Raw genomic sequence first — 56,938 nt, forward strand, 5'->3', positions numbered from 1 at the left:
TGTTTAGACATGTTAACGGCACCTTTAGCTAAATTAGCAGTTACAATCATTGGTAACATTTCAGGTGTAAGACCAACAGCAACGGCAATAGCGAAGAAGAAAGCTTCTTGCCAATCTCCCTTTGTGAATCCGTTAATGAGAAGGACGATAGGCGCCATAATAAGCATGAATGTAATTAAGAGCCAGCTTACTTTGTTTACACCTTTATCAAAGCTTGTTTCTACACGCTTTCCGATTACCTTATTTGCTAAAGAGCCGAAATACGTATCGGTACTTGTTGAGATGACAACAGCTTTTGCGCTACCACTTACAATATTTGTTCCCATGAAGCAAAGGTTTTCCATATCGAGTGGATTGTAATTTTTTTTCATGTTTTTCGGTAAGATATGCTTATTTTCTGTATGGTAGCAGTGTTCGTATTTTTCTATAGGAAGTGCTTCCCCTGTCAAAGAAGATTGATTAACAAATAAATCTTTAGCGGATACAACACGCACATCAGCTGGAACGATATCACCAGCTGAAAGGGAAATAATATCGCCAGGTACAAGCTCTTCAATTGGAATTTCTGTTGTGTAATTTCGATTTAAATTCGTTACATTTTTTGTTTCATGTACAAATCCATTTATTCTAAATACGCTCGCAGTTGTTCGAACCATAGCCTTTAACTTATCGGCAGCTTTTTGAGAACGAAATTCTTGGGAAAACCGAATCGTTGCACTAAGTAGTACCATTGCAGATACGACAATTGTTCCTTGTATGTCATCTGTGAAAAAGGAGAGTGCTCCAAGAGCTAATAAAACGAAAATAAATGGATTTTTAAATGCCAGCAGAAATTGAATGTACCACGGCGCCATTTTATTATGAGCTATTTCGTTCGGACCGTATAAAGAAAGTCTACGAGCCACTTCTTGTTTAGATAATCCATCTTGTGTTGTTTCTAGAAGTTTTAACGCAGAGATTACATCTTGTGTTGCAACCTCCACTAATAATTCGTTATTTGTTTTCACGCTATCTTGCTCATAAGCATGCTTTGTTTCTTGTCTTTGTAAATTAAACATCGGTAGTTCCTCCTCTGTCATGAAGGAGGAAACAATCTGTTACCTAACTAACTATTTGAAATGGTGAGGAACAGTTTCTTTCCTACCTACATGATGAAATATGAATGTAAAACGTATGGGTATCTGGGCCGAATCATCAATTGCCAACTGTTCCTCACCTCCGTACAATTTAGTAGTTTCTGAATATGCTATGTTTGTTTCATAGTAAGGTGCATATAGACGTAAAAAGACCTTTACTCAAAACGAGTAAAGGTCTGAATTCGCAGTTAAAAGAGTCCACAACAAAGACTGCTAGTAGACATAAATAAAAACAGTTTTTGTGTATGACAAAATACATGCACCTCTCCCTCGTTGAGTTTTAGCACTGTATAGCATAGGTACTGAAACCAGCTACGTTAAAAAAGGCCTTCATTCCGACCTTTCCTGTTGACCCATTGGCGTCTCTCGACATTTTTGGGCAGCAGCGTTTCTCTATACAGGAGCCTCACCTAACAGAGACCATATTCAATTACATGTTGAATGTTAGCACTGTAAAATCGTAGTGTCAATATCTTTTTTATCTGTGTTTTTAAAATATTAAATGGATTTATAATAGATATATGGGATGAAATACATGATATTAATTATAAATAATGTGGAAAATAAATATTTTTATAAAAGGGGAATTTGTAATGGTACCACAAAATTTTATTATAAATATTGAGAATCAAAAGTGGTTGTTTAATGAGCAGGAAGATTTATGTTCTCACGGGGAAATTTATTTAAATGTGGATGGAACGATTATTACACAAACAGGTATGGATGAGGAATGGGGAATAAGTGAATCAGCTTTAGCTCTGTTACGAACTTTAGATAAAGAATATATTTGTGATATTGAAAATGAAGAGGGGCTTATTTTGCATGGATGTGGCACTAGGCTCATGTTAGGATGCCCAATTTCAATTCATTGGACTATAAACCATATAGGTGAAAATGTGGTTTTAAAGGATTTTGTCAAAGTTATTTCTACTGATCAAAAGGCTATATACTATGAAGGGCTTCATATAGAAGTAAATGAAAATGAATATAGAAAACAAATTGTTTCTTTTGCGCTACAAGCAAAAGAATTATTCAATAAATCAAATGAAAAGATAATTTTAGATGAGTTTGATCAAAGTATGTATACAGACTTTTGGACGGAATATAATCATTTGCTAAATAAGTATAAATAAAAAAGCACTGTAACCAGTGCTTTTTTATTATAGATTACGAGATTGTAGGGTTTTCAAAAATAACAATCTCTGAACTGTTTGTAGTTGAAACGCGTTGGGCGTAATATGTTAAAGCTGAAGAAATATATGCTGGTAACGTATCATTTGTATGTGATGTTGTATATTCATGGATTAATTCCTTTAAAGTTGTCCATTCTAATTGTGCTGGGTGATCAGACACGAAAGAACTTACCCAGCGATCAAATGAAGATGAAAAATCAGTTTGTAAACGAAATACTTCTTTCATAATAAAACGCTCCCTTAAAATGTAGTATAATCATTTTAACACAAAACACGAACGATCGCTAAATTTTTTGAGTATAATGTTCGTGTTATATAGTTGTCTAGATGATTGGTTATGTAAATTCAATTTGCCATTTGAAATAACATTCCGTAAGATGAGAGATAGAGTATATTTAGAGCTGGAGGAAAGAAAGTGGAATTTGTATTTTTAGGAACTGGTGCAGGTGTTCCTTCAAAAGGAAGGAACGTTTCAGCAATTGCTTTACAATTGTTAGAAGAACGAGGACAAACTTGGTTATTTGATTGTGGCGAGGCCACGCAACATCAAATATTACATACATCTGTACGTCCGCGCCGCATTGAAAAAATATTTATTACGCATTTACATGGCGATCATATTTTTGGATTGCCTGGTTTATTAGGTAGCCGTTCATTTCAAGGAGGAACTACGCCTTTAACGGTGTATGGACCGAAAGGAATTAAACAATTTATTGAAGTGGCATTATCGGTAAGTACGACACATGTGAAATATCCACTTGAAGTTGTGGAGATAACAGAAGAAGGTACCGTATTTGAAGATAATGAATTTTATGTAGAAACGAAAAGATTGTCACACGGTATAGAATGTTTTGGATATCGTATTGTAGAGAAAGATATACAAGGTGCTCTTTTAGTTAATAAGTTGCTTGAGATGGGTGTGAAACCAGGTCCAATCTTTAAACGTTTAAAGGATGGAGAAGTAGTTGAATTAGAGGATGGCACGATATTAAATGGAAATGAGTTTATCGGCCCACCTCAAAAAGGAAGAATTATTACTATCTTAGGTGATACGCGATATTGCGAAGCGAGTAGGGAGCTTGCGCAAGATGCAGATGTACTTGTCCATGAAGCGACTTTCGCAGCAGAAGATGAGCAACAAGCGCATGATTATTTTCATTCCACATCTAAGCAAGCTGCGAGCATTGCACTTCAGGCAAATGCGAAGCGATTAATCTTAACTCACATTAGTTCTCGCTATCAAGGAGATACATATAAGGAATTATTGAAAGAGGCAAGAGAGTTGTTTGCTAATACAGAAATAGCGACAGATTTGAAATCATTCCCAGTAGAAAAATAATAATTTTGTAAAAAATGGTAACGATGGGTTACCATTTTTTTATGTCTAAAAAAATTAAAAAATAAAACTGTTATTATTTTATACTTATACTTGGATGATACAGAAAATTAGAATGGTTTGAATATATACGATAAAAATACGAAATAATGATTATTTAGAAAAACTGTTATATAAGTCAGATGACATACAAGTGATACAAATAGCAGGAACGGACTTTTATTCAGAACTTTTAAAATTCAACAAAAGTAAGCGTTTTATAAAAAACAAGCTATAATGAGGGCAGATTATAATTTATGATAAGTCACATGCTTTTTAGTTATTATCGTAACAAGTGAAGTTGACTAAACCATGAGAGAGTAACATGAGAATTATAATAGGAAAGATATCGCTTGTTTATGCTATCCTTGCAATGGCTTCTGTGTTAAACTTTGGATTGCTACCAGACTTTATTGTGGATTATCTTATATCATTTTTTAATGAAAATAATGCTAAGATTCTTATGTATTATTATAACTGGTATTATTTCAGGTTATATTGGATTACTTTTATTTAAAAATTATCCAATTCATACAGCAGAACAAATTCGTGGTACAACTGGAAAAGCGACAGATGTAGCAGGTTAATAGAATAGTAGAATAAATTTTTGCATAGAGGTTTAGGGGGAGTTATGATGAAGTATCGCTCAGTATTTGATATTATCGGTCCAGTTATGATTGGACCATCAAGTTCACATACAGCAGGCGCGGCAAGAATGGGGCAAGTTGCTCGCCAGCTGTTTCGTCATGAACCAGAAAGAGTAAGCATTTCGTTATATGGATCATTTGCAAAGACGTATCGAGGGCATGGTACGGATGTAGCACTAATCGGTGGAATATTAGGATTTGAAACAGATGACTTACGTATTCCAGAGGCGCTAGAAATAGCAAAAGAGCGCGGAATTGAAGTGGAATTCATTGAAGAAGATGCCAATGCACCTCACCCAAATACAGCGAAAATTCGTTTGTATAAAGGTGAAGAAGAAATTGAAGTTGTTGCTTGCTCGATTGGTGGCGGTAAAATTGAAGTTGTAGAATTAAACGGATTCGATCTTCAATTATCAGGCACAAGTCCAGCACTACTTATTGTAAATAACGATCGCTTTGGTGCTATTGCAGCAGTAGCTTCAATCCTTGCTACAAACGAGATTAACATTAGTACAATGAGTGTTTCTCGTAAAGAAAAAGGAAGAAGAGCGCTTATGGTTATTGAAACAGATGAATTATTAGCAGATGAAGTGATTGAAGAAATAAAAGCGCAACAAAATATTTGTCAAGTAACTATTATGGATTAATTGCAGGGGGGACACACCATGTTTCGGAACGCAGCGGAACTAGTGGCGCAAGCTAAAGAACAAAATGTAAAAATCGCAGAAATTATGATTCAATGTGAAATGGAAACAAGAAGTATTTCACGTGAAGAAGTAATTGCTGGTATGGAAAAGAACTTAGTCGTGATGGAACAAGCAGTAGAACGTGGTATTCGCGGCGTGAAATCACCAACTGGTTTAACTGGTGGAGATGCTGTAAAAGTTCAAGCGTATATGAAGAGTGGAAAAGGCTTATCTGGAGATACGATTTTGGATGCAGTAAGTAAAGCTGTTGCAACAAATGAAGTAAACGCAGCGATGGGAATTATTTGTGCAACACCAACAGCAGGGTCTGCTGGAACAGTGCCAGGTGTACTATTTGCGCTAAGAGAAAAATTGCAGCCTACACGTGAAGAAATGATTGAATTCTTATTTACAGCAGGAGCTTTCGGTATGGTTGTTGCGAATAACGCTTGTATTTCTGGTGCTGCAGGAGGATGCCAAGCTGAAGTTGGTTCAGCAAGTGGAATGGCGGCTGCAGCTGCAGTTGAGATGGCTGGTGGAACACAAGATCAAGCAGCTACAGCGATGGCAATTTCATTAAAGAACATGCTTGGTTTAGTGTGTGATCCTGTTGCAGGACTTGTAGAAGTACCTTGTGTAAAACGTAATGCAGCAGGAGCTGCAAATGCGATGATTTCAGCAGATTTAGCATTAGCTGGTGTAACGAGTACAATTCCATGTGATGAAGTAATTGAGGCAATGTTTAGAATCGGACAAACGATGCCAGTAGCACTTCGTGAAACAGCGGAAGGTGGACTTGCAGCAACGCCGACTGGTCGTCGCCTGCAAGAAGAGATTTTTGGGAAGAACAATAACTAAGTGTAATTATAGAAAAAGGAGCTCAAATAAACTTGAGCTCCTTTTTTTATTTTTCTTTTGTTAGTTGTTCTAATGTTTTTCCAAGATTATGTGATCGTTCCGTTGCCTGTGTAATACAAGAAATAAGTGCTTGTTGAAATTTATGTTCTTGTAATACTTCAATACCTGCTTCGGTAGTTCCGCCAGGAGAAGTAATTTCCTTTCGCAAAATAGAAGGGTGTTTGTCACTTGCTTTTAGCATTTCAGCAGCACCAATCATCGTTTGAAGAATAAGTGATTTTGCAACATCTTCTTTTAAACCAATTTTTTTTGCAGCTTCTTCCATAGCTTCCACTACGTAATAAATATAAGCAGGTCCACTTCCGGATAATGCAGTAACAGCATGCATATCTTCTTCCTCTACAACAGAGACGAGACCAATCGTTTCAAATAAAGATGTTGCAGTGCGAATATGTTCCGCTGTTGCATGTTTCGAAGGGGAGATAGCGGTAGCTGATTTTAAAATGGCTGCGGATGTATTTGGCATTGCACGAATAATTGGAACGTCTTTTTGAAATAGTTTTCTAATTGAGTGAGTAGAAACACCTGCTAGTAATGAAATAATAAGCACGTTATTATTTATGTATTCTTTAAAAGGGATAAGCGCCTCTGCAACATCCTTTGGTTTCATTGCTAGAAAAAGAATATTTGCATCAGTAAGTAATTCTTTTTTATTATGAGTACCTTTGACACCGTATTTTTTATGTAGCTCTTGTAATCTTGTCTCGTTAGAACGATTACTTACAGTAATTTGTTCACATTTAACAACATTTGCATGTAACAAGCCACCAATAATAGCTTCAGCAATAGAGCCTGCACCGAGAAAGGAAATGTTTTGAATAGACATGATGTTCCTCCTTTAATTTTGGTTAGAAATTCTTATAAATGTACATACATTCGTTTTTTTATAGGAAACACCTCTTTTTATCTGAAAATAATGACAAATATATATAGAAGTTGTAAACTGAAGAAGTATTCATTTTTGAACCGGAAAGAGACAGGGGGGCTAAGCATGACGGCGATTCACCGAATGGAGATTCCTGTACCATTTGCAGTGGAAACTGTGAATGTGTTTTTAGTTGAGGGGGAGACATTAACATTAATTGATACAGGGACGAATACAGAAGAGGCAAGAAATGCGTTAGAAAGTCAATTAGGTACATTAGGACATACGATAGAAGATATTGAAACAGTAGTCATTACGCATCATCATGCAGATCATTGTGGACTTTTAAATATATTTTCTGAGAAGACGAATATTATTGGACATCCTTGGAATGAGCCTTGGATCACACAAAATCCAGAGTTTTTAAAGCGGTATCATGAATTTTTTAGAGAGACGGCCTTACAGTTTGGTGTGCCAGTAGCATTTTTGAAAGACGAGTCGTTATTGACGACGAGGACACTTAAATATTCTTGTAATAGATCGTTAACGCATACTGTGAGAGAAGGAGATCGTATTAATTCTTTGCCTGGATTTACAGTGCTTGAAACACCAGGTCATGCTTCTACTCATATTTCTTTATATAGAGAATCTGATGGAATATTAATTGGTGGAGATGCTCTCATTAGTCATATTTCTTCGAATCCAATACTAGAACCACCATATGAAGGGCAAACAGAACGGGCACGCCCATTACTACAATATAATCAAACATTACAGCGTTTAAGCGAAATGAATATTTCACGCATTTTATCAGGGCATGGGGAAGATGTTCTAAATGTGAAACAACTTATTGAAACGAGATTACAAAAGCAAGAAACACGTGCTTTTAAAGTACTTGAGTTATTAAAGGAAAAACCAATGACAGCATTTGAAGTATGTGTAAAACTATTTCCGGTATTATATAAAGAACAATTACCACTTACTATTTCAGAAACGGTTGGACAATTGGACTATTTAGCATATAATCAACAAGTGATGATTGATGAGTCATCGCAACAATTGATTTATTATGCAAAGTAGGTGACAGCAATGACAGGACGTTTACAAAATAAAGTAATCGTCATTACAGGTGCTTCTAGTGGGATTGGTGAGCAAGTTGCAATGCAAGTTGCAGCACAGGGAGCGACTCCAGTATTAATGGCTCGAACAGAAGAGAAACTACAAGCGTTAGTAGACAAAATTAAAGAAACTTATAATACGCCTTGCTATTATTATGTATTAGATGTAAGTGATGAGATGGAAGTACAGTCTGTTTTTTCAAAGGTATTACAAGAAGTGGGACGTATTGATATATTAGTAAACAATGCGGGATTTGGTATTTTTAAAACGTTTGAAGATGCGTCAATGGGTGAAGTAAAAGATATGTTCCAAGTAAATGTATTTGGATTAGTAGCATGTACGAAAGCGGTACTACCTTATATGGTAAACAAGAATGAAGGACATATTATTAATATTGCTTCACTTGCTGGAAAAATTGCAACTCCGAAATCGAGTGCTTATGCAGCAACGAAACATGCCGTATTAGGATTTACGAATAGTTTACGCATGGAATTAGCCAATACAGATATTTATGTTACAGCAATTAATCCAGGTCCGATAGATACAAACTTTTTTGAAATAGCGGATCAATCTGGTACATATGTAAAGAATATGGGACGTTACATGTTAAAACCAACATACGTAGCAGAACAAATCGTAAAGTCGATGCACACGAAAAAACGTGAAGTAAACTTACCGAAGTGGATGGGAATTGGCCCGAAACTTTATGCTTTATTCCCAGGTTTATTTGAACGTGTAGCAGGTAAATCATTAAGTAAAAAATAGGAGATTTCCATATGGAAATCTCCTATTTTTTATTGTTTTCCAGTTACATAATCATAAACAATATCCTCAATTTCCTCGTATAAATCAATTTCAATATTTGAATGAGTCACCGTTTGAATATGTTTCACTAGCATTTCCTGATCTTCTTTTGATATTGGACTGCATTGATATTGTTGAAAACTTTTTATAATCATTTTCTCAATTAATTTTTCGTTCATATTTTTCCCCGCCTGTATGTACGTATGTATTGTTTTATTGTACTTGAAGTGAAATAAAAAAACTACTATGCACTATTTTTGTATAAAAATTCGGTTGAGTATATTATTTTTCTAATAAAATTAAGTTTTTTTAGATTTGAAAATTTATAAATATTTAATTGACTCTATAAATATACAATATTATAATCATACTTAATTTAAAGAATCGATATGAGGAGGAACTTATGAAAGTCGCAATTATTGGAGCCACTGGATATGGGGGCATTGAGTTAATTCGTTTATTAGAACAACATCCATATTTTTCGATAGCATCTCTCCATTCTTTTTCACAAGTTGGTGAGTGTATAACAAATGTATATCCGCATCTTCGAAATGTCCTTTTTCATACGTTACAAGAAATTGATGTGGAGACGATAGGAAAAGAAGCAGAAATCGTATTTCTAGCAACCCCAGCAGGAGTATCGGCGGAGTTAACTCCCAAGTTATTAGCAGAAGGTTTAAAAGTAATTGACCTATCTGGAGACTTTCGTATGATAGATCCTTCGTCATATGAACTGTGGTATAAAAGGCCAGCAGCGAAAGAAGAAATTCTTAGAAAAGCAGTGTATGGGTTAAGTGAATGGAAAAGGACTGGGATTCAAAAGGCAAATTTAATTGCAAACCCAGGATGTTTTGCTACAGCCACATTGCTAGCGATAGCGCCGTTAGTACGTAGCGGCATGATTGAAGAAGATTCGATTATTATTGATGCGAAATCAGGGGTATCAGGAGCAGGTAAAACACCAACAACAATGACTCACTTTCCTGAGCTATATGATAACTTGCACATTTATAAAGTGAATGAGCATCAGCACGTTCCAGAGATTGAGCAAATGCTTACAGAATGGAATAGTGGATCACAGCCAATTACATTTAGCACACATTTAATACCGATATCTCGAGGAATCATGATTACACTTTATGCAAAAGTAAAACAAAAGATGGAAATAAAGCAACTTCAAAAATTGTATGAAGAAACGTATGAACAATCGCCTTTCATCCGAATTTGTACGCAAGGGAAATTTCCAAGTCCAAAAGAAGTGAGAGGCTCAAATTATTGTGATATTGGCATAGCTTACGATGAAAGAGCTGAAAGAGTTACGGTCGTTTCTGTTATAGACAATATGATGAAAGGCGCGGCTGGGCAAGCGATTCAAAATGCAAACATAATAGCGGGACTAGAAGAGACAACAGGTTTACAACATATGCCGCTTTATGTATAAGGGGGACATGATGATTAAAGTAGCGTCTATTACAAAATTAGAAAATGGTTCAATTGTAACGCCGAAAGGCTTTTCGGCAATTGGTACTGCAAATGGTTTAAAAAAGGAGAAAAAGGATTTAGGTGCCATCGTTTGTGATGTACCAGCATCATGTGCCGCTGTGTATACAACGAATCAAATACAAGCAGCTCCTTTGCAAGTAACGAAGGATAGTATAACGGCAGAAGGGAAGTTACAAGCAATTATCGTTAATAGTGGAAATGCAAATGCTTGTACTGGAATGAAAGGATTACAAGACGCATACGAGATGCGCGCATTAGGGGCGGAACATTTTGGGATGAAAGAAAATTACGTTGCAGTAGCTTCAACAGGTGTAATTGGTGTTCCACTGCCGATGGATATAATCCGAAAGGGAGTTGCAACTCTTATACCGACGAAGGAAGAAAGTGAAGCATATTGTTTTTCTGAAGCAATTTTAACGACGGATCTTATAATGAAAGAAACTTGCTATGAAATGATTATTGATGGGAAGAAAGTGGCGATTGCGGGTGTTGCAAAAGGTTCAGGGATGATTCATCCGAATATGGCAACGATGCTTAGTTTTATTACGACAGATGCTCATATAGAGCATGACGTATTGCAAACAGCGTTATCACAAATAACGAATCATACATTTAATCAAATTACGGTAGATGGAGATACTTCTACGAATGATATGGTCATCGTTATGGCAAGTGGATTATCAGAAACAAGGCCGATAAATATGGAACATACAGATTGGGAAACTTTCGTATGTGCTTTACAGCAAGTATGTGAAGATTTAGCGAAAAAAATTGCGCAAGATGGTGAAGGAGCTACGAAGTTAATAGAAGTAAATGTGCTAGGAGCTCAAACGAATGAAGAGGCAAAAAAAATTGCAAAGCAAATAGTCGGTTCGAGTCTTGTGAAAACAGCAATACATGGTGAAGACCCAAACTGGGGGCGAATTATTAGCAGTATTGGACAAAGTGAAGTAGCTATTCATCCGAACACAATTGACATTACTCTTCAATCTATATCGGTATTAAAAAATAGTGAGCCTCAAATATTTTCTGAAGAAGAAATGAAAGAGAGATTACAAGAAGATGAAATAGTCATTAATGTGTACTTACACTTAGGTGAAGAGACAGGATCAGCTTGGGGCTGTGACTTAAGCTATGAATATGTGAAAATAAATGCTTGTTATCGTACATAAGGAGAGAGAAGATGAGCGATTATATTGTAGTGAAATGCGGCGGTAGTATGTTGAATCAATTAAATGCTGTGTTTTTTGATTGTATAAAGAAATTGCAACAGAAGTATAAAGTGGTGATTGTTCATGGTGGTGGGCCAGAAATTGATGCCAAATTAAAAGATTGTAACATCAACGTAGAAAAAAGAGATGGATTACGCGTAACACCAAAAGAAGTTATGGATGTTGTTCAAATGGTGCTATGCGGAAGTACGAATAAAAAACTCGTAATGAATTTACAAAAGCATAATTTACTTGCTGTAGGTTGTTCAGGGTGTGACGGTAATTTACTTCAAGTTCAACCTGTCAGCGAGGAGATAGGATATGTGGGAGAAGTAAGTTATGTAGAAACAGCCTTATTAAAAGGATTAATAAATATGGGGTATATTCCTGTTATTGCTCCAATCGGGGTAAATGGTAATGAAATTTATAACATAAATGCGGACAATGCTGCAGCTGGGATTGCGGCCGCGTTAGGGGCAAAAGAGCTGATTTTTATTACGGATGTAGATGGAATATTACATGAAGGGAATTTGGTAAAGGAAACGGATGAATCTGAAATTGCAACTTTTATAGAAACAGGTGTTATTACAGGTGGGATGATTCCGAAAGTACAGGCGGCACTAGCATCATTAAAAATGGGAGTGCAAAAGATAAGTATTGTGAATGGTACAAAAGATTTTACTGAGGTTACGGGAGAGTGTATTGGAACGACGGTAACGAAAGGTGTGAGTATTGCATGACGAGTCATCTTTTTCAAACGTATGGCAGAAGAACTATTGAGTTTGTAAAGGGAACTGGAACGAAAGTTATTGATAATAAAGGTAAGCAATATTTAGATTTTACATCAGGAATTGGCGTATGTAATTTAGGACATTGTCACCCTACTGTTCTCAAAGGTGTGCAAGAGCAACTTGATGATATATGGCATATATCTAACCTGTTTACAAACAGCTTACAAGAAGAAGTTGCGTCATTATTAACAGAAAATAGAGCATTAGATTATGTGTTTTTCTGTAATAGTGGGGCAGAGGCAAATGAAGCGGCTTTAAAGTTAGCACGTAAGCATACTGGAAAAGCTCTCGTCGTAACATGCCAGCAGTCTTTTCACGGTAGAACATTTGGAACGATGAGTGCAACAGGCCAAGATAAGGTAAAAGAAGGATTTGGTCCATTACTTCCATCTTTTTTACATATCCCTTTTAACGATATTAAAGCATTAGAGGAAGTAATGAATGAAGAAGTTGCGGCGGTAATGGTAGAAGTAGTTCAAGGAGAGGGAGGAGTAATACCTGCTGATCTATCTTTTTTGAAAGAGATTGAAACATTATGTAATAAGTTCGGTTCCTTATTTATTATAGACGAAGTACAAACGGGGATAGGAAGAACTGGAACACTATTCGCTTATGAACAAGTGCGAATAGAGCCTGATATCGTTACCGTTGCAAAAGCACTTGGGAATGGGATTCCTGTCGGAGCAATGATTGGCCGGAAAGAGCTCGGAACGTCGTTTACTGCAGGATCACACGGTTCAACTTTTGGCGGGAATTACATCGCGATGGCTGCAGCGAAAGAAGTATTGCAAGTAAGTAAAAGACCATTGTTTTTAAAAGAAGTGCAAGAAAAAGGCGAGTATGTATTAGAGAAGTTGCAAGAGGAATTACAGCATGTCGAATGTATTCAAAATATACGTGGTAAGGGGCTTATGATTGGGATTGAGTGTAAGCATGAAGTTGCAAGTTTTATAGAACAACTAGAAAACGAAGGACTTCTCGTATTACAAGCAGGCCCTAATGTTATAAGACTATTACCGCCACTCATTGTCACGAATGAAGAGTTAGAACAGGCAGTATATATAATAAAAAAAGTAGTTTGTACAAAAAACGTATCAATTATATAAGGGGGAAGTTTCATGTCAACTTTACAAGTACCGAAATTAAATACGAAAGATCTTTTAACACTAGAAGAATTAACGAAAGAAGAAGTTATTTCTTTAATTGAGTTCGCTATATATTTAAAAAAGAATAAGCAAGAGCCTTTATTACAAGGCAAAATATTAGGGCTTATTTTTGATAAGCATTCAACTCGTACTCGTGTATCTTTTGAAGCGGGAATGGTACAACTCGGGGGACATGGTATGTTTTTAAGTGGGAAAGAGATGCAAATGGGAAGAGGAGAAACCGTTTCAGATACTGCGAAAGTATTATCGCAGTATATTGACGGGATCATGATACGTACATTCTCACACGCGGATGTAGAAGAGCTTGCAAAAGAATCGAGTATTCCTGTTATTAATGGATTAACGGATGACCATCATCCTTGTCAAGCATTGGCAGACCTCATGACGATATATGAAGAAATAAATACATTTAAAGGAATAAAATTAGCTTACGTAGGTGACGGAAATAATGTATGTCATTCATTGTTGTTAGCTAGTGCAAAAGTTGGAATGCATATGACTGTTGCAACGCCTATAGGGTATGAACCGAATGAGGAGATTGTAAAAAAAGCGTTAGCGATTGCCAAGGAAACAGGAGCTGAAATTGAAGTTTTGCATGATCCTGAATTAGCGGTGAATGAAGCAGATTTCATTTATACTGACGTTTGGATGAGCATGGGGCAAGAGGGCGAAGAAGAGAAATATTCTTTATTTCAACCTTACCAAATCAATAACGAACTTGTTAAGCATGCGAAACAAACATATCGTTTCTTACACTGTTTACCTGCCCATCGTGAAGAAGAAGTAACAGGCGAAATTATAGATGGACCACAGTCTATCGTATTTGAGCAAGCTGGTAATCGATTGCATGCTCAAAAAGCGCTATTAGTGAGTTTATTTAGAAATGTAGAAGAGCCTTCCTAAAAGGGAGGTTTTTTTATATTAAAATGTCGGATGTATATTTGGTTAACCATTTCGATATCATTTATAATAAAAGAGAAAACTAAATTTGTTTTTCAGAGTGTGTAAGGACATACTACATATAAAAATATAGTTAAAGAGATGATGAGGGTGAAAACAACTAAGAAAACATATTCGTTTTTTCAGCGGATGTGGAGAATATTAAAGTTTCAATATTATAAGTTGCTTCGATCGCCAGAAGGCGCAAAGAAAGTATCGTTAGGGTTTGCTATAGGATTCGGCTTAGAAATGTTAGTCATTTATACGGCATCGCTCGTATATGTAATATTTTATCCAATCGTCAGGTTAGCAAAGGGATCTTTTCCTGCGGCAGTTATTGGCAATATTATTGGGAAAATATCGTTTCTCCCAGTATTTTTATTTCCGCTTGCGTATGCGCTAGGAAAAATGATTTATCCATTCCATGTACAGAAAATTCATCATGAACCATTTACGATATCGGACTTGTTTTCAAGTCACATTTTTACGATATTAAAGAGCTTATTACAAAGTGAAGTGTATGTATTAATTGGAATGACGATTTTAGGAGTTGTGTTTGGTCTCATTTCGTATTTCGTTGTGCATTATTTATACGAAAAGAACCGTAAGTTACGCTTGAAGAAAAGGAAGAAACGAGTGAGAGAACCACTTGTACAATTATAAACAATGTCACATCCATTTTCTCCTTTGAATATGTTTAAGAAAAAGGAGGAGAGGATAATGTATTATTATTACGTACCTCAAGTATATCCATATGTAAATTATTATCCGGTTTATGATACGAGTAGACAATACGAATTATATCGGCAACAACAATTACAGCAAATACCACAATTACCACAACAACAGCCTACACAGGAAAAAAAACCATATTTAACAACATGGCCATATTCCAATGTGTACTATGGTAACTATTACGAATCATAAAGCTGCTTCTATTTAGAAGCAGCTTTATACGTTTGTTTTCAAAATTAAATTTTGAATGGTTTGAAGAGAATGAATGAGCTTTTCGCGCTCTTCCTCAGATAATGTTTGGAAATTTTCTTTTAGTTTGTCTAAAATGAATTGCTGATACTGATTTACTAATAATTTCCCTTCAGCTGTTAGGGAAATTAAAATGACCCGTCGATCTTTTTCGCTATAATGACGCTCTATTAGTTCTTCTTGAATAAGTTTGTTTAATAGAGGTGTCATGTTAGGCCGTGAAATCGCTAGCCGCTTGCCGATTTCGGAAACTGCTAATGTGCCGTTTTCATGCAAAAGCAGTAATACTTGTGTATGTGATGGCGGCATATGTCTTTGAGAAGAAAATTCTCCAGGAAGCATAAATTTGCGATAAAAAAGAGGCACTAGCGAAAGAAGATGATCAACAATACGTTCCCACTCGCGTGATTCCATATAAAGGCCCCCTTCCACTATCATTGTAACAAAAAAGACATGTTATAAAAATAGAATTGTTTCATGGGAATTTTAATATTTGTAGGCCAATACTTTTTTTGTAAATGAATCGGCAATAATCGTATAGCCTTTATCATTTGGGTGTACTTGGTCAAAGAGCAATTCTTTTTTATCATTCGATATTAATTTACGAATTGGCAAAACGATAGATGGTTGATTCACTTTTGCAATGGAATAAACGGATTCATTCCAGCCGTCTAAAAACATATCTGCATAACTTGCGATGGAGTCATCGAGTTGTAACGGGTTATAGAGTTCAGAAAGAATGAGTAAAGCATCAGGATTTTGATCTCGGACTGTCTTTACAATATTTTTTACATCCGCTTCAAAATGAGCTTTTTCTTTATTTAACATTTTAATACCGTCTATAACACCGACATCACGATTTAAGCGAAATAAATTATTTCCCCCAATATTAATTGTAATGATATTTGCTGCTCTAATTTTTTGCTTTACATCTTCTGATTGAACTTTTTTAGCGAGACGATCTGTTGTAAGACCGTTTATCCCAAGGTTTTCTACAGTAATTGGTTTATGAATTTGTGCTTCTATTTGTTTAGAGGCTAATTCAGCAAATCCACCTTGTGTTGATCCATATCCTTTGGCGAGCGAATCACCTAGTACGAGATGATAAAAGGAATCGTTTGTTTGCTTATCAATCCAACTTGGAGTAGATGTTTTTTCTGTTTTTTCTTCGGGTTCATTTTGTTTTGTCTCGTCGTTCTTTTCAAAATAAGAATAAGAAATGATCAGAAGGAGGAGACAAACAATTGTTAAGATGACTTTTTTCATAAATTCATCCTCCTTGTAATTGGTAATTGTATCATATTCAGCAGTATTAGCAATGTAAGGGCATATTATATGTTTATGAAAAGTTTATAATAACTTTACAGAAAATTTGTTGAAGTTTGTCAAAAAATATTGACGATAGGAAAGAACTTTATATATGATAATGTCAGATAAGGTGAAACTTTAATTAGTGGGAGCTTTATTTCCTATTAATTGTTAGTCTTCATCAATCGGGCGTTTAAGGGGACTACTCGTTAGCGCAGGGTGAAATGAAAATTGTGTCTCTAATAGAAGAAAAAAGGTATGTGGTTAGAGACAGATAGGGATTCATTTCATTATTTCTGGTAATTGTATAAGGGGGATTTTTTGTGAAAAAGTCAAAAAAAATGCTAGCTGGAGCAACTCTTGCGATTGGTGTTATAGCACCGCAAGTAATGCCAGCAACAGCTCATGCAGATGAGAACACTGGGGAGAGTACAGTTAAATTACGAATTCTAGAAACATCAGATATTCACGTTAACTTAATGAATTACGATTATTATCAAACGAAAACAGATAATAAAGTAGGTCTCGTACAAACGGCAACACTCGTTAATAAAGCACGTGAAGAAGTGAAGAACTCTGTCCTATTTGATGATGGGGATGCATTACAAGGGACACCGCTGGGGGATTACGTAGCGAATAAAATAAAAGATCCGAAGAATCGTGTGGATCCTAGTTATACACATCCATTATATCGTGTAATGAATTTAATGAAGTATGACGTCATCTCTCTTGGGAATCATGAATTTAACTACGGTTTAGATTATTTAAAGCAAGTGACTAGTAAAACAAAAATTCCGGTTATTAACTCGAATGTCTACAGAGATGACCATGATGGTAATGATGAGAATGACGAGCATTACTTTGATAGACCATATCATATTTTAGAGAAAGAAGTAGTGGATGAAGCAGGCCAAAAACAAATAGTGAAAATTGGTGTAATGGGATTTGTTCCACCACAAATTATGAATTGGGATAAAGCGAATTTAGAAGGACAAGTAAAAGCAAAAGATATTGTGCAAACAGCGAAAAAATTAGTTCCGGAAATGAAGGCGCAAGGTGCGGATATTATAGTTGCACTAGCGCATTCAGGTGTTGATAAGAGTGGATACAACGAAGGAATGGAAAATTCATCGTTTTATTTAGCGACAGAAGTTCCTGGCGTAAATGCAGTATTAATGGGACATTCGCATACTGAAGTGAAGGATGTATTTAATGGTGTTCCAGTTGTAATGCCGGGTGTTTTTGGTAGTAACTTAGGTATTATTGATATGCAATTGAAAAAGGTAAACGGAAAATGGGAAGTGCAAAAAGATCAGTCTAAGCCGCAACTTCGTCCGATTGCTGATAGTAAAGGTAATCCATTAGTAGAATCTGATCAAAAATTAGTTAATGAAATTAAAGATGAACATGAAAAGACAATCGAATATGTAAATACACATGTAGGTGAAACGAAAGCACCAATTAATAGTTATTTTTCATTAGTACAAGATGATCCTTCCGTACAAATTGTGACAAATGCGCAAAAATGGTATGTAGAACAAGAACTTAAAAAACCAGAATACGAAAAGATTAAAGATATTCCAGTTTTATCTGCAGGAGCACCATTTAAAGCAGGTGGCCGAAACGGTGCGACATATTATACTGATATTCCAGCTGGAACGTTAGCAATTAAAAACGTTGCAGATTTATACGTGTATCCAAATACGTTATATGCTGTAAAAGTAAATGGGGCACAAGTGAAAGAATGGCTTGAAATGTCTGCAGGTCAGTTTAATCAAATTGATCCAAAGAAAACAGAAGAACAGCCGTTAGTAAATATAGGCTATCCTACATATAACTTCGATATTTTAGATGGCTTAAAATACGAAATTGATGTAACACAACCGGCGAAATACGATAAAGATGGAAAAGTTGTAAATGCAAATGCTAATCGTATTGTAAATATGACATATGAAGGTAAGCTAGTAGCTGACAAGCAAGAGTTCATCGTCGCTACAAATAACTATCGTGGAAGTAGCCAAACGTTCCCAGGTGTAAGTAAAGGGGAAGTTGTATACCAATCACAAGATGAAACACGTCAAATCATTGTGAAGTATATGCAAAAAATAAAAGATATTGATCCAGCAGCTGATCAAAATTGGACATTTAAACCGATTGTTGCAGATAAATTAAATACAACATTTGATTCTTCACCAAATGCACAAAAGTATATAAAGAAAGATGGAAAGATTTCATATGTTGGACCATCTGAAAATGAATTTGCGAAATATGCAATTGATATAACGAAGAAGAATGATGATAAAGAAACTGGTGAAGGAAATCCAACGACACCGCCAACAGGTGGTGGAGAAAATCCGACGACACCGCCAACAGGTAATGGAGAAAACCCAACACCACCAACAGAAGAAGGTAATAATGGTAATGAACCAAAGCAAGATGGAAATAATACCGGATCTGGACAAACTACAACAGATGATCAAAATACAAAAGAAACAACAACAACTGTAAGTGAAAATAAAGAAGCTGAAAAAGATGAACGTGATTTACCGAAAACAGGTGCAAGTATTGCTTCTACAATTGGAGCTGGTCTTGCGTTTGTTGGAGCGGGATTACTTATGTTATTTAGAAGAAAGAAAGCGAATAGATAGTCGAGAAATATAAAAAGGATTACCGATTTGGTAATCCTTTTTGTTATATTATGAAACTGGTACTGCTTTTTCTTTTTTCCATGAAAGACCGAATCCAGTAAAACCGACGATAATGGTTACGACTGGACAAGCTAAACAGAAGATTGCGTATGGCAAGTAATCGAATGTTGGAACGCTAAGAACATTTGTTAAGAATACGCCACTGACACCCCATGGTACGAGTGGATTAATTACTGTACCAGCATCTTCTAATACTCGTGATAAATTACGACGCTCTAAACCGACTTCATCGTATTTATTAGCGAATGCTTGTCCTGTTAAAACGATGGATAAGTACTGCTCACCAAGTAAGAAGTTTACACCAATTGCAGTTGAAGCAGTAGAAATAATTAAGCGTGTACTAGTTTTTACGAAGCTAGAGATAATATTCATCAGCTGCGCTATAATGCCCATTCCTTGTAATAATCCTCCCATACAAAGAGCTAGGAAAATAAGAGCAATTGACATCATCATACTTTGCAGGCCACCGCGAGATAATAAGCTATCAATATCTTTGATACCAGTTTTAGAAACGTAACCGTCTTGCATAATTTTCATTAAATCAGCTAAAGAAGTGCTAGGTTTAAAAATAAAGAGAATAATAATTCCTACCACAATTCCTGCAAGTAATGTTGGAACTGCGGGTACCTTTTTAAATGCGAATAGGAACAGTAATAAAATAGGAATAAGTGTAACGATAGAAATCGTTGCATTTTTTTCTAGTGTATTAATAAATGCTGAGAAATCAACGTTTCCACCAGATCCGCTTCCTAAAATGAAAAATGCGATAAAAGCAATAATGAAAGCTGGCACTGTTGTCCAAAGCATGTTACGAATATGTTCAAATAAATCTACACCCGTTACAGCAGGCGCTAAGTTTGTTGTATCAGATAAAGGAGACATTTTATCTCCGAAGAATGCACCAGAAATAATTGCACCAGCAATAAGAGCTGGATCGTATCCAAGGGCAGTACCCATTCCCATAAAAGCAAGTCCTACAGTTGCAGCAGTTGTAAATGCACTACCGATACTCGTTCCAACAATTGCACAAACAACAAAAACAGTTGGAACGAAAATTTTTGGAGATACAAGCTGGAAGCCGTATACCATTAAAGTCGGAATAGTTCCAGCTGCGATCCAAACGCTAATTAATACGCCTACAAGTAAGAAAATAAATATAGATGGAATACCAGCTGAAATACTACTAATCATCCCTTTCTCCATAGTAGACCAAGAGATTCTCTTCAGGAATCCAAATGCTAATAAAAGAACGATACCAAATAAAATTGGGATGTGTGGTGAAACTTCTAATTGAATAACACTAAAACCAATACAGAAAAAGATAAAAATTGTTAAAAGAACAGACTCAATTTTTGAAACCATTGTTTTCCCCTCCTAAGTAATGTAAAATAGCTCTTTTTTATATAAAATTCGCCAATATTGTATATTTCCTTCTAAAATTTAGAATTTTGTGACAAATTACCGGTAATTGTTAGTCCTTCTATATGATACGGAAATGATTGGATAAAAAAACGTCCCTGCATATAATTATGCAGGGACGAAGAAATCGCGGTACCACCCTAGCTTGTGAAATGAATGCGTCACAAAATAAAGGGTCATATGATATGCGCTTATAAAATAAAAAACGCCCCTGCAATATATGCAGGGACGAAAAATTCGCGGTACCACCCTAAATTGTGAAACAGTGTCGTTTCACCACTCTTTAGACATAACGGTCTATAACCGTCTTTCACTACTCCTCACGTTTCGTAAAAGAAGCTCCAGGGGGTAATTCATAATTCGCTCTGTACTGGTTCGCACCGACCACCAGCTCTCTGAAATCAGAAATCGAAATACTACTAAATCCTATCAACGCCGATTCATATGATGTTAGTTAAATTTTTATCATATTTTCATCTTACATGTCAATAAAAATATTAAATGTTTTTTTAGGGAAATAAAGGATAATTGTTTTTAACGCTGTAAAAATGTACGTTATAATGAATTTGAAAGGGGGAGGAAAGAGTGAAGAAAAAAATAATTCTTTTTACCACTTTATTAGTTATTGGAGGAAGTGCTGGAATTTACACAGCTTTTGCGGCTGAATCAGAGCAGTTGAAACAAAAGCAAATACAACAGTCAGAAGTGAAGAAAGTAAAAGAAATAGAAGAGAAGAAATCAATGGAAAAAGCAGCAGAAAAACTAGGAGTTTCTACTGAGGGGAAAACAAAAGAAGAGGTTACGAAAGAAGTAAATACCGCTAGATTTGAGAAGCGTCATGATTTATTAATTGAGCACGCTAAGCAACTTGGAATTGATACAGAGGGGAAAAAAGATGAAGAAATTATTTTAGAAATTGGAAAGATACAGCATGGAAAGTAGAACAACTTATCGTATGATAAGTTGTTCTTTTTTAAGAACTATTTGATTTTAAAATAATTGACAGTCATTCGGATTTAATGTTAACTATATTTATAAACAAGTTAACATTAGGGGTGACAGTTGTGACAATAAATAGTAGAACGATTGAAAAATCATCTTATACATATGAAGAATTAGCAGAGAAAAATAAAGCTTACGTATGGCACCCATTTACACAAATGAAAGATTATTTAGAAGAAGATCCTGTCATTATTGAACGTGGAGAGGGAAGAAAACTATACGATGTAAATGGTAATGAATATTGGGATGGTGTTTCATCTATATGGTTAAATGTTCACGGACATCAAGTACCGGAATTAGATGAAGCAATTCGTGAGCAATTAAATAAAATTGCTCATTCTACTATGTTAGGACTTGCTAACGTTCCATCTATTTTATTAGCAGAAAAAATTATTGAGGTTGTACCAGATGGATTGAAGAAGGTATTCTATTCTGATTCAGGTTCTACCGCTGTTGAAATTGCAATTAAGATGGCTTTCCAATATTGGCAGCATAAAGGGAAAACAAAGAAACAAAGATTCGTTACATTAAAAGAAGCATATCACGGTGATACAATTGGAGCTGTTTCAGTAGGAGCAATAGACTTGTTTCACCAAGTGTATAGTTCGCTCTTATTTGATGCGATTAAAATGCCGTATCCATATACATATCGTTCTCCTTACGGAAATAATAAGGAGGAAATTGTAAAAAGCCATTTAGAAGAAATGGAAGAATTGTTGAAAGAAAAGCATGAAGAAGTAGCTGCCATCATTGTAGAGCCATTAATGCAAGGTGCTGGCGGAATGATTACAATGCCAAAAGGATATTTAAAAGGACTGCGCGATTTATGTACAAAGTACAATGTATTATTTATTACAGATGAGGTAGCGACTGGATTTGGGCGTACAGGGAAAATGTTTGCGTGTGAACATGAAAATGTGACGCCAGACATTTTAACTGCTGGGAAAGGTTTAACAGGTGGATATTTACCAATTGCAGTTACGGTAACGACAGATGAAATATATAATGCCTTCTTAGGAGAATATGAAGAACAAAAAACATTTTTCCATGGACATAGCTACACAGGTAATCCGTTAGGGTGTGCCGTAGCAATCGCGAATCTAGAACTATATGAAAAAACAAATTTAATAGAAGAAGTGGCACGTAAAACGGATTATGTGACAGCGCAATTAGAAAAGCTCTTTGTGTATAAACATGTAGGTGATATTCGTCAGTGCGGATTAATGGTTGGTATTGAGCTTGTGAAGAATAAGGAAACGAAAGAAGCGTTTGACTGGACAGAAAGAGTCGGTGTTCAAGTATGTAAACGCTCAAGAGAGCTGGGTATGATTTTACGACCGCTAGGTAACACGATTGTATTTATGCCACCACTTGCTTCTACTTTTGAAGAGATTGATGATATGTTACGCATTTTATATAAGGCAATCTCAGATGTTACGGAGGGAGAATAATGAGTGGTTTTTTCATAACAGCAACTGATACTGAAGTTGGAAAAACAGTAGTTGCAGGTGCTATAGCAGGTGTATTTAGAGAATTAGGATATAACGTAGGGGTATATAAACCGTTACAAAGTGGGCATGTTGCATCAAACCCTGAGGGAGATGCGGCAAGGTTAAAAGTACTATCAGGTGTACCGACACAAGAAAATGAAATTTGCCCTTATTCTATTGAAGAACCACTTGCTCCGAGACTTGCCATGAAAAGAGCTGGAAGAGTAGTAAAGTTAAAAGAAATTACTGATTACTATAATGAACTATTAAAAGAGTTTAATAGCTTATTTGTAGAAGGAGCAGGTGGGCTTGCTGTCCCATATACAGAAGATGCTTTAGTAATAGATTTTGCAACAGAATTACAGTTGCCTCTTATTGTAGTAGCTCGTCCTACATTAGGAACAGTAAATCATACAGTGTTAACGATTGCTTACGCAAAGGCGCATGGCTTAACCGTAGCGGGTGTCATTTTATCAGGTTGCAAAGAATGTGAAATGGAAAGAGTGCAAGAAAATAAAGAGATGATTGAAGAGCTGAGCGGGGTACCAGTTTTAGGATTATTACCATTCTTTGAAGGTGAGTTTACGAAAGAAGAAGTATTGGAATCTGCAAAAGAATATATTATGATTTCAAAATTAGAGGAGTTTATCCAAAATGAATCAAACGTGGCGGGCGCATCTTCAATCTAAATTACAACAATTACATGAGCAAGGGCAGTATCGAAATTTATATGTAACAGAGAAGGCAGAAGAGACTTGGCTTATTCGAGATAAAAAAAGGATGTTAAATTTAGCGTCAAATAATTATTTAGGGTTAGCTGGAGATGAAAGGTTAAAAGAAGCTGCTATTGCCTGTACAAAAAGATGTGGAACTGGAGCGACTGCCTCTCGTCTCGTTGTAGGAAATCATCCATTATATGAAGAGGTTGAGAGAAGCATATGTGACTGGAAAGGTACTGAAAGAGCTTTAATTGTAAATAGTGGGTATACGGCAAATATAGGTACCATATCTTCTTTAGCCTCTCGGCACGATATTGTTTTTAGTGATAAGTTAAATCACGCAAGTATTGTTGATGGAATCATATTAAGCGGGGCAGAGCATAAAAGGTATCGTCATAATGATTTGGATCATTTAGAGAAGCTGTTGAAAACAGCGTCACCTGAAAAGCGGAAATTAATCGTAACTGATACCATTTTTAGTATGGATGGTGACACTGCTTATTTGAGAGATTTAGTACAGCTGAAAGAGAAATACGGGGCAATCATTATAGTCGATGAAGCACATGCGAGTGGAATATATGGAATCGGCGGAGCTGGGTTATCTCATATAGAAAAAAATCTTGCTCAAAAAATTGATATACATATGGGGACGTTTAGCAAGGCTTTAGGGTGTTATGGTGCGTATTTGACAGGTGATGAAATTTATATAGAGTATTTACAAAATATGATGAGAAGCTTTATTTTTACTACAGCTTTACCACCAAGTACGTTAGGAGCAGTGCAAAAAGCAATTGAAATTGTAAAAGAAGATAACGAAAGAAGAGAGAACCTTATAGCAAACGGAGAATACTTCAGAACTAAATTAAGGGATGCTGGTTTTGATATTGGGAATAGTTCAACTCATATTGTACCGATTGTAGTCGGTTCAAATGAACATGCTTTACGATTTAGTAAAAGGTTGCAAGAGGCAGGGATTGCGGCTATTGCAATTCGTCCGCCAACTGTGCCGGTTCATAGCTCTCGAATTCGCTTTGCAGTTACATCGCAACATACAATAGATGATTTAAAATGGGCTATTGATCGAATTATTCACATTGCGAAAGAAGAGGAGATTTTCGTATGAACGAGCTAAAGATTATTTTTATCCCAGGATGGGGAATGGAAGAGAATATTTGGGATTTAGTATTTCCGTATTTTAAAGGATACCCTGTTCAAAGCATAGATTGGCGTAATGTGAAAGAACGAAGTGAATTTGCGGAACGAATTGTAGATGTAGCGCATAATGACAACGTAATTTTAGTTGGATGGTCACTAGGAGCGTTAGCAGCAGTTGAAGCTTATAAAAAGATTCAGGCAAAAGGCATCGTATTAATTGGTGGTACTGCTAAATTTACAAATACGAGCGACTACAGTAACGGATGGAATGCTTTGCATGTAGAACGGCTGAAAAGGAATTTGGCGAGAAGGAAAGAAGATACGCTCAAGCGGTTTTATGAAAATATGTTTACGAAAGATGAGCTAAAAGAGAATAAAAACTTTGAAGACATTGTAGAACGTTTTAAAGGTGATTCTATTCAGTCTTTACAACTAGGTTTGGATTATTTAATAGAAACAGATATGAGAGAAGAACTAAAAGAAATTAAAGTACCTATACTACTTATTCACGGAGAACAGGATGTAATATGCCCATTGTCTGCGGCACGTAGTATGACGGAGAATAGCAGCAGCGAGCTGAAAGTAGTAAGTGATGCAGGGCATGCGTTATGTGTGAAGAATTTTGAATATTGCGCAAATGAGATAATTCAATTTATAGAGGGGATACGACATGATCAACAAAACGTTACTACAAAAACGGTTTAATGGGGCAGCCGTATCTTACGATCGATATGCAAATGTACAAAAAAAGATGGCACATTCATTACTTTCAATCTTAAAGGAACGATATAGTGAAACGGCATCAATACGTATTTTAGAACTGGGGTGCGGGACGGGGTATGTAACAGAGCAATTATCAAAGTTATTTCCGAAAGCACATATTACAGCAGTTGATTTTGCTGAAAGTATGATTGCAATTGCGCAAACTAGACAAAATGTAAAAAATGTAACGTTTCACTGTGAAGATATTGAGCGATTACGATTAGAAGAATCATATGATGTCATTATTTCAAATGCTACATTTCAATGGTTAAATAATTTACAACAAGTGTTAAGAAATTTATTTCAACATTTGTCTATAGATGGGATATTACTCTTTTCAACGTTTGGACATGAAACATTTCAAGAATTGCATGCTTCGTTCCAACGTGCGAAAGAAGAAAGAAATATAAAAAATGAAACATCGATTGGTCAACGTTTTTATTCGAAAGATCAGTTGCTTCATATATGCAAGATAGAAACAGGGGATGTGCATGTTTCTGAAACATGTTACATAGAGAGTTTTACAGAAGTTAAGGAATTTCTACATTCTATTCGAAAAGTAGGAGCGACTAATAGCAATGAAGGATCATATTGTCAAAGTCCCTCACTCTTTCGTGCGATGCTGCGCATATACGAAAGAGACTTCACGGGAAATGAAGGGATAATGGCAACGTATCATGCTTTATTTATGCATATAACAAAAGAGGGGAAGAGATGAAATGAAACAAGTACAAACAAAAAGGGATTGGAAAAAACTTGCATACGACGTAGTGGAAGAGAAGATGATTACGAAAGAAGATGCAATAGCGATATTAGAAGCTGATGATACAGAAGTTCTAGAAATTATGAATGCAGCTTACATCATTCGTCATCATCACTTTGGTAAGAAAGTAAAATTGAATATGATTATTAATACGAAATCTGGATTATGTCCTGAAGATTGTGGATATTGCTCACAGTCTATTATTTCAGAAGCACCGATTGATAAATATGCATGGTTAACGCAGGAGAAGATTGTAGAAGGGGCACATGAAGCAATACGCCGTAAAGCAGGTACATATTGTATTGTAGCGTCTGGTCGTCGTCCGACGGATAAAGAGGTAAATCACGTAATTGGAGCAGTTAAGGAAATTCGTGAAACGACAGACTTGAAGATTTGTTGTTGTTTAGGTTTCTTAAATGAAGATCAAGCAGGACGTTTAGCGGAAGCGGGCGTGCATCGTTATAACCACAACTTAAATACACATGAAAATAATTACGATAGTATTTGTTCAACTCATACGTATGATGATCGTGTTGATACAGTTCAAAAAGCGAAACAAGCGGGCATTTCTCCATGCTCTGGAGCGATTTTTGGCATGGGAGAAACAATTGAAGAGCGTGCTGAAATTGCATTTGAATTACAACGTATAGATGCAGATTCTATCCCTTGTAATTTCCTTGTTGCTGTAAAGGGAACACCTCTTGAAGGGCAAAAAGAGTTAACGCCAGTAGAATGTTTAAAAGTACTGGCAATGATGCGTTTTGTAAACCCGACAAAAGAAATTCGTATTTCAGGAGGACGTGAAATCAATTTACGTTCTGTACAGCCAATCGGTTTATTTGCAGCAAATTCTATTTTTGTCGGGGACTACTTAACGACAGCTGGACAAGAGCCGACTGCAGACTGGGGTATGATTGCAGATTTAGGATTTGAGATTGAAGAGTGTGCATTATAAGATAGATGAAAAAGCAAACTTGTAAAAGGGTTTGCTTTTTTTGTAAATAAAATGTAATAAATAGTTGTGAACGCTTGATATTATTGGTTTTTGAGCGGAAAAAAGAATTTTTGTGGACGAATTTTCCAAGCCCTAGTTGTACATAGTAAATATGTAATTTATATTGGGTTGGAGGATTTTACATGTACAAATACATATTAGCGATTATGACTTGTTTAATTTTAATAAAAGCAATAAGTTCTGATCCAGTTAAGGCTGCTGAAAATCCTGAACAAAAAGAGATGCAACAAAGAATCGAACAACACTTTCGAACGAAAGCTGAACATTTTGGATTGAAAACGGAAGGAAAAGATTTAAAGGAAGTTAGAAAAGAAATTACTATTATAGAAGAAGCGAAAAAAAGAGAGAATGTATGGAGAACAGCACAAGCTCTTCATATAAAAACAGAAGGAAAAACGATGAATGAATTAATAAAAGATGTACAAAAAAAGGTGAAAAAATAAAAAGAGGCCGAAGCCTCTTTTTTTATGCCCATTGTTTTGATAAGTGAGCCATTTCAATTGCAGCAACAGCTGATTCATATCCTTTATTACCAGCTTTCGTACCTGCGCGTTCAATCGCTTGTTCAATTGTTTCTGTCGTTAATACGCCGAAAATAACTGGGATGTCCATTTGTAGTGATAAAGACGCAACACCTTTTGCTACTTCATTACAAACGTAATCGTAGTGAGTTGTAGCACCTCGGATTACAGTACCTAATGTAATAACAGCATCATACTTTCCGCTACTAGCCATCTTTTTAGCGATTAAAGGAATTTCAAATGCACCAGGAACCCAAGCAACATCAATATCATTTTCTTCTACACCGTGACGCTTTAATCCGTCTAAAGCGCCGCCAAGTAACTTACTTGTAATAAATTCGTTAAAACGTCCAACAACAACTCCAACTTTTAATCCTGTACCAACTAAATGACCTTCGAATACCATAATAAATCTCTCCTTTAATTATAAGTTTAGTAAGTGTCCTAATTTGTTTACTTTCGTTTGTAAATACGATTTATTCTCTTCTTTTGCTGGCATTTGCAACGGTACACGCTCGACTACTTCTAAATCGTAACCTTGTAAGCCAGCAATTTTTCTTGGGTTATTCGTTAATAATCGTAAACTTTGTAAACCTAAATCTTTTAATATTTGTGCTCCGATACCGTAATCACGAAGATCAGCAGGGAAGCCGAGTTTTTCATTTGCTTCTACAGTATCGAATCCTTCTTCTTGTAATTTATAAGCACGAAGCTTATTAAGAAGCCCAATGCCTCTTCCTTCTTGTCTCATATAAAGAAGAACACCTTTTCCTTCACGCTCAATTTGAGCAAGTGCTGCATGGAGTTGTGGTCCGCAATCGCAGCGATGTGAACCGAATACATCTCCTGTTAAGCATTCAGAATGAACACGCACAAGTACCGGTTCACCTATTGAAATATCACCTTTTACAAGTGCGATATGTTCTTTCGTATCTAATGAGTTAGAATAGCCAATTGCGTGGAAAGTACCGAAATCTGTAGGTAATGTAATTTCCACCTCTCTCGTCACAAGTGTTTCATGATGGCGGCGGTAAGCAATTAAATCTTCTATTGTAATCATTTTTATATCAAATTGTTTTGCGCATTCTATTAAATCAGGTACACGTGCCATCGTGCCGTCCTCATTTATAATCTCGCAAATAACTCCAGCTGGTTCGGCACCGCATAGCTTCGCTAAATCAACAGCAGCTTCTGTATGACCTGCACGACGCAGGACACCGCCTTCTTTCGCAATTAATGGAAAGATATGTCCAGGTCGATTGAAATCAGCGCCTTTTGATGCGGGGTTTAACAATTCTTGTATCGTAGTTGCACGTTCGTGAGCGCTAATCCCTGTTGTTGTAGAAACATGGTCAATGCTCACTGTAAACGCAGTATGATGTGAATCTGTATTATGAGATACCATTGGTTCTAATTGTAGACGTTCTGCGTACCCTGCTGTAATCGGTACACAAACGAGACCACGGCCATGTGTAATCATAAAATTAATTGTTTCTGGTGTAATGTACTCTGCTAAAGCAATAAAATCGCCTTCATTTTCTCGGTTTTCATCATCACATACGATAACGACTTTACCTTGTTTTAAATCTTCTAGAGCTTCTTCAATACGATGAAACATTATGCTTCCCCCTTATAGAAATCCGTTTTCTTGTAAAAAGCTTTCAGTCATTGAACCTACTCGTTTTGTAGGTTTAGTAATAAAGCGTTCGATATATTTACCAATCATGTCACACTCAATGTTTACGATATCTCCGGCATTTTTTTCTCCAATGACAGATTCGCTTACTGTGTGCGGGATGAGTGAAATCGTTATGGAAGATTCGTCTATATCAAATATCGTTAAACTCGTTCCATCAACAGCAATGGATCCTTTATGCAAACAATAGCGCAGCAGTTCATCAGAAATTGCTATTTTGTAATAGACGGCATTGTAATGTTGTTTTTTATTTAAAATCGTTCCGATGCCATCAATATGTCCTGAAACGAAATGTCCACCGAATCGTCCGTTTGCAGCCATTGCTCGCTCTAAATTTACTTTAGAGTGCGGTTTAAGCATGCGAAGTGATGTCGACTGCATCGTTTCAGGCATTGCATCAACTGTAAATGAATTAGTTGTAAAGCTTGTTACAGTTAAGCAAATACCGTTCACCGCGATACTATCACCTAAGTGAACATCTGATAAAATTTTCTTTGCATGAATCGTTAATTTCATCGCTTCTCCGCTTTGTTGCATGTTTGCTATCGTTCCTAATTCGTCTACAATTCCTGTAAACATTCCGTCACCTCGTTTCGGGCATTCGCAACAATTTTTATATCATCACCAATTTGTTTCATCTCTTGAATTTTCAAGGAAAGCGCATCTTGTAATTTTGAAAAACCATTTCCTCCAAATAAAGTAGGAGCATCTTTCCCACCAATTAATTTCGGGCTTATATAGGTTACAATTTCATTAAAATTGTTTGTTTTTAAGAAACTTGCATGAATCGATTGGCCACCTTCAACGAATAGAGAAAGAATTTGTTTTTCTCCAAGAAAGGAAAGAAGGTCCTCAATTTCTATATGCTTCGTTTCCATTTGGAATATAGCTATATTTTTAGATTCATAAGAAGATATCTTCTCTTTCTTTACATCCTTACCGACAATAATCCATGTCGGTGCTAAACCATCTGTTATAACATGAGAAGATGGTGGTGTTCGTAAATGGGTATCTAAAACAACGCGAATAGGATGTTTCCCACCATTTGGAATTCTTGTTGTTAAATGAGGATTATCAGCTATAACTGTATTCACTCCAACAAGAATTGCATCATGTATATGGCGATATTGGTGAACATCAGCACGTGCTTCTTCACCTGTAATCCACTTACTTTCACCAGTTACAGTTGCTGTTTTTCCATCTAAGCTCATCGCTGTTTTGATTGTTACAAAAGGGCGTTTCGTTTTCATGTAGTGAAAAAAGTAGCGATTTAATAAAACTGCTTCTGCTTCAAGAACACCGGTAGTTACTTCAATTCTAGCTTCCTCTAATCTTCTTTTTCCGTTACCAGAAACGAGCGGATTACAATCGAGAGTAGCAATTACAACACGCTTAACTCCTTTTTCGATGAGCAATTCACAACAAGGTGGTGTTTTTCCAAAGTGGCTACACGGTTCCAGTGTTACATAAACGGTAGCGTCTTTGGCGTTCTGACCAGCCATTTGAAGGGCATGAACTTCTGCGTGTTCTTCACCAGCCCGTAAATGAGCCCCCATACCAACGATGTTTCCATCTTTTACAACAACAGCACCAACCATAGGATTTGGACTTGTTTGTCCTGATGTTCCTTCTGCTAACTGCAGGGCAATCCTCATATATTCTTGATCTGTCATTTTCTTCACCTCTCCTAAAAAAATCAAAAAACCCCAAGGATTTAATATCCTTGGGGTTTGGGAGACGTGATTTCTAGAAATATAGTTTGAATACGAAAGCATAGGAAAGAAACCTAACGATAATTGATATTTCTGCATAAGGAAAAAACCTAGCAAAATATCGAATTTTTAAACGCTAGTTGTCTCTTTTTATTTCAGTATAAAAAATAAGTATAGAAAATTAAACATATATAAAGAATCAAAATGAATCTTTAAAAATATGCATACTGAAATAAAAGTGTATTCACTATATAAAAAACTAGAAACATATCCTTCTCCCATCCAGACTATACTGTCGGCCCTAGAGTTTCACTAGATCCACCGTTTTCGAGTTGAAAACGGGTCACGGACTTAGAAGTTTTCACTTCATCACCGCCGGTTGGGAATTTCACCCGACCCCGAAGGATGCTGTTTGCTCAAATTATAGCACAAAAAAAATAAAAGGCTAGTAAAAAATATTCGAATGTGAAGAATTGTGTGAAAATATATGCAGGCTGGAATGGAAATAAAAGTATTAGAAATGTTGTAAGGAGAAGGGATATAACGGAGTTGCTAAAAAGAAAAAACATGCACAAAAAAATGTGCATGTCACATGTAAATTTATTCTGCCTCTGGTGCTCTAACAACAGACTCGAATTTACCTTTATGCGAAGCGTCGCAATAAGGCATATTTTTTGATAAACCACAACGGCATAAAGAAAATGCCGGTTTTGCTGGGAATACATTCCCTTGTGAGTCGACTAATTCCACGTCCCCTGTAACGCGAAAAGAGCCATTATCATTTACTTTAATTTGTACTTTTGCCAACGTTATCCCTCCTTCCCAAACGCTTAATTTCATCATATAATCAAGGGAAGTGCTTGGCAATATAAAGTGAAACTTTAATTAGTGGGGGAGGCATCCCCCACTAATTATTATTTGAACCAATCGGGCTTTTAGGGGCAGTTAATCTCCCGCCTAACTTCTTTGTTTCAGCCGAATTTTGAGGTGGGAGTTTTACTGCCCACAAATAGCGGGGAAAAAAGAGCACTTTGTTTGAGAAAGAAGAGAGTGTTATAATAGTTTTCATAACTGACTAGAGTAAGGTGACGAGAGATGGATAAACAATTACATACATTACGAAACATTGCAAATGAGCGCACGTGGGCATCATTTTTGAATGATAATCATCCATATAGTTTGTTACATTGGTCCATTGCAGGTGTAGGGCAAGAGGTAAAGGATGTTTGGTTACTTCAAGATGAAGTAACATTTCAAACGACAGAATTTCCAACGTTAGATGATGCAATGCAATGGATTTCTGAAAATATGGAACAAGTTACAGACGTTTTAGCGCAATAAAAAAACAGGCTTATGCAAGCCTGTTTTTTGTTTCTTTCACATATGTGTTTAAAAATTGATCGATGGCTGCTTCGTACTCTTCTTTATTTTCGTTATAAGAGCAAGCGTGTGCACCGTGTTCTGCAATATAAAGTTGCTTATTATTTTCTTTCGCTTCATATAACGCTTTTGTCATATCAGCTAAAATATAGTCGTCATCTTTACTATGAATAAAGAGAACGGGATTGTTAATGTTTTTTATACAGTCGATTGGTGAAACTTCACGAATTGTATAACCGTCACGAACTTTTAAAAATGCGTTTGCTAAAGGTAATAAAGGCCATTTTGGTAAATGGAATTCAACCTTTAAACGGTGCTGTAATTGTCCGTGAAAATCAGAGAAAGGACAATCTGCAATATAGAAATCAGCGCCATCTTCTACAAGTCCTGCGTATTGAAGAATTGTTGCGGCTCCCATAGATTCACCATGAATACCAAGTGTAATATTGGTTCCAAAACGGTTTTTTAGCCAGTCAACTACGGATTTCAAATCATGCTTTTCATAGTATCCATAGCTTGTTGTTTTTCCGCCAGTTTTACCATGACGACGATGATCGTAAATGAGGACATTATATCCCCTTTTTAAGAATAAGTTTGCATATTTTACAGAGTTTATTTTATTTACAGTTACACCGTGGCAAAAAACCATAAACTTATTGGAATGACCAGCAGGAATGTAATATCCGTGAAGGTCGTATCCGAATTGTGAAGGGATATGAATTTCTTCTTTATGAAGAGCATCAAAATCCTCTATACGAAAATGTTTTTTCGTTTCTCTTTCGAGTACTTCTTCCTCTGTTTTTTTCTTTAAGTACATCACTTTATTTGTAAAGAAAATCCCAAGGGCAGTTATTGCACCTAGTATAGTAAACAATGCTGCAAAAAAACGTTTCATACTTTACCTCATCCTCCAAATACCGTTACATGTGATACACTTATATTGTATCACAATGATATAAAAGGGGAGAAATAGGAAATGCTGCATATACAAAAAATTACGCCAGCGATGAAAGAAACAATCCGAATGTTCATGTGTAAGAACTGGGGAAGTTCATTGATGGTTTCACGTGGTAAGGGACATCAGTTAGAAGAGTTGCCAGGATTTGTTGCGCTCTCAGATGACAGAATAATCGGAATTATAACGTATGAAGTCACCGGAAATATGTGTGAAATTGTATCGCTAGATAGCTTTGAAGAAAGAAAAGGAATAGGGACGAAACTTGTGGATTGTGTATTACAAGTTGCAGAAGAAGAGCGGTGCAGACAGGTTTGGCTTATTACAACAAATGATAATATGAATGCGTTACGATTTTACCAAAAACGTAATTTTGTAATGACTAATTTATATGTGAATGCGGTAGAGGAGGCACGAAAAATAAAGAAAGAAATTCCACGTATTGGATATGATAATATCCCAATTTTACATGAAATTCAGTTGGAGTATCATTTAGTTAAAAGATGTAACAATTTTCAGAAATATGAGTTATTAATCTTGACGGATAGTGTAATTTAGGTTACCGTAAAATTGTAATCTATTACCATATTAAGGGGTGACGATGTGGCAACTATACGTGATGTTGCAAAATTGGCAGGTGTTTCAGTCGCAACCGTTTCACGAGTTATTAATGAAAAAGGATACGTTCATGAGGACACAGTAAAACAAGTAAAGGAAGCAATTGAAGAATTACGTTATAGGCCAAACAGTGCAGCGAAGCCACTATTTAAAGAGAATTCAACGATAATTGCATTACTTGTAGATAATTTATGTAACCAATCAAACATCACTTTGCTACATTGTATTGAGGAAATAGCATATAAAGAAGGCTATCAAATCATTATTTGTAATATAGAGAATAAAGATAGATACATACATATGCTGAAGCAAAATAACATTGCAGGTGTTATTTTGACGAGAGCAGTTTTTAAAAGTGTAGGAGAAATTCCATTTCCGTTTGTTGTGATCGATGAGCAACAATCACATAGAAATTATTATGAAAGTGGACAGAGAGCTGTTTCTTTATTAAAAGAGAAAGGGTGTCACTTTCTTGCATATTTCGGTGAGGGAGAAGAAAGTGAAGAAATGGAAGATTATATAGCAGGGTTTTTAGACGCTGTTTGGGATGAAGGAATCTCTTATCGAGAAGAATGTGTACAAGGGTATACAAATAAACAATTTATTACATTATTGCAAAACAATCCGTATATAGATGGAATTGTAACCTCAAGTGATCAGATTGCTATTGAGTTAATTCGGTCAGCGAGATTTCTAAATATACATATACCAGATAAATTAAAAATTGTTGGACCTAATGGGAGCATAGAGTGTGAATGGATAGGTTCATCACTACCGGCAATTGAAAGCTATGTCAAAGATAATGGAAAATTAGCTTTTCAACAATTAAAAGGAAAAATAAAAAAGTAAAAGGTGCGTTTTATACGCACCTTTTTATAATGTAATTGCGGCAATAAAACCAAATATAAGTAACGGTATATTGTAATGTATAAAAGTGGGTACACATGTATCCCATATATGATGGTGCTGACCATCAGCATTTAAACCGGATGTTGGTCCAAGGGTACTATCCGATGCTGGAGATCCTGCGTCACCTAGCGCTCCGGCTGTACCGATAATAGCAATTGTGGCCATTGGACTAAATCCAAGCTGAATGCAAAGAGGTACAAAAATGGTTGTTAAGATAGGGATGGTTGAAAAGGATGAACCAATTCCCATCGTAACGAGAAGTCCAATAACGAGCATAAGAAATGCAGCGAGTGGTTTATTATTTCCGATTATATGTGCACTCGTTTGCACCAGAGATTCAACATGTCCTGTTTTTCGAAGAACAGCGCCGAATCCAGCGGCAGCAATCATAACAAAGCCAATAAAGGACATCATACGCATTCCGCTTGTTAATATCGCATCTGCTTCTTTAAGTGGTAGACTGCCGCTAACCGATAAGACGATAATACCTGCTAAAGCACCAAAAATCATTGATTCTGTTGTTAATTGAACAGTTAATGTAGCAATGATAGATAATAACCCGAAAGTAATGCTACGTTTTGTATAGGGAACGATTTCATTTTCGGTAGTATGAATTTGTTCTGTTTCATACGTACGAGGTTTTCGGTACGTAATGAATACCGCTACACATAATCCAATAATCATACCAATTGCTGGAATAGTCATTGCTTTTGGAATAAGTGTGACATCAAATGTAAGGCCGCTTTGCGCAGCGTTGGTTTGTAATACGTCATGATAAATTTTTCCGAATCCTGCAGGGATCCACATATAAGGAGTAATCAATCCAAATGTAATAATACATGTGACAAGTCTGCGATCCACTTTCAGCTCATTTAATACTTTTAAAAGTGCTGGAATTAAGATGGGGATGAAAGCAATGTGAACAGGAATCACATTTTGTGAGAAACAAGCCATCGTTAAAATAATGAATAAAATAAGTATTTTAGAATAAACTTGTTTTTTCGTGTCTTGTTCATTGCCAATCCATTTTAATGCAGTTTGAATCATAGCATCTGGAAGTCCTGTTTTGGAAAGGGAAATAGCGAAACCACCAAGCATTGCATAACTTAAAGCGATTGGAGCACTGTTTCCAAGACCAGTTGTAAAAGTGTTAATCGTTTCTGAAATACCGAGTCCGCCGATAATTCCGCCTGTTAAAGCTCCAACAATGATGGCGACAATGACCTGGACACGTAACAAACTAAGCAATAGCATAATTGCTACTGCGACGAGTACAGCGTTCATAATAAATGTAATCTCCCTAAATTTTTATTCTGTTAAGACAAGTAAATATGAAACATTTTGCGATGTTTATACATACTTGCGACATATTATTATAAAATGTTTTCTATGAAATGTAAAAGAGCCTTTTGTTACTAATGCTGAAAAGCTAGCTCTTGTTTAATTGATTGCAAAGAATTAGCGAATAATTCTGGTTCTTCTAAATCAGGAGAATGTGCTGAATTTGGGAACCAAATCATCTTTTTTATAGGCGCTTCAATAAGATCGCAATATTCCTGAACGAGTGCATAAGGAGTTTGATAATCATAGCGACCAGAACAAAAATAAACTGGAATAGATAAACTTGAGATAGAAGAAAAGAAATCGATTGTCAGCATTTCTTCCCATAAAATTCCAGATTTTAAATTTCCTACGAGAAACTTGAACCAATCTAATAGCGTATACTCAGGAGAAAAGAACCCTTTTCGTATGAAAGAAAAGGAAGATCCGTTTTGGATTGCGCCTCCAAATGTGCCAAGCCACTTTCTTTGAATAATGAGACGTCTCGTATCTAAAAATGGTGGTTTGCCTAATTTTAAAAGGGAAGCTAATGCTTTTTTATGATCATGTTTTTTTGCAGAATGAATTAAATGTTGATATAGCAATTCTTCATTTTGTTTCATATGTACAATTTGCCCAATACCGATGTAAGCCTCGATATACTTTGGATATTGATGTGCTATGTTAAGCCCAATAATACTTCCCCAAGAATGACCAGCGAGAAATAGTTTTTGTTTGTTGAACCTTTTAAGTACATATTGAATCACTTCTTTTGCATCGGAAACGAATTGTTCAATTGTGAAATTTGCTCCGAAATCTTTCATTGAAAAGGATTTACCAGCCCCGCGCTGATCCCAATTAATAACAATAAATTGCTTCTCTAATTCTTTTTGAAAATGGCGAATAAATCCAATTTGTGCCATCCCAGGTCCGCCGTGACAGCATAATAAAATAGGTTGCTCTACGTTTTGTCCACGCATAAGGAGAGTTTGTTTTCGATTATTTATCATAACGCTTTCTATCGTAGCGATACTATTAGGAATGAGTTGTTTGTTTTCGTTATAGAACTGAGGGGTGTAGCTACGAAAAAGCATATTGAAAACCTCCTTTTGTGAAATCGTATGAATCGCACAGGCTATTCATTTTGCATATACTGTTAGAAAATCATTGTAACATACCATACTAGTGTCATTTCAACACGGGAGGAGGGAAATTGTGACGATTGGAGAAATTATAGATGGTTTAAACAGACGTGAATCCATCGCTATTATAGCAAAACGTCTTGAAATAAGCCCGTATACATTATCGAAGAAATTAAGATTGATTGGATACGAATATGATGGAGAGCAGAAGAAACGTATTTTTGTAGGAGATGGAGAAGAACCACGTCACTTACAACTCCAAGAAGCGACCGCCCTTCAATATGAGAAAACAGATTATCAATTATTAATTTACGAGCAATTACAAAGCATTTATGAGTTACTAAGAAAAAGAGGCGAAGTAATTGCACCAATTATGAGTAAGAGTACAGAGAAAAAGAGACGAACCTTTTCTATTAATACAGAAATATTAGCAAGATTGGACCTTATATCAGAATCGAAAGGAATTCAAAAGTCTAAACTTGTAGAAGAGGCGTTGCAACAATTTTTACAGCAATATGAAGTTGACAAAACATCACATTTTGATAACTAAAGAAAAGGATACTATGTTCATTGGAAGAACGAGTATCCTTTTTGTGATGTATATTACGTATAAAATAGAGGATCAGTACAAATCCTTTATGGCGTGAAAAATAAAATTTATTATTAGAGAAACACTTAATTTACTTTTTGAATTCTTCCATCAATAACTGGCTGAATTGGTTCTTTTAATTGTTTTACGTAATCGACTAACGCTTCAAAGTCGTTTGCACCAGTTTCTGCATTTTTACCATTTTTAAATGATACGAATCCGTCACCGCCAGAAGCTAAGAAGGCATTTGCAACTACGCTATACGTTTTAGATGGAGATAATTCTTCTCCGTTTGTTAAACGTATATTTGTAACTTTTTCACCGTTTGTTTTATTTGCATCCCACGTATATTGAATACCTGAAATTTGAAGCATTCTTGTTGTTCCTTTTTGCCATTGCTGATTTAAAATATCGCGAATGTCTTGACCTGTTAAATCTACTTTAATCAATTGATTTCCAAAAGGTTGAATGCCGTATAACTCACCCCACGTAATATCACCAGCATCTAAGTCATTACGAATGCCACCAGGATTCATGAGGGCGATTTGAGTTTGCATCGTTTGACGCTGAGCATCGGCAACTAAATTTCCAAGAGTGGACTCACCAGCATCATTTTGTTTACGGTCGATAGGTGCTGTAGATTTTCCGACCACTTCATTTACAAGTGGTGCGATTTTTTCTTTATATTGATCTAGTTTTTTCTTTACTTGTTTATCAGGTTCTACACCTTCATGATACGTTGTAACAACTTCAGCTTTTTTCTTTACAATATCCTTTGTTTTACGATCAATTGTTACATCCACGTCTGAGAAAGCCGTTCCGTATGAATTTGCTTGGACAATTAGTTTATTATTTACTGTACCATTTACATACGTATGACTATGTCCACCGAAAATAACATCAACTTCTGGGTCTGTTTCATTTGCAATTCGAGTAAGATCGCCATTTGTTACCCCAGACTCATCGGTTGTTCCACCGACATGAGCAAGAACGACGATCGATTTAACGCCGAGGCGTTTTAATTGTTGTGTTGATTTATTAATTGCTTCTACTTCATCAGTAATTTGTACATTTTTAAGCATCGTAGGCATAACAACATTTGGTGTATCAGTCGTAACAACACCAATGAATCCAACAGGAACACCATCTACCATTTTTACAGTAAATGGTGGTAAAAATAAGCGGCCAGTTGATTTGTTATAGAAGTTAGCAGCTACATAGGGGAAGTTAGCCCCTTTGAAATTCCCTGTTTTTTCATGATATCCACCGTAAATGAGGCGTTTCATTTCATCAATGCCTTCATCAAATTCATGGTTTCCGATTGTACCAACATCAAATTTTAAATCATTTAAAAATTCAATCGTCGGTTCATCTTGTAATAATGCTGAAACTGGTGGACTAGCTCCGACGATATCACCAGCATGTACGAGAAGTGTATTAGGGTTTTGTTTTTTACGTTCTTTTAAATAAGTAGCTAAGTAATCAGCGCCACCAGCTTCTTTATTATTGATTTTTTTAACAGTATCTAGTTGTCCATGGAGATCATTAATACCAAGCATTTGTACGTCTATGTAGCGGTTTTGTTCAGCTGGATTCTGAGATGGGGGAGCGGCAAATACGCTTGAAAAAGTAATAGTGCTTAAAACAGCAACGGCAGGAATAATTTTTTTCCACATAATATAATTCTCCTCTTTTTATAATCTGACATCATACGACATAATTTTAATAGATTCATAGGATTATAGCTATATAAAAATTTAGTCTTTTCGAAAAATTAACATATTTACAAAAGGTGAATAATAGAGTAAAGACCCTTTTTTATTGTCGATTTCATCGTGTATCTACTATAATGGAGAAAAAAGTAAAAGGTGAGTAGCATGAAGAAAAAGAAACAAAGACAAATGCAAAGACAATCGCAAGTGAATCAACCAAAGAAAGAAACACTTACATTAGGCGATCAATTAAATGATTCACTCATGCAACAATTAAAGAGTAAGAAGAAAGAGTTGCAAGTGAGAGAAGAGGAAAAAGAGGCAGCTGAACTGGAAAGAAAGCGCCAAGAACAAAAAGAACGTGAAAAGAATAAATCATTTGAAGAACTGCTAAGTGAAAGTAACCTTACTTGGAAAGACTTTAAATAATAAAAAAATGATCAGTGAAATACCACTGATCATTTTTTGACGAGCTTGTAAGAAAAGGGGAGTTAGAATGAGAAAAATTGTCGTTGTTCCACATGAAAACCATTGGATTGAAAAATTTCAAATGGAGGCTGAAAGATTAAAATCAGCGATGCCAGAAACGGTGAAAATGCATCATATTGGAAGTACGTCAGTGCCCGGACTGGCAGCTAAACCTATTATTGATATGATCATGGAAGTAGAAAATATCGAAAGAGTAGATGGGTGGAATGAACGATTTATAGAGCTTGGTTACATCGTAAAAGGGGAAAATGGTATTTCAAGACGCCGATATTTTATTCATGGAACTGAGGAAAAACGTTCGTATCATTTACACGTGTTTGAAAAAGGAAATCCAGAGATAGTAAGGCATTTAGCGTTTCGTGATTATATGATGGCTCATTGTGAAGAAGCAGAGGCATATGCAACCTTAAAGAAAGAATTAGCCGAAAAGTATACATATGATGGCACGTTATATACGGAAGGGAAAAATGAGTTTGTGCGCAATGTGGATAAAAAAGCGAAAGAATGGAGAGAAAATAACGTGAATGAATGAGTTCACGTTATTTTTTAGCTATATAAAAGTGTTATGTAAACTGTACGTATGTTTTGACTTTTTGGATGAATATTGTTGAAATAAAGTTATGGCTTATAAATAATGTAACAATGAAAGGGAGACGACTGTGCATATTCCAACAACTACACTTCATAATGGCGTGAAAATGCCGATGATTGGTCTAGGCGTATATAAAGCGAAAGAAGGAGACGAAGTAAAACAAGCAGTAAAAACAGCGTTAGAGGTTGGATACCGTTCGATTGATACAGCGACTGTATATGAAAATGAAAGCGGTGTCGGAGAGGCGATACGTGAATCAGGAATTCCAAGAGAAGACCTATTTATTACAACAAAAGTATGGAACGACGATCAAGGATATGAGGAGACACTAGAGGCGTTTGAAAAGAGTTTAAAAAAATTACAAATGGACTATGTAGATTTATATTTAATACATTGGCCGGTAAGAGGGAAGTATGTTGATACGTACCGAGCTTTAGAGAAATTGTATGAAGAAGGTAAAGTGCGTGCGATTGGTGTTTCTAATTTTCATAAACATCATTTAGAACTATTATTACCAAATTGCAAAGTGAAGCCGATGGTAAACCAAGTGGAACTTCATCCGATGTTGACGCAATTTGAGTTGTGCAATTATTGTCAAGATGAGCAAATTCAAATGGAAGCATGGAGTCCGTTAATGAGGGGCGGAGAAGTATTCCAGCATCCAATCATTCAGGCTATTGCTAACAAATATGAAAAAACACCTGCACAAGTTATATTAAGGTGGGATATTCAAAGCGGGATTGTTACAATTCCTAAATCTGTTACACCATCTCGCATTAAAGAAAACTTTACTATTTTTGATTTTGCACTAACTGAAGAAGAGATACGTCAAATTAACACGTTGAATCGTGATTTACATGTAGGAACGAATCCTGATAAATATGATACGTTATAAAAAAGACTGTCTCTTAATACTGGAGACAGTCTTTTGTTTTATCGGTAATTCGATATTTTTAACGATGCAAAGCATATGTGTCATATTTAACAATCTTTTGAAGTTGTATATATTCTTCTTTTGTTAAAGGTAACTGTTGACTAGCTCGTATATTTTCCTGTAATTGTTGAAGAGAGCTTGCACCAGGTATAACAGCTGCAACAGTCTTATTATGTAAGCAATATTGAATAGCTGTTCCTGTTAAAGAGCGTTCTCCAATCATCTCTTTTACACTTGCTAGAGTTGCATGTAATTCATCGTAAGAATAAGAGAGATAATCCTTTTCCTTTACTCTTTCTATCTTTCTTGCATTATTGTCAGTTAAAATTCCTTTTGCAAGTGGCCCGCGGGCAATGACGCTAATTTGGTGTTCATTTAGAAGGGGGAACCATTCTTCTGGACGACGATTTAAAAGGTTATATTCCATTAGTACACTAACGATGTTTGAGCGTTTTGCATATTCACGAACGACATTTGGGCGTATAGAAGAAATACCGTAATGGCGAATAATACCTTCCTTTTTCAATTCTTCAAAAGCTTCAATTGTTTCATTTATTGGATCTTCAATTGTTCCGCCATGAAGTTGATAAAGGTCAATATAATCAGTTTGAAGTCTACGTAAACTTTCCTTTACTTCAGTCTTTATGTAAGCTTTAGAAGGATCCCAAGACCAGCCATTTTTTTCTTCTGTCCAACGATTTCCAACCTTCGTTGAAAGAACAATTTGGTCTCTTTTCCCCTTCAAGGCTTTTCCAACAAATTCTTCATTTAATCCGTAATCATATAAATCTGCTGTATCAAAAAAATTAATTCCTAAATCGATCGCTTCATCGATAATACGCATAGCTTCTGTTTCAGATGTACCGAGAGACATACAGCCAAGGCCCATTTCTGTAACAAACAAATCTGAGTTTCCTAATTGACGTTTTTTCATAGGTCAACCTCCTTACCTTTATTGTACGAGAGGGAAAAGAGGTTGACAAACGTTTCCTTTTCGCTTCGCATTAACTGCCCGTAAAAGCATGATTAATGTTTCACTTTATTTGCTGTAATCCACTCTTGTACAGTTGTATACTCTTTGCTATATTGCTTTAGCTTATGGCGAATTTGCCATGCTTTTCCGACTAACGTGATGCGATTTGGTAAAATATAAACTTTCATTTCTATCACGCTCCTTTCAATGTGGTAAAATGTATGAAGAAAGAATAGGAAATAGAACAGGGAGATGAAGTAGTATGAGTAATCTTACAGAGAGAACAGTAAAAACTGAGCCGATTTTTGATGGTAGAGTTATAAAAGTTCGTGTTGATGATGTAGTATTACCAAATGGAGAAATGAGTAAACGTGAAATTGTAAATCACCCTGGTGCAGTTGCGATTATTGCTATTACGGATGAGGGGAAAATTGTGCTTGTTGAGCAGTATCGTAAAGCGCTTGAAAAGGCAATTATAGAAATTCCAGCCGGCAAGTTAGAACCCGGTGAAAAACCAGAGGTGACAGCAGTTCGTGAATTAGAAGAGGAAACAGGATATGTATGTGAAAATATGGAGCTCATTACTTCTTTCTATACATCTCCAGGATTCGCAGATGAAATTTTATATGTATATAAAGCGACAGGTTTGACAAAAAAAGAAAATAAAGCTGAGTTAGATGAAGATGAGTTTGTGGAATTGATGGAAGTATCGTTAGAAGAAGCGATTACTCTTATGAAAGATCTTTGTATTCATGATGCGAAGACGATGTTTGCAGTACAATATTTACAATTACAAAAATAAACACTCGCCAAAGGCGAGTGTTTTTTAATTGATTTTTGCATATACACGTGCATCACGTAAGCTACCATCTGGTGCTAGGAAATCATTTTCCATTGTACCTTCTAGAATGAATTCTAGACGTTCTGCTAAGCTACATGCATTTATATTTGTTGCATCAGTACGAATTTCGATTCTTCTAGCGCCTAGTTTATCAAAGGCGAACTGAATTGCACCTTTAACAGCTTCGGTCATATAGCCTTGTTTTGTATAGGCACTATGTAGCCAGAAGTGAAGTGAAAACTTTGGAATATCCCAGTTTTCAGGCTTTAGTGTAATTGCTCCGATGAATGTACCAGATACTTTATCGTATAAGTGAAAATCAAGTGTTTCACGAAGTAAAAACTGTCCGTGAGCTTCGCGAACAATTTCTTCAGCACTTTCTTCTGTCTCAGCGTTAATTGGTATCCACGGTACTAAGTCTTCTAGAGAAGCTTGGATTGCTTCATATACTTCTGCACCATCACCTGGAAATGGTTTACGAACTTGCAAGCGTTCAGTTTGAAATAATGTTGGAAAATCTAATAATAATGGTTTCAAGAGAAATCCCTCCTATTCTCTACTTTTTAGTTTAGCAAAGTAGAGCGGAATTTCAATGTTAATTCGTCATACTTTTTTCTTTCTTTCATACATTTTTAATAAGAGTGTGAACGGAGGGAAGAAAAATGTGGCGAAAAAATTGGCAAGACCGTGTAATGTCTCACATACAGGAAAACTCTTCATTATATATATTTAACGCCGTTTTATTATTGATGGGAGTAATATTCGGAGCCATTCTGGTGAATAGTTTACAAATCAATCAAAAACAAGATTTATCATTTTATTTACAACGTTTTTTTGGACAAGTCTCTAAAGGAGAATTTGCCATTGCAGGCGAAATGTTTCGAGAAAGTTACTTTTCGCAATTAAAATACATCGGATTTATTTGGATTTTAGGGATTTCAATTATTGGATTACCACTTATTTTTATTTTATTATTTGTAAAAGGAGTTGTCGTTGGATTTACAGTTGGTTTTTTAGTAAGTCAGCATGGATGGAATGGACTATTATTAGCATTTGTATCTGTTTTGCCACAAAATTTAATTATCATTCCAGTCTTTCTCGTTATGACAACTATTGCTGCAAGTTTTTCTTTACGGATGATTAGGCATCAATTTATTAGAAAAATAACCGAGCCACTATTACCATTATTAATCCGTTATACATGCTTCTTTCTCGTAATTGGAGTGGTGTTAGCACTTGCTTCTAGTGTGGAGGCTTACGCATCACCAGTTTTAATGAAAGAAGTCGTTGAGGCTATTAATAAAAAATAAATACTTTTTGAGAATAATTATCAATTTGTTTTTATTGTTTTTTCTTTTGACAGAAGCCCTTCTTCTGATATAATGGTGTAAGAGTGGCGAGGAGGGAGTAGTACCGAATGGAAGAAAGAATTGAACGAATTAAGAAGCAATTACATGCAGCGAGCTACAAATTAACACCGCAACGTGAAGCAACAGTTCGTGTGCTGCTAGAAAATGAAGAAGATCATTTAAGCGCAGAAGATGTTTACCTCCTTGTAAAAGAAAAGTCGCCAGAGATCGGATTAGCAACCGTCTATCGAACTTTAGAACTATTATCTGAGTTAAAAGTTGTCGATAAGATTAACTTCGGAGACGGTGTTTCACGCTATGACTTACGCCAAGAAGGTGCGCAGCGTTTCCACCATCATTTGATTTGTACACAATGTGGTGCTGTACAAGAAATACAAGAAGATTTACTTGGTGAAGTGGAAAGGAAAGTAGAACGAGACTGGAGCTTTAAGGTGAAAGATCATCGTTTAACATTCCATGGGATTTGTAAAAACTGTCAAGAAAATGAAACGGATGAAAAATAACCTTTTCCTATTTATCTAGGAAGAGGTTTTTTATTTGAATAAGGTATAAATTGGTGAAAGCTTGGCATATGTTGTAATAACTTATATTTTGGAGGAATTTACAATGCGCCGAGCTTTAAAATTAACTTTTGATGGAATAAAAGTATTTTTATTATTTACAAGTTGTACGATTTTGTTTTATTTCGCTATACTATGGATAAATGAAGAATATGAAAGCTATCATCGTTATGAAAAACCTAAAGAAGAGACTGTAGAAAAAGTATCAGGGAATGAAGAACCGGCAAAGGATGCTTTCGTAAATAGAATGATGTTTTTCTATGAAAATGGGGAGTAGTGTAGAGTGGAAGATCAATTAAAAGATTTTATTCATTATATGGTTGTCGAAAAAGGATTAGCAAAGAATACAGTAGTATCTTATGAACGGGATTTAAAAAGCTACGTAAAGTATTTGCAAAATGTGGAACAGACGAAAACTTTTCATGAAGTGACCCGTTTACACATTGTTAACTTTTTGCAGTATTTAAAAGAGAACGGAAAATCTTCGAAAACATTGGCGCGTCATATCGCATCAATTCGTTCGTTCCACCAATTTTTACTTCGTGAACGAGCGGTAGAACACGATCCATCCGTACATATTGAAACGCCACAAGGGGAACGGAAATTACCAAAGGTATTATCAGTTGATGAAGTAGAGGCGTTACTTCAAACACCAAAAATGACAAGTGCTTTTGGGATTCGTGATAAGGCGATGCTAGAGTTACTGTATGCGACAGGACTTCGTGTTTCAGAATTGATTGCACTCAATTTAGAAGATGTACATTTAACGATGGGATTTGTTCGTTGCATAGGGAAAGGGAATAAAGAAAGAATTATTCCACTAGGAAGTTTAGCAACGGAAGCGATTCAAAAGTATATTGAAAAAGGAAGAAGAGAATTAATGGGGAAAAAAGTAGTAGATGCACTCTTTTTAAACCATCATGGTAATCGATTATCAAGACAAGGATTTTGGAAAATATTAAAACGATTAGCGAAAGAGGCAAATATTGAAAAAGAACTTACACCTCATACGTTGCGTCACTCGTTTGCTACGCACTTATTAGAAAATGGAGCAGATTTACGTGCTGTACAAGAAATGCTTGGACATGCAGATATTTCAACTACGCAAATCTATACGCACGTTTCAAAAACTAGATTAAAAGATGTATATAAACAGTTTCATCCGAGAGCATAGTTACTATGCTCTTTTTTTCATAGATTAAGAGGGGAAGACCGTTTCACAGAAACTTCACAAACATTTCGTATATTGTTTTCAGCAGAAGACTGGAATATTACAATGTATTTCCTCTATACTAAATAAAGTATAAAGGAGGAAATGATGATGAAAAAACTGATTATAACTTTATTTATCGCGATGCTAGCGTTGGCTGGCTGTAATACAAACAAAGAAGAACCGAAAAAAGAACAGAAACTTGAAGCTGTAAAAGTAGCAGTCCAAACAAATCCGAAAGAAATTAAACCAGGTGAAAAAACAGAAGTACAAGCACTTGTTACACAAGGGAAAGAAAAAGTAACGGATGCCGATGATGTAAAGTTTGAAATTTGGAAAGATGGCGACGAAAAGCATGAGATGTTAGATGGTAAGCATAAAGGAAAAGGTGTTTATGCAGTAGAGAAAACATTCGAAACGGATGGAGTATACCATATTATTGCTCACACAAATGCACGTGAAATGCACGTTATGCCAGAAGTGAAAGTTGCTGTAGGAAATGCGAAAGTAGAAGATGCGAAAAAAGAAAATAGTGATCACAGTGCAGGACATGGAGATCATAAAAGTGACACAATGATCCATCTTATGGCTGGAGACATAAAGGCAAATGCTGAATCTACAATGAAAGTTCATTTAAAGCAAAAAGAAGAAGCATTAACTGGTGCTGAAGTACAACTAGAGATTTGGAAAGATGGTGTTGAAAAACACGAATTTATTCCAGCGAAAGAAGGAAATAAAGGAGAGTATGAAACAAAACATACTTTCAAAGAGAACGGTGCTTACAAAGTGAAAGTACATGTAAGAAAAGGCGAATTGCATGAACATAAAGAAGAAACAATAGAAGTAAAATAAAAAGTAGCTCTTTAGAGCTACTTTTTATTTTTAATATGAAGAAATAAATCATAAAAAAATTAGCACTTCGTTGCAGAATGGATTACAATAGAAGTGTGAAGAAAATGAGAAATTCTACGAAAATGTATTAAAAAGAAAGCGTAAACATGTTATGATATCAGTATCAGATGTCTGACATCTGACTTAGAAAAAACTAGAAATGTTTTTGAATCGTTTCAAGTAAACGAAATAGGTTAGAAAATGATTTAAAGAAGTACTGTTTGACAATGAGAATTCTTTTGGATAACAGTTTCACTTTATAGCGTTTTGAACATACTACAAGAAGTAGAACTGAACTTATAGGAGGTCGCAGTTATGAATAAATATAAACGTATATTCCTAGTCGTAATGGACTCTGTGGGAATCGGTGAAGCACCAGATGCTGAGCAATTTGGTGATCTAGGATCTGACACAATTGGTCACATTGCTGAACATATGAATGGGTTACAAATGCCTAACATGGTGAAATTAGGTCTTGGTAACATTCGAGAAATGAAAGGTATCTCTAAAGTAGAGAAACCACTTGGATATTACACAAAAATGCAAGAGAAATCTACTGGTAAAGATACAATGACAGGTCACTGGGAAATCATGGGCCTTTACATTGATACACCATTCCAAGTGTTCCCAGAAGGATTCCCGAAAGAATTACTTGATGAATTAGAAGAAAAAACAGGCCGTAAAATTATCGGTAATAAGCCAGCTTCTGGAACTGAGATTCTTGATGAACTTGGTCAAGAGCAAATGGAAACAGGCTCTTTAATCGTTTATACTTCTGCTGATAGCGTATTGCAAATTGCAGCACACGAAGAAGTAGTGCCACTTGATGAATTATATAAAATTTGTAAAATTGCACGTGAATTAACATTAGATGAGAAATACATGGTAGGTCGTGTTATTGCTCGTCCATTCGTTGGTGAACCTGGAAACTTTACACGTACACCAAGCCGTCATGACTATGCATTAAAACCATTCGGTCGTACAGTAATGAATGAATTAAAAGATAGTGACTACGATGTAATTGCTATCGGTAAAATCTCTGATATTTATGATGGCGAAGGGGTAACTGAATCACTTCGTACGAAGTCTAACATGGATGGAATGGATAAGCTTGTAGATACATTAAATATGGACTTTACAGGTCTTAGCTTTTTAAACTTAGTTGACTTTGATGCATTATTCGGCCACCGCCGTGATCCACAAGGATACGGAGAAGCTCTGCAAGAATATGATGCACGTCTTCCAGAAGTATTCGCAAAACTAAAAGAAGATGATCTATTATTAATTACAGCAGACCACGGTAATGATCCAATTCACCCTGGTACTGACCATACACGTGAATATGTACCATTATTAGCATATAGCCCAAGCATGAAAGAAGGCGGACAAGAGTTACCACTTCGTCAAACATTTGCTGATATTGGTGCAACAGTAGCAGAAAACTTCGGTGTGAAAATGCCAGAATACGGAACAAGCTTCTTAAACGAGCTAAAGAAATAGGGGGATAAACAAATGAATCGTGAACTTATTACAAAATCAGCTTCATACTTAAAAGAGAAATTTCAAGAGACACCACAAGTAGGACTAATCCTTGGATCAGGACTAGGTGTATTAGCAGACGAAATTGAGAACGCAGTAACAGTACCTTACAGTGAAATCCCTGAATTCCCAGTATCAACTGTAGAAGGCCATGCAGGTCAACTAGTATTTGGTACACTTCAAGGTGTAACAGTAGTAGCAATGCAAGGACGTTTCCACTTCTATGAAGGATACGACATGCAAAAAGTAACATTCCCAGTTCGTGTTATGAAAGAACTAGGTGTAGAAACAGTAGTTGTAACAAACGCAGCTGGTGGTGTAAATACATCATTTGAGCCAGGCGATCTTATGTTAATTTCAGACCACATTAACTTCATGGGTACGAATCCATTAATCGGACCGAATGATTCTGAAATGGGCGTACGTTTCCCTGATATGTCTACATCATATACAGTAGAACTTCGCGAAATGGCGAAACAAGTTGCAGCAGACTTAAATATTAAAGTACAAGAAGGTGTATACGTAGGAATGACAGGTCCTGTATATGAAACACCTGCTGAAATTCGTATGCTTCGTACACTTGGCGGAGATGCAGTTGGTATGTCAACAGTACCTGAAGTAATTGTAGCGCGTCATGCTGGTATGAAAGTATTAGGTATTTCTTGTATTTCAAATATGGCAGCTGGTATTTTAGATCAGCCACTTCACCACGATGAAGTAATTGAAACGACAGAACGTGTTAAAGCTAACTTCTTAGCATTAGTAAAAGCAATCGTAAAACAAATGAAGGGGTGACTTCACAATGAGAATGGTGGACCTAATTGCAAAAAAACGTGACGGACATGCATTAACGACAGAAGAAATTAACTTTATTGTTGAAGGATATACAAATGGTGATATTCCTGATTATCAAGTAAGTTCACTTGCAATGGCAATTTTCTTCCAAGATATGAACGATCAAGAGCGTGCTGATTTAACGATGGCAATGGTAAATAGCGGTGATACAATCGACTTATCAGCTATTGAAGGTGTAAAAGTAGATAAGCATTCGACAGGTGGTGTTGGTGATACAACGACACTTGTATTAGGTCCATTAGTAGCTGCTTTAGGTGTACCAGTAGCGAAAATGTCTGGACGCGGTTTAGGACATACTGGTGGTACAATTGATAAATTAGAAGCAGTTCCAGGATTCCATGTGGAAATTGAAAACGATGAATTCATGCGTCTTGTAAATGAAAACAAAATCGCTGTTATCGGCCAAAGTGGTAACTTAACACCTGCTGATAAAAAGTTATATGCACTTCGTGATGTAACAGCAACAGTAAACTCAATTCCGCTTATTGCAAGTTCGATTATGAGTAAAAAAATTGCTGCTGGTGCAGATGCAATTGTTCTTGATGTAAAAACTGGAGCAGGTGCATTTATGAAAACGGATGAAGATGCAAAACGTTTAGCAGAAGCAATGGTACGCATCGGTAATAACGTCGGTCGTAATACGATGGCAGTTATTTCTGATATGAGTCAACCACTCGGTGAAGCTATCGGTAACGCATTAGAAGTACAAGAAGCAATTGATACATTACAAGGTAAAGGGCCGAAAGATTTAGAAGAGCTATGTTTAACACTTGGAAGTCAAATGGTGTACCTTGCTGGACAAGCTTCATCTTTAGAAGATGCACGTGAAAAGCTAATTGAAGTAATGAACAACGGAAAAGCACTAGAATCATTTAAAACGTTCCTATCAGCGCAAGGCGGCGACGCATCTGTTGTTGATGACCCTTCTAAATTGCCACAAGCACAATTTAAAATTGAAGTGGAAGCGAAAGAAGACGGATATGTATCAGAAATCGTTGCAGACGAAATCGGAACAGCAGCAATGCTTTTAGGAGCAGGACGTGCAACGAAAGAGTCTGAAATTGATTTAGCAGTTGGTCTAATGCTGCGCAAAAAAGTAGGCGATAGCGTGAAGCAAGGTGAATCCCTTGTTACAATTTACGCAAACCGCGAAAATGTTGAAGATGTAAAAGCGAAAATTTATGAGAACATGAAGATCTCTAAAGAACACGTAGATGCACCAACTTTAGTACACGGTATCGTAACGAAGTAATAAAAAAAAGCTGAGGAGATTTCTCCTTGGCTTTTTTTACTATTTTTTGTTTATAATAATAATGGGTGAAATTATGATTAGAATTTGTGCAGTAACAAAAACTGATGAAGTATTATATGATGTTTCTCTAGAAGAAACAAAGAAAGACCATATTGTATGGTATTGGCTAGATTTATATAAGCCAACGAAAGAAGAGTATACATATATTCTGCAAGACCATTTTAAGTTCCATCCCCTTGCAATTGAAGACTGTCTAGAATATGTACAGAGGCCAAAAGTTGATTTTTATGATGGATATAACTTTTTAGTTCTTCACGCGTTTGGAGAAGATGGGCTAGAACCACATGAAATTGATTTGTTTGTTAGTGATCGCTATATTGTTTCTTTCCATTTTTCTCATAATAATGCAATTGAAAGAGTATGGAAAACACTTGGTGAGAAGAGGCGGATTAAGAAAGGGCCTTTACATGTAGCACATACGATCACTGATCAAATTGTAGATGATTATTTCGCACCTGTATATTACATTGAAGATCATTTAAATGCGATTGATGATAATTTAACAGGTGAGACAGCAGGAGCCGTGCTAGAAGAAGTATTTGATATTAGGGCAGATTTATCTAAGTTAAGACGTACAATTATTCCAATGCGTGATTTATTGTATCGTATTTTGAATTCCACTCGTTTTTACGGTATAAGTGATCATGAGATTTATTTTAAAGATATACATGATCATTTACTTAAACTTACGGAAATGATTGAGGCAAGTCGAGAGTTAACGGCGGATATTCGGGATAGTTATTTTTCATTAAACTCACATCATATGAATAACATTATGAAAACATTAACTGTATTCTCGACTATTTTCATGCCATTAACATTTATTGCGGGAGTATATGGAATGAACTTTACGCATATGCCAGAGCTTGGTGGACAATATAGTTATTTTATTTGTCTTCTTCTAATGGCATTAATTGGCGGCGGAATGATGGCCTGGTTTTATAAAAAAGGATGGTTTAAGTAAAAAAACACCGAGGATTTCCCCGGTGTTTTTTCTTAACCAATAGCATGTAATACAAACATAGCTAAGAATAAGCATGTAATGATATACATAGATGGTGCGACTTCTTTACGCTTTCCAAGAGCAACTTTTAAGATAGGGTAAGCAATAAATCCGAACGCAATGCCATCAGCGATACTATATGTGAGCGGGATCATGACGATAATTAAGAACGCTGGAAATCCTTCTGAAAAATCGTTCAGAGGAATTTGCTGAATGCTTGTAATCATCAGGCCGCCAATAATAATTAAGATTGGTGCAATGGCACTATTAGGAATTAGTTTGACAAACGGAAGTGCAAACAATGATGCAAAGAATAACAACCCCGTAACGATAGACGTCAGACCTGTCTTTCCGCCTGCAGTAATACCTGCGGCACTCTCTACTGTTGATACGGTAGGGCTTGTGCCAAATAGACCACATGTCATTGCTGAAATTGCATTGGCTTGGTAAGCACGTGGGAATTTACGGTCATCTTCTAATAAACCGTGCAGAAGTCCCATGTTCTCAAAAATAAGCACCATGCTTAAGGAGAATGTTGCAATCCAAAACGGTAAGGAAGAAAGTTTGCCAAATGACATAGCTCCAAACACATCGCCGTAATTAGCGAATGAGAATGAACTATTTCCGATTTGACTTGTATCAACAAGGCCAAATAGCCATGCAATACCAGTTCCTATTGCAATCGTCCATAAAAAGTTTCCACGTACGTTACGAATAAATAGTACAAGTGCAACGATAAGAGTAAGCACGGTCGCAAGAACGACAGGGTTACTTAATTTACCCATTGCAACAGCAGTATTTGGGTTCGAAACGACTAAACCACCTTTTTGCAATCCGATAAACGCTAAAAATAATCCGATGCCGACAGTAATTGCTTCTTTTAATGACTTTGGAATTGATACTGATAGCACGCGAGCGATTGGTGTAAAAGCGGCAATTGCAAAAATAATACCAGAGATAAAGACAGCAGCTAATGCTTCTTGCCAAGTTAGTCCAAGCGTATGCACAGCTGTGTACGTGAAGAATGCATTTACACCCATACCAGGGACAAGAATAGCAGGTGCATTTGCCCAAAATGCCATGAGTAGACATCCGACAAATGAACTGAAAACAGTTGCTAAAATTCCAGCTTCAAGAGGAATGCCAGCATCGGATAAAATTGACGCATTTACAATCATAATATATACGATCGTGAAAAATGACGTAACTCCAGCTAAAACTTCTTGTTTTGGTGATGTTTCGTGTAAACCTAATTTAAATGTTCTTTCAAGTATTCCTTTCATGTTAAACCTTCTTTTTCATATCCCTCTCCCACCCGTGATATCTCTTTCGTAAGAGCTCACCGTCCTTTATTATATCAGAACATCATGTTTTTACAACAAGGAAAATGATAACGTTTACTTATAAATGAAATTATTTATAAATACGTAAAAATTGCCCGTATTGTTGAAATAATTTCTAATTCTCCCGATTGAATAGGTGGAGCTGCTTGCGCATGTAAAGTAGCATAAGACGTAACCTCCCTTGGTAATTGGGCAGATTCTTCAACGAATGAGAGGGGAACAGGATTAATATTTAAATTATATGTACTCGCAATAGCACGAGCTTTTTCTACTGCCTGGTGCAGAGCTTGAATGAGAGCTTGCTCATAATATTTATTTGGATGAGATACTCGGAAACGTAACCCTTTTGCTACATTTGCGCCATTTGAAACGGCTATATCATATACTTCCCCAGCTTTTTGTACATTTAAAACGGTAATTTCATACAAATGCTCTACACGGTATCCTTGTAGCAATGCTTTATCATTTACATATTCGTATTGAGGAGTAATTGTATAAGAAATCGTCTCTATATCTTTATCGGCAATACCAAGCTGTTTAAGTGCATCCAGCAATTGTTTGGATTGCACTGCATTTTCTTCTTGAGCCTGTTTTACATTTTTATCATCTGTTCGAATGCCGAGTGTTAATATAACAACATTCGGTTTTGCTTTTACAACACCTTCTCCTTGTACAGTAATAGTAGCTTCTTTACCAGTATTAGCAGTGCGTACGTTGTGTAAATAAGGATTCATTCCACCCTGCATTTTCCATCACCATCCTTTTTATATGTATATGTGTGAACAAAAAAGAAATTTATATGAAAAAAGTTACATAAATGAGAATGTTGAGGAAAGAAAGCATATACAACATAGGTATTTATAGATTATAATATGTGTAAATATGATAAAAAAGGGACGAGGCTATTGAACGAAAAAAGAGAAACGCTGATTTTAGATTTATCTGCATCATTTCGAAAAATGATACGTTTATTACAAAATGATATTAATACACGTTTTGCAGAACATATGCCATATAATGAATTTTCTGTATTACGTGCGTTATTTTTAAACAGTCCACAGATGGCTTCGCAAATTGCGAGTGAAGTAAACGTAACCTCCAGTCATATTACAGCTGTTACAGATCGTCTCGTACGAAAAGGATTAGTAGAAAGAAAACGTTCTAATTCAGATCGTCGAATCGTGTACTTAGAAATTACAGAGCACGGAAGAGAAGTAACTGAAAAACTTGAAGCTGTGCGTAAAGAATATTATAAAGAGAGATTTAAAGGTTGGAGCGACCAAGAAATAGAAATGGTCTTAGAACTATTTGGCCGCGTATTATAATAAATGAGGATAGGAAGCGAAAGCACTCCTATCCTTTTTCTTTTGAATAAAAATATTTTGAAACTCCGATACTTTAATTAAAAGATCGGAGGAAAGATTATGAAATATATTGCTGCACTTACCATTTTATTTGGTAGTTTTTTCTGTTTTCAAACATTCACGTACGCAGATACGCCTATCCAAGTGGTGCGAAAAGAAGTGAAGTACATCGAAAACGATAATACAGTCTTATATTCAAAATTATGGGTTCGTTCTATGCAAAACGCAGTATTATTCCACCATAGCGATAATATTCGTAATCGGGACACATTACGTAATGTAACAAGTTCATCGCTTGTTAAAGCGAAGCAACTATCTTTTCAGAAAGCAGCACTTTATATACCGAGACTATCGCAATACGTATCAAAAATAGGGAAAGAAAACATTCAAGTGTACTACATTGCGATTCACTATAATGTGAAAAAAGAAAATGCATATCAATTAGATGGCATGAACTATTTTCTACAAGTATTCGTAAAAGAGCGTGGGGAATGGAAAATTGCCGAAAGTGTAGTTGCACCGACAGAGCAAATTGTGCAAAATGGTGATGGATTTGGGATGAAAGAAGAGATGGTGTATGGGGATAGGAGAGAGAATGTGAAATAACCTCCTCATCGAGAGGAGGTTATTTTATTTGAAATTCCAAGAGACTTTCCATTTTAATATTTTAGGTAGGAAGAAATACGTAATGAAACTAGTTATTAAAAATCCGATGTAAAAGCTGGACAATGAGTGCGCGCGACTTAGTATTAAACCTCCAACGATCCCACCAAAGAAAATAGCGCATGCCATTACTAACTTTTGTAACTTTGGATATAATAGATAGTTACCATTTCGCTCATTGATTGAACGGGCATATAAATAAATACCGAGTGGTAATAAAATAAGTATATGTGCAATAGGTGCAATCAATGTTTTTGCCGGCGGAATCTTTGTAAAGTTTGGTTCGTTATGACGTACTCCATTTTGATCAGTATAAGCGCTTTGTGGATCATAATTAAAGTTAATAGTAAAATCTTCTGCTGGACTAGAAATACGTATGTTTTCCATAACATCATGTATAATGCCATTGTTCTCATGAAAGTCGGCACTCGAGTGAACAGCAATGACTCCTGATATTAGAGATGGAAGTAACGCTGGGAAGATTAATATAGCTGCAGTAAGAAATCCTTGCGATATCACATTTCCAGCGATTGTTCCTATACATAAGGCAAGTGTATAAATAGCGATTAATACAATTAACATATATATAAAGTAACTATGAAACGGTGAAAATACTTGATATTTATTATGAAAAGTCAACCTTTTCATAATAGCAAATAGCCCCCAGTTTAAAATGACAACAGCGGCGATATTACAGATTCCAAACAACCACTTTGTTATATAAAGGTGTGAACGTTTAAAGGGCATAGACCATAACAAGTCGCTAG

Annotated in this window: 64 protein-coding genes, 2 riboswitches and 1 other annotated feature (2 of these 67 running past the window's edge); of the genes, 42 read left to right on the top strand and 22 right to left on the bottom strand. The window is 35.9% G+C overall.

From position 1 onward, the window contains the following. Positions 1 to 1,058, bottom strand: the beginning of a protein-coding gene (gene mgtA, locus AC1Q8M_RS18365) for a magnesium-translocating P-type ATPase (RefSeq protein WP_141533075.1). 1,648 nt of this gene lie to the left of the window's left edge; only the first 1,058 of its 2,706 coding nucleotides appear in the window; the start codon lies at positions 1,056 to 1,058; its stop codon lies off the left edge, out of view. 335 nt (positions 1,059 to 1,393) lie between these two features. Next, positions 1,394 to 1,561: riboswitch (M-box (ykoK) riboswitch) on the bottom strand. 168 nt (positions 1,562 to 1,729) lie between these two features. Here mgtA and AC1Q8M_RS18370 point away from each other — a divergent pair. Beyond that, entirely contained in the window at positions 1,730 to 2,269 is a 540-nt protein-coding gene (locus tag AC1Q8M_RS18370) for a hypothetical protein (RefSeq protein WP_098361278.1), read from the top strand. Positions 2,270 to 2,303: 34 nt separating this feature from the next. Here AC1Q8M_RS18370 and AC1Q8M_RS18375 read toward each other — a convergent pair whose 3' ends face one another. Next, positions 2,304 to 2,555, bottom strand: a complete 252-nt coding sequence (locus AC1Q8M_RS18375; RefSeq protein WP_000665709.1) for a DUF3932 family protein — start codon at positions 2,553 to 2,555, stop codon at positions 2,304 to 2,306. A gap of 189 nt (positions 2,556 to 2,744) precedes the next feature. Here AC1Q8M_RS18375 and rnz point away from each other — a divergent pair, with 189 nt between their 5' ends. From rnz to sdaAA, 4 genes are all read left to right on the top strand, one after another. Next, positions 2,745 to 3,668 (top strand): ribonuclease Z, encoded by a 924-nt coding sequence (gene rnz / locus AC1Q8M_RS18380; protein ID WP_090977105.1) that lies wholly within the window; start codon positions 2,745 to 2,747, stop codon positions 3,666 to 3,668. A gap of 485 nt (positions 3,669 to 4,153) precedes the next feature. Further along, positions 4,154 to 4,291: a hypothetical protein gene (locus AC1Q8M_RS18385; protein WP_000943432.1), complete on the top strand. Its 138-nt coding sequence runs from the start codon at positions 4,154 to 4,156 to the stop codon at positions 4,289 to 4,291. Positions 4,292 to 4,338: 47 nt separating this feature from the next. Next, positions 4,339 to 4,998, top strand: coding sequence for an L-serine ammonia-lyase, iron-sulfur-dependent subunit beta (gene sdaAB / locus AC1Q8M_RS18390; protein ID WP_000877449.1), 660 nt, complete (start codon positions 4,339 to 4,341; stop codon positions 4,996 to 4,998). A gap of 18 nt (positions 4,999 to 5,016) precedes the next feature. Further along, on the top strand, positions 5,017 to 5,895 hold the full coding sequence (gene sdaAA, locus AC1Q8M_RS18395) for an L-serine ammonia-lyase, iron-sulfur-dependent, subunit alpha (RefSeq protein WP_000489461.1): 879 nt from the start codon (positions 5,017 to 5,019) through the stop codon (positions 5,893 to 5,895). Positions 5,896 to 5,941: 46 nt separating this feature from the next. Here sdaAA and proI read toward each other — a convergent pair whose 3' ends face one another. Then, a complete protein-coding gene (gene proI, locus AC1Q8M_RS18400; protein ID WP_098361279.1) occupies positions 5,942 to 6,781 on the bottom strand; it encodes a pyrroline-5-carboxylate reductase ProI in 840 nt (279 codons plus the stop codon). Between the two features lie 165 nt (positions 6,782 to 6,946). On the opposite strand from proI, the gene AC1Q8M_RS18405 reads away from it, so the two are divergent. Continuing rightward, positions 6,947 to 7,900 (top strand): MBL fold metallo-hydrolase, encoded by a 954-nt coding sequence (locus AC1Q8M_RS18405; RefSeq protein WP_000125135.1) that lies wholly within the window; start codon positions 6,947 to 6,949, stop codon positions 7,898 to 7,900. A 9-nt stretch (positions 7,901 to 7,909) separates the two neighbouring features. Continuing rightward, the gene (locus AC1Q8M_RS18410) at positions 7,910 to 8,704 is read left to right on the top strand and encodes an SDR family NAD(P)-dependent oxidoreductase (protein ID WP_000147789.1); all 795 of its coding nucleotides are present in this window, start codon (positions 7,910 to 7,912) and stop codon (positions 8,702 to 8,704) included. A gap of 29 nt (positions 8,705 to 8,733) precedes the next feature. On the opposite strand, the gene AC1Q8M_RS18415 is transcribed toward AC1Q8M_RS18410, so the two are convergent. Then, on the bottom strand, positions 8,734 to 8,922 hold the full coding sequence (locus tag AC1Q8M_RS18415) for a YqzH family protein (RefSeq protein ID WP_001003222.1): 189 nt from the start codon (positions 8,920 to 8,922) through the stop codon (positions 8,734 to 8,736). 224 nt (positions 8,923 to 9,146) lie between these two features. On the opposite strand from AC1Q8M_RS18415, the gene argC reads away from it, so the two are divergent. The 7 genes from argC (at position 9,147) to AC1Q8M_RS18450 (ending at position 15,280) form a co-directional block, all read left to right on the top strand. Then, positions 9,147 to 10,184: an N-acetyl-gamma-glutamyl-phosphate reductase gene (argC, locus tag AC1Q8M_RS18420; RefSeq protein WP_000861239.1), complete on the top strand. Its 1,038-nt coding sequence runs from the start codon at positions 9,147 to 9,149 to the stop codon at positions 10,182 to 10,184. 10 nt (positions 10,185 to 10,194) lie between these two features. Then, on the top strand, positions 10,195 to 11,418 hold the full coding sequence (argJ, locus tag AC1Q8M_RS18425) for a bifunctional glutamate N-acetyltransferase/amino-acid acetyltransferase ArgJ (protein ID WP_140158991.1): 1,224 nt from the start codon (positions 10,195 to 10,197) through the stop codon (positions 11,416 to 11,418). 11 nt (positions 11,419 to 11,429) lie between these two features. Further along, positions 11,430 to 12,197 carry an acetylglutamate kinase gene (gene argB / locus AC1Q8M_RS18430; protein ID WP_001286792.1) on the top strand — a complete coding sequence of 256 codons (768 nt, stop codon included), beginning with the start codon at positions 11,430 to 11,432 and terminating at the stop codon, positions 12,195 to 12,197. Next, positions 12,194 to 13,354, top strand: coding sequence for an acetylornithine transaminase (gene argD, locus AC1Q8M_RS18435; RefSeq protein WP_098361280.1), 1,161 nt, complete (start codon positions 12,194 to 12,196; stop codon positions 13,352 to 13,354). Before argB ends, argD begins: the two co-directional genes overlap by 4 nt. A gap of 12 nt (positions 13,355 to 13,366) precedes the next feature. Then, on the top strand, positions 13,367 to 14,317 hold the full coding sequence (gene argF / locus AC1Q8M_RS18440; RefSeq protein WP_492334168.1) for an ornithine carbamoyltransferase: 951 nt from the start codon (positions 13,367 to 13,369) through the stop codon (positions 14,315 to 14,317). Between the two features lie 138 nt (positions 14,318 to 14,455). Continuing rightward, positions 14,456 to 15,016: a DUF2062 domain-containing protein gene (locus AC1Q8M_RS18445; protein WP_002005691.1), complete on the top strand. Its 561-nt coding sequence runs from the start codon at positions 14,456 to 14,458 to the stop codon at positions 15,014 to 15,016. A gap of 57 nt (positions 15,017 to 15,073) precedes the next feature. After that, positions 15,074 to 15,280, top strand: a complete 207-nt coding sequence (locus AC1Q8M_RS18450) for a hypothetical protein (RefSeq protein ID WP_016080355.1) — start codon at positions 15,074 to 15,076, stop codon at positions 15,278 to 15,280. 24 nt (positions 15,281 to 15,304) lie between these two features. Here the strand turns inward: AC1Q8M_RS18450 and AC1Q8M_RS18455 are convergent, their stop codons facing one another. Together AC1Q8M_RS18455 and AC1Q8M_RS18460 are read right to left on the bottom strand one after the other, a co-directional pair. Then, a complete protein-coding gene (locus AC1Q8M_RS18455) occupies positions 15,305 to 15,751 on the bottom strand; it encodes a MarR family winged helix-turn-helix transcriptional regulator (RefSeq protein ID WP_000445819.1) in 447 nt (148 codons plus the stop codon). Between the two features lie 72 nt (positions 15,752 to 15,823). After that, the gene (locus tag AC1Q8M_RS18460) at positions 15,824 to 16,603 is read right to left on the bottom strand and encodes a GDSL-type esterase/lipase family protein (RefSeq protein WP_000755838.1); all 780 of its coding nucleotides are present in this window, start codon (positions 16,601 to 16,603) and stop codon (positions 15,824 to 15,826) included. 365 nt (positions 16,604 to 16,968) lie between these two features. On the opposite strand from AC1Q8M_RS18460, the gene cpdB reads away from it, so the two are divergent. Beyond that, positions 16,969 to 19,293 (top strand): bifunctional 2',3'-cyclic-nucleotide 2'-phosphodiesterase/3'-nucleotidase, encoded by a 2,325-nt coding sequence (cpdB, locus tag AC1Q8M_RS18465; RefSeq protein ID WP_000748639.1) that lies wholly within the window; start codon positions 16,969 to 16,971, stop codon positions 19,291 to 19,293. Between the two features lie 48 nt (positions 19,294 to 19,341). Here the strand turns inward: cpdB and nhaC are convergent, their stop codons facing one another. Further along, positions 19,342 to 20,715, bottom strand: a complete 1,374-nt coding sequence (gene nhaC / locus AC1Q8M_RS18470; RefSeq protein WP_000253737.1) for a Na+/H+ antiporter NhaC — start codon at positions 20,713 to 20,715, stop codon at positions 19,342 to 19,344. 278 nt (positions 20,716 to 20,993) lie between these two features. Next, positions 20,994 to 21,214, bottom strand: a binding site (T-box leader). 143 nt (positions 21,215 to 21,357) lie between these two features. Between nhaC and AC1Q8M_RS18475 the strand changes: the two genes are divergently transcribed. The 8 genes from AC1Q8M_RS18475 to AC1Q8M_RS18510 all read left to right on the top strand — a co-directional run bounded on the left by AC1Q8M_RS18475 (position 21,358) and on the right by AC1Q8M_RS18510 (position 28,121). Next, positions 21,358 to 21,714, top strand: coding sequence for a hypothetical protein (locus tag AC1Q8M_RS18475; RefSeq protein ID WP_000726902.1), 357 nt, complete (start codon positions 21,358 to 21,360; stop codon positions 21,712 to 21,714). A gap of 77 nt (positions 21,715 to 21,791) precedes the next feature. Beyond that, entirely contained in the window at positions 21,792 to 23,225 is a 1,434-nt protein-coding gene (gene bioA / locus AC1Q8M_RS18480) for an adenosylmethionine--8-amino-7-oxononanoate transaminase (protein WP_061659912.1), read from the top strand. After that, entirely contained in the window at positions 23,225 to 23,953 is a 729-nt protein-coding gene (gene bioD, locus AC1Q8M_RS18485) for a dethiobiotin synthase (RefSeq protein ID WP_000012479.1), read from the top strand. Before bioA ends, bioD begins: the two co-directional genes overlap by 1 nt. Continuing rightward, complete coding sequence (bioF, locus tag AC1Q8M_RS18490) at positions 23,919 to 25,106, top strand: 8-amino-7-oxononanoate synthase (RefSeq protein WP_098365735.1); 1,188 nt, start codon at positions 23,919 to 23,921, stop codon at positions 25,104 to 25,106. The genes bioD and bioF overlap by 35 nt, the downstream gene beginning before the upstream one ends. Further along, positions 25,103 to 25,843, top strand: coding sequence for an alpha/beta fold hydrolase (locus AC1Q8M_RS18495; protein WP_072940295.1), 741 nt, complete (start codon positions 25,103 to 25,105; stop codon positions 25,841 to 25,843). Before bioF ends, AC1Q8M_RS18495 begins: the two co-directional genes overlap by 4 nt. Then, positions 25,809 to 26,618 carry a malonyl-ACP O-methyltransferase BioC gene (bioC, locus tag AC1Q8M_RS18500; protein ID WP_000608912.1) on the top strand — a complete coding sequence of 270 codons (810 nt, stop codon included), beginning with the start codon at positions 25,809 to 25,811 and terminating at the stop codon, positions 26,616 to 26,618. Before AC1Q8M_RS18495 ends, bioC begins: the two co-directional genes overlap by 35 nt. A gap of 1 nt (position 26,619) precedes the next feature. Next, entirely contained in the window at positions 26,620 to 27,618 is a 999-nt protein-coding gene (gene bioB / locus AC1Q8M_RS18505; RefSeq protein WP_000815858.1) for a biotin synthase, read from the top strand. Positions 27,619 to 27,800: 182 nt separating this feature from the next. Next, on the top strand, positions 27,801 to 28,121 hold the full coding sequence (locus AC1Q8M_RS18510; protein ID WP_000280032.1) for a hypothetical protein: 321 nt from the start codon (positions 27,801 to 27,803) through the stop codon (positions 28,119 to 28,121). A 22-nt stretch (positions 28,122 to 28,143) separates the two neighbouring features. On the opposite strand, the gene ribH is transcribed toward AC1Q8M_RS18510, so the two are convergent. The 5 genes from ribH to AC1Q8M_RS18535 form a co-directional block, all read right to left on the bottom strand. Continuing rightward, positions 28,144 to 28,605, bottom strand: coding sequence for a 6,7-dimethyl-8-ribityllumazine synthase (gene ribH / locus AC1Q8M_RS18515; RefSeq protein ID WP_000230895.1), 462 nt, complete (start codon positions 28,603 to 28,605; stop codon positions 28,144 to 28,146). A gap of 18 nt (positions 28,606 to 28,623) precedes the next feature. Beyond that, positions 28,624 to 29,817 (bottom strand): bifunctional 3,4-dihydroxy-2-butanone 4-phosphate synthase/GTP cyclohydrolase II, encoded by a 1,194-nt coding sequence (ribBA, locus tag AC1Q8M_RS18520; protein ID WP_000468981.1) that lies wholly within the window; start codon positions 29,815 to 29,817, stop codon positions 28,624 to 28,626. Between the two features lie 12 nt (positions 29,818 to 29,829). After that, positions 29,830 to 30,474 carry a riboflavin synthase subunit alpha gene (gene ribE / locus AC1Q8M_RS18525; protein ID WP_000493869.1) on the bottom strand — a complete coding sequence of 215 codons (645 nt, stop codon included), beginning with the start codon at positions 30,472 to 30,474 and terminating at the stop codon, positions 29,830 to 29,832. Then, a complete protein-coding gene (ribD, locus tag AC1Q8M_RS18530; RefSeq protein WP_000131984.1) occupies positions 30,456 to 31,568 on the bottom strand; it encodes a bifunctional diaminohydroxyphosphoribosylaminopyrimidine deaminase/5-amino-6-(5-phosphoribosylamino)uracil reductase RibD in 1,113 nt (370 codons plus the stop codon). Before ribD ends, ribE begins: the two co-directional genes overlap by 19 nt. A 305-nt stretch (positions 31,569 to 31,873) precedes the next feature. Beyond that, positions 31,874 to 32,017, bottom strand: a riboswitch (FMN riboswitch). A 190-nt stretch (positions 32,018 to 32,207) separates the two neighbouring features. Then, positions 32,208 to 32,414 carry a CDGSH iron-sulfur domain-containing protein gene (locus AC1Q8M_RS18535; protein WP_001151582.1) on the bottom strand — a complete coding sequence of 69 codons (207 nt, stop codon included), beginning with the start codon at positions 32,412 to 32,414 and terminating at the stop codon, positions 32,208 to 32,210. 288 nt (positions 32,415 to 32,702) lie between these two features. Here AC1Q8M_RS18535 and AC1Q8M_RS18540 point away from each other — a divergent pair, with 288 nt between their 5' ends. Continuing rightward, positions 32,703 to 32,948, top strand: coding sequence for a DUF2552 family protein (locus AC1Q8M_RS18540; RefSeq protein WP_000360796.1), 246 nt, complete (start codon positions 32,703 to 32,705; stop codon positions 32,946 to 32,948). A 10-nt stretch (positions 32,949 to 32,958) separates the two neighbouring features. On the opposite strand, the gene AC1Q8M_RS18545 is transcribed toward AC1Q8M_RS18540, so the two are convergent. After that, positions 32,959 to 33,882, bottom strand: a complete 924-nt coding sequence (locus AC1Q8M_RS18545) for an alpha/beta hydrolase (protein WP_000819228.1) — start codon at positions 33,880 to 33,882, stop codon at positions 32,959 to 32,961. 81 nt (positions 33,883 to 33,963) lie between these two features. On the opposite strand from AC1Q8M_RS18545, the gene AC1Q8M_RS18550 reads away from it, so the two are divergent. Continuing rightward, positions 33,964 to 34,500 carry a GNAT family N-acetyltransferase gene (locus AC1Q8M_RS18550; protein ID WP_098361281.1) on the top strand — a complete coding sequence of 179 codons (537 nt, stop codon included), beginning with the start codon at positions 33,964 to 33,966 and terminating at the stop codon, positions 34,498 to 34,500. Between the two features lie 45 nt (positions 34,501 to 34,545). Next, complete coding sequence (locus AC1Q8M_RS18555; protein WP_023522965.1) at positions 34,546 to 35,409, top strand: LacI family DNA-binding transcriptional regulator; 864 nt, start codon at positions 34,546 to 34,548, stop codon at positions 35,407 to 35,409. A 24-nt stretch (positions 35,410 to 35,433) separates the two neighbouring features. Here the strand turns inward: AC1Q8M_RS18555 and AC1Q8M_RS18560 are convergent, their stop codons facing one another. Together AC1Q8M_RS18560 and AC1Q8M_RS18565 are read right to left on the bottom strand one after the other, a co-directional pair. Next, positions 35,434 to 36,753, bottom strand: a complete 1,320-nt coding sequence (locus AC1Q8M_RS18560; protein ID WP_016512336.1) for a Na+/H+ antiporter family protein — start codon at positions 36,751 to 36,753, stop codon at positions 35,434 to 35,436. Between the two features lie 131 nt (positions 36,754 to 36,884). Beyond that, positions 36,885 to 37,883, bottom strand: coding sequence for an alpha/beta fold hydrolase (locus AC1Q8M_RS18565; protein ID WP_000898974.1), 999 nt, complete (start codon positions 37,881 to 37,883; stop codon positions 36,885 to 36,887). A gap of 121 nt (positions 37,884 to 38,004) precedes the next feature. Between AC1Q8M_RS18565 and AC1Q8M_RS18570 the strand changes: the two genes are divergently transcribed. Then, entirely contained in the window at positions 38,005 to 38,481 is a 477-nt protein-coding gene (locus AC1Q8M_RS18570) for a ribbon-helix-helix domain-containing protein (protein WP_000151933.1), read from the top strand. A gap of 125 nt (positions 38,482 to 38,606) precedes the next feature. Here AC1Q8M_RS18570 and AC1Q8M_RS18575 read toward each other — a convergent pair whose 3' ends face one another. After that, a complete protein-coding gene (locus AC1Q8M_RS18575; protein ID WP_098361283.1) occupies positions 38,607 to 40,196 on the bottom strand; it encodes a bifunctional metallophosphatase/5'-nucleotidase in 1,590 nt (529 codons plus the stop codon). Between the two features lie 201 nt (positions 40,197 to 40,397). Between AC1Q8M_RS18575 and AC1Q8M_RS18580 the strand changes: the two genes are divergently transcribed. The 3 genes from AC1Q8M_RS18580 (at position 40,398) to AC1Q8M_RS18590 (ending at position 42,208) form a co-directional block, all read left to right on the top strand. Continuing rightward, a complete protein-coding gene (locus AC1Q8M_RS18580) occupies positions 40,398 to 40,661 on the top strand; it encodes a YqkE family protein (RefSeq protein WP_000727561.1) in 264 nt (87 codons plus the stop codon). A 67-nt stretch (positions 40,662 to 40,728) separates the two neighbouring features. Further along, the gene (locus tag AC1Q8M_RS18585) at positions 40,729 to 41,253 is read left to right on the top strand and encodes a GrpB family protein (RefSeq protein ID WP_001227176.1); all 525 of its coding nucleotides are present in this window, start codon (positions 40,729 to 40,731) and stop codon (positions 41,251 to 41,253) included. 127 nt (positions 41,254 to 41,380) lie between these two features. Then, on the top strand, positions 41,381 to 42,208 hold the full coding sequence (locus AC1Q8M_RS18590; RefSeq protein ID WP_088022433.1) for an aldo/keto reductase: 828 nt from the start codon (positions 41,381 to 41,383) through the stop codon (positions 42,206 to 42,208). 58 nt (positions 42,209 to 42,266) lie between these two features. Here the strand turns inward: AC1Q8M_RS18590 and AC1Q8M_RS18595 are convergent, their stop codons facing one another. Beyond that, positions 42,267 to 43,181, bottom strand: coding sequence for an aldo/keto reductase (locus AC1Q8M_RS18595; RefSeq protein WP_065229314.1), 915 nt, complete (start codon positions 43,179 to 43,181; stop codon positions 42,267 to 42,269). Between the two features lie 92 nt (positions 43,182 to 43,273). Further along, positions 43,274 to 43,408, bottom strand: coding sequence for a Z-ring formation inhibitor MciZ (gene mciZ / locus AC1Q8M_RS18600; protein WP_000870292.1), 135 nt, complete (start codon positions 43,406 to 43,408; stop codon positions 43,274 to 43,276). A gap of 74 nt (positions 43,409 to 43,482) precedes the next feature. On the opposite strand from mciZ, the gene AC1Q8M_RS18605 reads away from it, so the two are divergent. Then, positions 43,483 to 44,022, top strand: a complete 540-nt coding sequence (locus AC1Q8M_RS18605) for an NUDIX hydrolase (RefSeq protein WP_492334169.1) — start codon at positions 43,483 to 43,485, stop codon at positions 44,020 to 44,022. 24 nt (positions 44,023 to 44,046) lie between these two features. Here the strand turns inward: AC1Q8M_RS18605 and AC1Q8M_RS18610 are convergent, their stop codons facing one another. Next, positions 44,047 to 44,598, bottom strand: a complete 552-nt coding sequence (locus tag AC1Q8M_RS18610; RefSeq protein ID WP_000803479.1) for a GNAT family N-acetyltransferase — start codon at positions 44,596 to 44,598, stop codon at positions 44,047 to 44,049. Positions 44,599 to 44,753: 155 nt separating this feature from the next. On the opposite strand from AC1Q8M_RS18610, the gene spoIIM reads away from it, so the two are divergent. The 9 genes from spoIIM (at position 44,754) to corA (ending at position 52,762) form a co-directional block, all read left to right on the top strand. Further along, positions 44,754 to 45,371 carry a stage II sporulation protein M gene (spoIIM, locus tag AC1Q8M_RS18615; protein WP_013142149.1) on the top strand — a complete coding sequence of 206 codons (618 nt, stop codon included), beginning with the start codon at positions 44,754 to 44,756 and terminating at the stop codon, positions 45,369 to 45,371. Between the two features lie 107 nt (positions 45,372 to 45,478). Further along, positions 45,479 to 45,934 carry a ferric iron uptake transcriptional regulator gene (gene fur, locus AC1Q8M_RS18620; protein WP_000392657.1) on the top strand — a complete coding sequence of 152 codons (456 nt, stop codon included), beginning with the start codon at positions 45,479 to 45,481 and terminating at the stop codon, positions 45,932 to 45,934. Between the two features lie 103 nt (positions 45,935 to 46,037). Next, a complete protein-coding gene (locus AC1Q8M_RS18625) occupies positions 46,038 to 46,268 on the top strand; it encodes a YqzK family protein (protein WP_001250432.1) in 231 nt (76 codons plus the stop codon). Positions 46,269 to 46,274: 6 nt separating this feature from the next. Beyond that, positions 46,275 to 47,165, top strand: a complete 891-nt coding sequence (xerD, locus tag AC1Q8M_RS18630; RefSeq protein ID WP_000390088.1) for a site-specific tyrosine recombinase XerD — start codon at positions 46,275 to 46,277, stop codon at positions 47,163 to 47,165. A gap of 147 nt (positions 47,166 to 47,312) precedes the next feature. Next, a complete protein-coding gene (locus tag AC1Q8M_RS18635; RefSeq protein WP_000733456.1) occupies positions 47,313 to 48,053 on the top strand; it encodes a FixH family protein in 741 nt (246 codons plus the stop codon). 354 nt (positions 48,054 to 48,407) lie between these two features. Then, positions 48,408 to 49,592 (top strand): phosphopentomutase, encoded by a 1,185-nt coding sequence (deoB, locus tag AC1Q8M_RS18640; RefSeq protein WP_492334170.1) that lies wholly within the window; start codon positions 48,408 to 48,410, stop codon positions 49,590 to 49,592. Between the two features lie 12 nt (positions 49,593 to 49,604). Continuing rightward, positions 49,605 to 50,426, top strand: a complete 822-nt coding sequence (locus AC1Q8M_RS18645; RefSeq protein WP_001078446.1) for a purine-nucleoside phosphorylase — start codon at positions 49,605 to 49,607, stop codon at positions 50,424 to 50,426. A 7-nt stretch (positions 50,427 to 50,433) separates the two neighbouring features. Next, positions 50,434 to 51,738, top strand: a complete 1,305-nt coding sequence (locus tag AC1Q8M_RS18650) for a pyrimidine-nucleoside phosphorylase (protein WP_001243080.1) — start codon at positions 50,434 to 50,436, stop codon at positions 51,736 to 51,738. Positions 51,739 to 51,799: 61 nt separating this feature from the next. Further along, positions 51,800 to 52,762 carry a magnesium/cobalt transporter CorA gene (corA, locus tag AC1Q8M_RS18655; protein ID WP_002026281.1) on the top strand — a complete coding sequence of 321 codons (963 nt, stop codon included), beginning with the start codon at positions 51,800 to 51,802 and terminating at the stop codon, positions 52,760 to 52,762. 32 nt (positions 52,763 to 52,794) lie between these two features. Here corA and AC1Q8M_RS18660 read toward each other — a convergent pair whose 3' ends face one another. Both AC1Q8M_RS18660 and AC1Q8M_RS18665 read right to left on the bottom strand, forming a co-directional pair. Then, a complete protein-coding gene (locus tag AC1Q8M_RS18660; RefSeq protein ID WP_000676249.1) occupies positions 52,795 to 54,084 on the bottom strand; it encodes an NCS2 family permease in 1,290 nt (429 codons plus the stop codon). A gap of 134 nt (positions 54,085 to 54,218) precedes the next feature. Then, complete coding sequence (locus AC1Q8M_RS18665) at positions 54,219 to 54,890, bottom strand: SIMPL domain-containing protein (RefSeq protein ID WP_001161449.1); 672 nt, start codon at positions 54,888 to 54,890, stop codon at positions 54,219 to 54,221. A gap of 159 nt (positions 54,891 to 55,049) precedes the next feature. Between AC1Q8M_RS18665 and AC1Q8M_RS18670 the strand changes: the two genes are divergently transcribed. Then, positions 55,050 to 55,469 carry a MarR family winged helix-turn-helix transcriptional regulator gene (locus AC1Q8M_RS18670; RefSeq protein WP_001003307.1) on the top strand — a complete coding sequence of 140 codons (420 nt, stop codon included), beginning with the start codon at positions 55,050 to 55,052 and terminating at the stop codon, positions 55,467 to 55,469. A gap of 99 nt (positions 55,470 to 55,568) precedes the next feature. Next, the gene (locus AC1Q8M_RS18675) at positions 55,569 to 56,114 is read left to right on the top strand and encodes a hypothetical protein (protein ID WP_000873787.1); all 546 of its coding nucleotides are present in this window, start codon (positions 55,569 to 55,571) and stop codon (positions 56,112 to 56,114) included. A gap of 24 nt (positions 56,115 to 56,138) precedes the next feature. On the opposite strand, the gene AC1Q8M_RS18680 is transcribed toward AC1Q8M_RS18675, so the two are convergent. Next, positions 56,139 to 56,938: the 3' portion of an ABC-2 transporter permease gene (locus AC1Q8M_RS18680; RefSeq protein ID WP_000486538.1), read on the bottom strand. The gene runs 265 nt beyond the window's last position; the window shows 800 of its 1,065 coding nt (coding positions 266-1,065); its start codon lies off the right edge, out of view — the gene reads right to left on this strand; the stop codon is at positions 56,139 to 56,141.

It is taken from the genome of Bacillus sp. GW823-FHT06A10, assembly GCF_058795375.1.

Bases quoted from the DNA above. Each gene is read 5' to 3' on its own strand.
- AC1Q8M_RS18370 (WP_098361278.1), top strand. From the start codon at position 1,730: ATGGTACCACAAAATTTTATTATAAATATTGAGAATCAAAAGTGGTTG.
- AC1Q8M_RS18375 (WP_000665709.1), bottom strand. From the start codon at position 2,555: ATGAAAGAAGTATTTCGTTTACAAACTGATTTTTCATCTTCATTTGAT.
- AC1Q8M_RS18385 (WP_000943432.1), top strand. From the start codon at position 4,154: ATGCTAAGATTCTTATGTATTATTATAACTGGTATTATTTCAGGTTAT.
- sdaAB (WP_000877449.1), top strand. From the start codon at position 4,339: ATGAAGTATCGCTCAGTATTTGATATTATCGGTCCAGTTATGATTGGA.
- sdaAA (WP_000489461.1), top strand. From the start codon at position 5,017: ATGTTTCGGAACGCAGCGGAACTAGTGGCGCAAGCTAAAGAACAAAAT.
- proI (WP_098361279.1), bottom strand. From the start codon at position 6,781: ATGTCTATTCAAAACATTTCCTTTCTCGGTGCAGGCTCTATTGCTGAA.
- AC1Q8M_RS18405 (WP_000125135.1), top strand. From the start codon at position 6,947: ATGACGGCGATTCACCGAATGGAGATTCCTGTACCATTTGCAGTGGAA.
- AC1Q8M_RS18410 (WP_000147789.1), top strand. From the start codon at position 7,910: ATGACAGGACGTTTACAAAATAAAGTAATCGTCATTACAGGTGCTTCT.
- AC1Q8M_RS18415 (WP_001003222.1), bottom strand. From the start codon at position 8,922: ATGAACGAAAAATTAATTGAGAAAATGATTATAAAAAGTTTTCAACAA.
- argC (WP_000861239.1), top strand. From the start codon at position 9,147: ATGAAAGTCGCAATTATTGGAGCCACTGGATATGGGGGCATTGAGTTA.
- argJ (WP_140158991.1), top strand. From the start codon at position 10,195: ATGATTAAAGTAGCGTCTATTACAAAATTAGAAAATGGTTCAATTGTA.
- argB (WP_001286792.1), top strand. From the start codon at position 11,430: ATGAGCGATTATATTGTAGTGAAATGCGGCGGTAGTATGTTGAATCAA.
- argD (WP_098361280.1), top strand. From the start codon at position 12,194: ATGACGAGTCATCTTTTTCAAACGTATGGCAGAAGAACTATTGAGTTT.
- argF (WP_492334168.1), top strand. From the start codon at position 13,367: ATGTCAACTTTACAAGTACCGAAATTAAATACGAAAGATCTTTTAACA.
- AC1Q8M_RS18445 (WP_002005691.1), top strand. From the start codon at position 14,456: ATGATGAGGGTGAAAACAACTAAGAAAACATATTCGTTTTTTCAGCGG.
- AC1Q8M_RS18450 (WP_016080355.1), top strand. From the start codon at position 15,074: ATGTATTATTATTACGTACCTCAAGTATATCCATATGTAAATTATTAT.
- AC1Q8M_RS18455 (WP_000445819.1), bottom strand. From the start codon at position 15,751: ATGGAATCACGCGAGTGGGAACGTATTGTTGATCATCTTCTTTCGCTA.
- AC1Q8M_RS18460 (WP_000755838.1), bottom strand. From the start codon at position 16,603: ATGAAAAAAGTCATCTTAACAATTGTTTGTCTCCTCCTTCTGATCATT.
- nhaC (WP_000253737.1), bottom strand. From the start codon at position 20,715: ATGGTTTCAAAAATTGAGTCTGTTCTTTTAACAATTTTTATCTTTTTC.
- bioA (WP_061659912.1), top strand. From the start codon at position 21,792: ATGTTAACTATATTTATAAACAAGTTAACATTAGGGGTGACAGTTGTG.
- bioD (WP_000012479.1), top strand. From the start codon at position 23,225: ATGAGTGGTTTTTTCATAACAGCAACTGATACTGAAGTTGGAAAAACA.
- bioF (WP_098365735.1), top strand. From the start codon at position 23,919: ATGAATCAAACGTGGCGGGCGCATCTTCAATCTAAATTACAACAATTA.
- AC1Q8M_RS18495 (WP_072940295.1), top strand. From the start codon at position 25,103: ATGAACGAGCTAAAGATTATTTTTATCCCAGGATGGGGAATGGAAGAG.
- bioC (WP_000608912.1), top strand. From the start codon at position 25,809: ATGATCAACAAAACGTTACTACAAAAACGGTTTAATGGGGCAGCCGTA.
- bioB (WP_000815858.1), top strand. From the start codon at position 26,620: ATGAAACAAGTACAAACAAAAAGGGATTGGAAAAAACTTGCATACGAC.
- AC1Q8M_RS18510 (WP_000280032.1), top strand. From the start codon at position 27,801: ATGTACAAATACATATTAGCGATTATGACTTGTTTAATTTTAATAAAA.
- ribH (WP_000230895.1), bottom strand. From the start codon at position 28,605: ATGGTATTCGAAGGTCATTTAGTTGGTACAGGATTAAAAGTTGGAGTT.
- ribBA (WP_000468981.1), bottom strand. From the start codon at position 29,817: ATGTTTCATCGTATTGAAGAAGCTCTAGAAGATTTAAAACAAGGTAAA.
- ribE (WP_000493869.1), bottom strand. From the start codon at position 30,474: ATGTTTACAGGAATTGTAGACGAATTAGGAACGATAGCAAACATGCAA.
- ribD (WP_000131984.1), bottom strand. From the start codon at position 31,568: ATGACAGATCAAGAATATATGAGGATTGCCCTGCAGTTAGCAGAAGGA.
- AC1Q8M_RS18540 (WP_000360796.1), top strand. From the start codon at position 32,703: ATGGATAAACAATTACATACATTACGAAACATTGCAAATGAGCGCACG.
- AC1Q8M_RS18545 (WP_000819228.1), bottom strand. From the start codon at position 33,882: ATGAAACGTTTTTTTGCAGCATTGTTTACTATACTAGGTGCAATAACT.
- AC1Q8M_RS18550 (WP_098361281.1), top strand. From the start codon at position 33,964: ATGCTGCATATACAAAAAATTACGCCAGCGATGAAAGAAACAATCCGA.
- AC1Q8M_RS18560 (WP_016512336.1), bottom strand. From the start codon at position 36,753: ATGAACGCTGTACTCGTCGCAGTAGCAATTATGCTATTGCTTAGTTTG.
- AC1Q8M_RS18565 (WP_000898974.1), bottom strand. From the start codon at position 37,883: ATGCTTTTTCGTAGCTACACCCCTCAGTTCTATAACGAAAACAAACAA.
- AC1Q8M_RS18575 (WP_098361283.1), bottom strand. From the start codon at position 40,196: ATGTGGAAAAAAATTATTCCTGCCGTTGCTGTTTTAAGCACTATTACT.
- AC1Q8M_RS18580 (WP_000727561.1), top strand. From the start codon at position 40,398: ATGAAGAAAAAGAAACAAAGACAAATGCAAAGACAATCGCAAGTGAAT.
- AC1Q8M_RS18585 (WP_001227176.1), top strand. From the start codon at position 40,729: ATGAGAAAAATTGTCGTTGTTCCACATGAAAACCATTGGATTGAAAAA.
- AC1Q8M_RS18595 (WP_065229314.1), bottom strand. From the start codon at position 43,181: ATGAAAAAACGTCAATTAGGAAACTCAGATTTGTTTGTTACAGAAATG.
- mciZ (WP_000870292.1), bottom strand. From the start codon at position 43,408: ATGAAAGTTTATATTTTACCAAATCGCATCACGTTAGTCGGAAAAGCA.
- AC1Q8M_RS18605 (WP_492334169.1), top strand. From the start codon at position 43,483: ATGAGTAATCTTACAGAGAGAACAGTAAAAACTGAGCCGATTTTTGAT.
- spoIIM (WP_013142149.1), top strand. From the start codon at position 44,754: ATGTCTCACATACAGGAAAACTCTTCATTATATATATTTAACGCCGTT.
- fur (WP_000392657.1), top strand. From the start codon at position 45,479: ATGGAAGAAAGAATTGAACGAATTAAGAAGCAATTACATGCAGCGAGC.
- AC1Q8M_RS18625 (WP_001250432.1), top strand. From the start codon at position 46,038: ATGCGCCGAGCTTTAAAATTAACTTTTGATGGAATAAAAGTATTTTTA.
- AC1Q8M_RS18635 (WP_000733456.1), top strand. From the start codon at position 47,313: ATGAAAAAACTGATTATAACTTTATTTATCGCGATGCTAGCGTTGGCT.
- deoB (WP_492334170.1), top strand. From the start codon at position 48,408: ATGAATAAATATAAACGTATATTCCTAGTCGTAATGGACTCTGTGGGA.
- AC1Q8M_RS18645 (WP_001078446.1), top strand. From the start codon at position 49,605: ATGAATCGTGAACTTATTACAAAATCAGCTTCATACTTAAAAGAGAAA.
- AC1Q8M_RS18650 (WP_001243080.1), top strand. From the start codon at position 50,434: ATGAGAATGGTGGACCTAATTGCAAAAAAACGTGACGGACATGCATTA.
- corA (WP_002026281.1), top strand. From the start codon at position 51,800: ATGGGTGAAATTATGATTAGAATTTGTGCAGTAACAAAAACTGATGAA.
- AC1Q8M_RS18660 (WP_000676249.1), bottom strand. From the start codon at position 54,084: ATGAAAGGAATACTTGAAAGAACATTTAAATTAGGTTTACACGAAACA.
- AC1Q8M_RS18665 (WP_001161449.1), bottom strand. From the start codon at position 54,890: ATGCAGGGTGGAATGAATCCTTATTTACACAACGTACGCACTGCTAAT.
- AC1Q8M_RS18675 (WP_000873787.1), top strand. From the start codon at position 55,569: ATGAAATATATTGCTGCACTTACCATTTTATTTGGTAGTTTTTTCTGT.